The organism is Marinibacterium profundimaris, assembly GCF_002210095.1.
Taxonomy (GTDB): domain Bacteria; phylum Pseudomonadota; class Alphaproteobacteria; order Rhodobacterales; family Rhodobacteraceae; genus Marinibacterium; species Marinibacterium profundimaris.
On sequence record NZ_AQQR01000022.1, the window covers coordinates 1 to 57383 of the forward strand.

53 protein-coding genes, 4 pseudogenes and 1 CRISPR repeat array are annotated in these 57383 nt (G+C 64.0%); of the genes and pseudogenes, 29 read left to right on the forward strand and 28 right to left on the reverse strand.

Annotation, left to right across the window (positions count from 1 at the left end; genetic code table 11):
* From ATO3_RS24465 to ATO3_RS24475, 3 genes are all read left to right on the forward strand, one after another.
* Positions 1-902: ABC transporter ATP-binding protein (locus tag ATO3_RS24465; RefSeq protein WP_143747370.1), on the forward strand; the 902-nt coding region annotated here is incomplete at its 5' end.
* 3 nt (positions 903-905) lie between these two features.
* Positions 906-1670 carry a 5-formyltetrahydrofolate cyclo-ligase gene (locus ATO3_RS24470; RefSeq protein ID WP_088652502.1) on the forward strand — a complete coding sequence of 255 codons (765 nt, stop codon included), beginning with the start codon at positions 906-908 and terminating at the stop codon, positions 1668-1670.
* A 14-nt stretch (positions 1671-1684) separates the two neighbouring features.
* Complete coding sequence (locus ATO3_RS24475; protein WP_158218056.1) at positions 1685-2638, forward strand: isopenicillin N synthase family dioxygenase; 954 nt, start codon at positions 1685-1687, stop codon at positions 2636-2638.
* Between the two features lie 195 nt (positions 2639-2833).
* Here ATO3_RS24475 and ATO3_RS24480 read toward each other — a convergent pair.
* Both ATO3_RS24480 and ATO3_RS24485 read right to left on the reverse strand, forming a co-directional pair.
* Positions 2834-3259, reverse strand: a pseudogene (locus ATO3_RS24480) (IS6 family transposase); the annotation flags it as partial.
* A gap of 382 nt (positions 3260-3641) precedes the next feature.
* On the reverse strand, positions 3642-4046 hold the full coding sequence (locus tag ATO3_RS24485) for a helix-turn-helix domain-containing protein (protein WP_088652504.1): 405 nt from the start codon (positions 4044-4046) through the stop codon (positions 3642-3644).
* 377 nt (positions 4047-4423) lie between these two features.
* On the opposite strand from ATO3_RS24485, the gene ATO3_RS28645 reads away from it, so the two are divergent.
* Together ATO3_RS28645 and ATO3_RS24490 are read left to right on the forward strand one after the other, a co-directional pair.
* Positions 4424-5353: a hypothetical protein gene (locus ATO3_RS28645; RefSeq protein ID WP_143747372.1), complete on the forward strand. Its 930-nt coding sequence runs from the start codon at positions 4424-4426 to the stop codon at positions 5351-5353.
* 1451 nt (positions 5354-6804) lie between these two features.
* Positions 6805-7213, forward strand: a pseudogene (locus ATO3_RS24490) (DDE-type integrase/transposase/recombinase); the annotation flags it as partial.
* A gap of 613 nt (positions 7214-7826) precedes the next feature.
* On the opposite strand, the pseudogene ATO3_RS24495 reads toward ATO3_RS24490, so the two are convergent.
* The 12 genes and pseudogenes from ATO3_RS24495 to repA all read right to left on the reverse strand — a co-directional run.
* Positions 7827-8540: pseudogene (locus ATO3_RS24495) on the reverse strand (IS256 family transposase); the annotation flags it as partial.
* A gap of 94 nt (positions 8541-8634) precedes the next feature.
* A CRISPR array of direct repeats spans positions 8635-10249; the repeat unit is 29 nt; unit sequence CGGTTCATCCCCGCGTGTGCGGGGAACAG.
* 75 nt (positions 10250-10324) lie between these two features.
* Complete coding sequence (cas2e, locus tag ATO3_RS24500) at positions 10325-10606, reverse strand: type I-E CRISPR-associated endoribonuclease Cas2e (RefSeq protein ID WP_088652505.1); 282 nt, start codon at positions 10604-10606, stop codon at positions 10325-10327.
* The gene (cas1e, locus tag ATO3_RS24505) at positions 10587-11525 is read right to left on the reverse strand and encodes a type I-E CRISPR-associated endonuclease Cas1e (protein ID WP_088652506.1); all 939 of its coding nucleotides are present in this window, start codon (positions 11523-11525) and stop codon (positions 10587-10589) included. The genes cas2e and cas1e overlap by 20 nt, the downstream gene beginning before the upstream one ends.
* Complete coding sequence (gene cas6e / locus ATO3_RS24510) at positions 11522-12223, reverse strand: type I-E CRISPR-associated protein Cas6/Cse3/CasE (RefSeq protein WP_088652507.1); 702 nt, start codon at positions 12221-12223, stop codon at positions 11522-11524. The genes cas1e and cas6e overlap by 4 nt, the downstream gene beginning before the upstream one ends.
* Positions 12220-12909 carry a type I-E CRISPR-associated protein Cas5/CasD gene (gene cas5e / locus ATO3_RS24515; RefSeq protein WP_088652508.1) on the reverse strand — a complete coding sequence of 230 codons (690 nt, stop codon included), beginning with the start codon at positions 12907-12909 and terminating at the stop codon, positions 12220-12222. The genes cas6e and cas5e overlap by 4 nt, the downstream gene beginning before the upstream one ends.
* Complete coding sequence (cas7e, locus tag ATO3_RS24520; RefSeq protein WP_088652509.1) at positions 12902-13969, reverse strand: type I-E CRISPR-associated protein Cas7/Cse4/CasC; 1068 nt, start codon at positions 13967-13969, stop codon at positions 12902-12904. Before cas7e ends, cas5e begins: the two co-directional genes overlap by 8 nt.
* Positions 13966-14472 (reverse strand): type I-E CRISPR-associated protein Cse2/CasB, encoded by a 507-nt coding sequence (gene casB / locus ATO3_RS24525; protein WP_088652510.1) that lies wholly within the window; start codon positions 14470-14472, stop codon positions 13966-13968. Before casB ends, cas7e begins: the two co-directional genes overlap by 4 nt.
* Positions 14469-15935 carry a type I-E CRISPR-associated protein Cse1/CasA gene (casA, locus tag ATO3_RS24530; protein WP_088652511.1) on the reverse strand — a complete coding sequence of 489 codons (1467 nt, stop codon included), beginning with the start codon at positions 15933-15935 and terminating at the stop codon, positions 14469-14471. Before casA ends, casB begins: the two co-directional genes overlap by 4 nt.
* A 302-nt stretch (positions 15936-16237) precedes the next feature.
* Positions 16238-18739 (reverse strand): CRISPR-associated helicase Cas3', encoded by a 2502-nt coding sequence (gene cas3 / locus ATO3_RS24535; protein WP_233152304.1) that lies wholly within the window; start codon positions 18737-18739, stop codon positions 16238-16240.
* Positions 18740-18832: 93 nt separating this feature from the next.
* The gene (repC, locus tag ATO3_RS24540) at positions 18833-19951 is read right to left on the reverse strand and encodes a plasmid replication protein RepC (RefSeq protein ID WP_088652512.1); all 1119 of its coding nucleotides are present in this window, start codon (positions 19949-19951) and stop codon (positions 18833-18835) included.
* 191 nt (positions 19952-20142) lie between these two features.
* Positions 20143-21048 carry a plasmid partitioning protein RepB gene (gene repB, locus ATO3_RS24545; RefSeq protein WP_088652513.1) on the reverse strand — a complete coding sequence of 302 codons (906 nt, stop codon included), beginning with the start codon at positions 21046-21048 and terminating at the stop codon, positions 20143-20145.
* Positions 21049-21057: 9 nt separating this feature from the next.
* The gene (gene repA, locus ATO3_RS24550) at positions 21058-22233 is read right to left on the reverse strand and encodes a plasmid partitioning protein RepA (RefSeq protein ID WP_088652514.1); all 1176 of its coding nucleotides are present in this window, start codon (positions 22231-22233) and stop codon (positions 21058-21060) included.
* Positions 22234-22493: 260 nt separating this feature from the next.
* Here repA and ATO3_RS24555 point away from each other — a divergent pair, with 260 nt between their 5' ends.
* Both ATO3_RS24555 and ATO3_RS24560 read left to right on the forward strand, forming a co-directional pair.
* Positions 22494-22796 (forward strand): BrnT family toxin, encoded by a 303-nt coding sequence (locus tag ATO3_RS24555; protein WP_088652515.1) that lies wholly within the window; start codon positions 22494-22496, stop codon positions 22794-22796.
* Entirely contained in the window at positions 22783-23076 is a 294-nt protein-coding gene (locus ATO3_RS24560; protein WP_088652516.1) for a BrnA antitoxin family protein, read from the forward strand. The genes ATO3_RS24555 and ATO3_RS24560 overlap by 14 nt, the downstream gene beginning before the upstream one ends.
* 201 nt (positions 23077-23277) lie before the next feature.
* On the opposite strand, the gene ATO3_RS24565 is transcribed toward ATO3_RS24560, so the two are convergent.
* The 4 genes from ATO3_RS24565 to ATO3_RS24580 form a co-directional block, all read right to left on the reverse strand.
* Positions 23278-24645, reverse strand: coding sequence for an amidase (locus tag ATO3_RS24565; RefSeq protein WP_088652517.1), 1368 nt, complete (start codon positions 24643-24645; stop codon positions 23278-23280).
* Between the two features lie 2 nt (positions 24646-24647).
* Complete coding sequence (locus tag ATO3_RS24570) at positions 24648-25319, reverse strand: GntR family transcriptional regulator (RefSeq protein ID WP_088652518.1); 672 nt, start codon at positions 25317-25319, stop codon at positions 24648-24650.
* A 172-nt stretch (positions 25320-25491) separates the two neighbouring features.
* On the reverse strand, positions 25492-26484 hold the full coding sequence (locus tag ATO3_RS24575) for a TRAP transporter substrate-binding protein (protein ID WP_088652519.1): 993 nt from the start codon (positions 26482-26484) through the stop codon (positions 25492-25494).
* Between the two features lie 43 nt (positions 26485-26527).
* Positions 26528-28471, reverse strand: a complete 1944-nt coding sequence (locus tag ATO3_RS24580) for a flavin-containing monooxygenase (RefSeq protein WP_158218057.1) — start codon at positions 28469-28471, stop codon at positions 26528-26530.
* 374 nt (positions 28472-28845) lie between these two features.
* On the opposite strand from ATO3_RS24580, the gene ATO3_RS24585 reads away from it, so the two are divergent.
* From ATO3_RS24585 to ATO3_RS24615, 7 genes are read left to right on the forward strand one after another with little or no spacing between them, the layout of a single operon-like run.
* Complete coding sequence (locus tag ATO3_RS24585; protein ID WP_088652521.1) at positions 28846-29535, forward strand: DUF2848 domain-containing protein; 690 nt, start codon at positions 28846-28848, stop codon at positions 29533-29535.
* 27 nt (positions 29536-29562) lie between these two features.
* Positions 29563-29937, forward strand: a complete 375-nt coding sequence (locus ATO3_RS24590) for a cupin domain-containing protein (RefSeq protein ID WP_088652522.1) — start codon at positions 29563-29565, stop codon at positions 29935-29937.
* Positions 29938-29997: 60 nt separating this feature from the next.
* On the forward strand, positions 29998-30486 hold the full coding sequence (locus tag ATO3_RS24595) for a TRAP transporter small permease (protein ID WP_088652523.1): 489 nt from the start codon (positions 29998-30000) through the stop codon (positions 30484-30486).
* Positions 30483-31763 (forward strand): TRAP transporter large permease, encoded by a 1281-nt coding sequence (locus ATO3_RS24600; protein WP_088652524.1) that lies wholly within the window; start codon positions 30483-30485, stop codon positions 31761-31763. The genes ATO3_RS24595 and ATO3_RS24600 overlap by 4 nt, the downstream gene beginning before the upstream one ends.
* 18 nt (positions 31764-31781) lie before the next feature.
* On the forward strand, positions 31782-32576 hold the full coding sequence (pcaD, locus tag ATO3_RS24605; RefSeq protein ID WP_088652525.1) for a 3-oxoadipate enol-lactonase: 795 nt from the start codon (positions 31782-31784) through the stop codon (positions 32574-32576).
* A 4-nt stretch (positions 32577-32580) separates the two neighbouring features.
* A complete protein-coding gene (locus tag ATO3_RS24610) occupies positions 32581-33378 on the forward strand; it encodes an SDR family NAD(P)-dependent oxidoreductase (protein ID WP_233152305.1) in 798 nt (265 codons plus the stop codon).
* Between the two features lie 19 nt (positions 33379-33397).
* Entirely contained in the window at positions 33398-34171 is a 774-nt protein-coding gene (locus ATO3_RS24615) for an SDR family NAD(P)-dependent oxidoreductase (RefSeq protein ID WP_158218058.1), read from the forward strand.
* Between the two features lie 136 nt (positions 34172-34307).
* On the opposite strand, the pseudogene ATO3_RS29590 reads toward ATO3_RS24615, so the two are convergent.
* Together ATO3_RS29590 and ATO3_RS29595 are read right to left on the reverse strand one after the other, a co-directional pair.
* A pseudogene (locus tag ATO3_RS29590) lies at positions 34308-34604 on the reverse strand (IS30 family transposase); the annotation flags it as partial.
* On the reverse strand, positions 34547-34822 hold the full coding sequence (locus ATO3_RS29595; RefSeq protein WP_408630829.1) for a helix-turn-helix domain-containing protein: 276 nt from the start codon (positions 34820-34822) through the stop codon (positions 34547-34549). The pseudogene ATO3_RS29590 and the gene ATO3_RS29595, both read right to left, overlap by 58 nt.
* A 129-nt stretch (positions 34823-34951) precedes the next feature.
* On the opposite strand from ATO3_RS29595, the gene ATO3_RS29600 reads away from it, so the two are divergent.
* The gene (locus tag ATO3_RS29600) at positions 34952-35263 is read left to right on the forward strand and encodes an acyltransferase family protein (protein WP_408630830.1); all 312 of its coding nucleotides are present in this window, start codon (positions 34952-34954) and stop codon (positions 35261-35263) included.
* Positions 35264-35340: 77 nt separating this feature from the next.
* Here ATO3_RS29600 and ATO3_RS24630 read toward each other — a convergent pair whose 3' ends face one another.
* The 6 genes from ATO3_RS24630 to ATO3_RS29500 all read right to left on the reverse strand — a co-directional run bounded on the left by ATO3_RS24630 (position 35341) and on the right by ATO3_RS29500 (position 41633).
* On the reverse strand, positions 35341-36834 hold the full coding sequence (locus ATO3_RS24630; protein WP_088652528.1) for an amidohydrolase family protein: 1494 nt from the start codon (positions 36832-36834) through the stop codon (positions 35341-35343).
* Between the two features lie 61 nt (positions 36835-36895).
* Complete coding sequence (locus ATO3_RS24635) at positions 36896-37780, reverse strand: polysaccharide deacetylase family protein (protein WP_088652529.1); 885 nt, start codon at positions 37778-37780, stop codon at positions 36896-36898.
* Positions 37777-38724 (reverse strand): polysaccharide deacetylase family protein, encoded by a 948-nt coding sequence (locus tag ATO3_RS24640; protein WP_088652530.1) that lies wholly within the window; start codon positions 38722-38724, stop codon positions 37777-37779. Before ATO3_RS24640 ends, ATO3_RS24635 begins: the two co-directional genes overlap by 4 nt.
* The gene (locus ATO3_RS24645; RefSeq protein ID WP_233152306.1) at positions 38721-39506 is read right to left on the reverse strand and encodes a BtpA/SgcQ family protein; all 786 of its coding nucleotides are present in this window, start codon (positions 39504-39506) and stop codon (positions 38721-38723) included. Before ATO3_RS24645 ends, ATO3_RS24640 begins: the two co-directional genes overlap by 4 nt.
* Positions 39503-40519: a carbohydrate kinase family protein gene (locus ATO3_RS24650; RefSeq protein ID WP_088652550.1), complete on the reverse strand. Its 1017-nt coding sequence runs from the start codon at positions 40517-40519 to the stop codon at positions 39503-39505. The genes ATO3_RS24645 and ATO3_RS24650 overlap by 4 nt, the downstream gene beginning before the upstream one ends.
* Before the next feature lies 1 nt (position 40520).
* Positions 40521-41633 (reverse strand): SIS domain-containing protein, encoded by a 1113-nt coding sequence (locus ATO3_RS29500; protein WP_088652531.1) that lies wholly within the window; start codon positions 41631-41633, stop codon positions 40521-40523.
* A gap of 550 nt (positions 41634-42183) precedes the next feature.
* Here ATO3_RS29500 and ATO3_RS24660 point away from each other — a divergent pair.
* The 5 genes from ATO3_RS24660 (at position 42184) to ATO3_RS24680 (ending at position 47617) form a co-directional block, all read left to right on the forward strand.
* Positions 42184-43230, forward strand: a complete 1047-nt coding sequence (locus tag ATO3_RS24660; protein ID WP_088652532.1) for an ABC transporter substrate-binding protein — start codon at positions 42184-42186, stop codon at positions 43228-43230.
* Entirely contained in the window at positions 43227-44306 is a 1080-nt protein-coding gene (locus ATO3_RS24665) for an ABC transporter ATP-binding protein (protein WP_233152307.1), read from the forward strand. Before ATO3_RS24660 ends, ATO3_RS24665 begins: the two co-directional genes overlap by 4 nt.
* Positions 44306-45238: an ABC transporter permease gene (locus ATO3_RS24670; protein WP_088652533.1), complete on the forward strand. Its 933-nt coding sequence runs from the start codon at positions 44306-44308 to the stop codon at positions 45236-45238. Before ATO3_RS24665 ends, ATO3_RS24670 begins: the two co-directional genes overlap by 1 nt.
* Entirely contained in the window at positions 45235-46050 is an 816-nt protein-coding gene (locus ATO3_RS24675; protein ID WP_088652534.1) for an ABC transporter permease, read from the forward strand. Before ATO3_RS24670 ends, ATO3_RS24675 begins: the two co-directional genes overlap by 4 nt.
* Before the next feature lie 67 nt (positions 46051-46117).
* Positions 46118-47617 carry an amidohydrolase family protein gene (locus ATO3_RS24680; RefSeq protein ID WP_088652535.1) on the forward strand — a complete coding sequence of 500 codons (1500 nt, stop codon included), beginning with the start codon at positions 46118-46120 and terminating at the stop codon, positions 47615-47617.
* A 6-nt stretch (positions 47618-47623) separates the two neighbouring features.
* Here the strand turns inward: ATO3_RS24680 and ATO3_RS24685 are convergent, their stop codons facing one another.
* Both ATO3_RS24685 and ATO3_RS24690 read right to left on the reverse strand, forming a co-directional pair.
* Entirely contained in the window at positions 47624-48505 is an 882-nt protein-coding gene (locus ATO3_RS24685) for a polysaccharide deacetylase family protein (protein WP_088652536.1), read from the reverse strand.
* Between the two features lie 84 nt (positions 48506-48589).
* Complete coding sequence (locus ATO3_RS24690; protein ID WP_088652537.1) at positions 48590-49363, reverse strand: DeoR/GlpR family DNA-binding transcription regulator; 774 nt, start codon at positions 49361-49363, stop codon at positions 48590-48592.
* Between the two features lie 483 nt (positions 49364-49846).
* Between ATO3_RS24690 and ATO3_RS24695 the strand changes: the two genes are divergently transcribed.
* The 9 genes from ATO3_RS24695 to ATO3_RS24735 form a co-directional block, all read left to right on the forward strand.
* Positions 49847-50698, forward strand: a complete 852-nt coding sequence (locus tag ATO3_RS24695; protein WP_158218060.1) for a transporter substrate-binding domain-containing protein — start codon at positions 49847-49849, stop codon at positions 50696-50698.
* 9 nt (positions 50699-50707) lie between these two features.
* Entirely contained in the window at positions 50708-51382 is a 675-nt protein-coding gene (locus ATO3_RS24700) for an amino acid ABC transporter permease (protein ID WP_088652539.1), read from the forward strand.
* A complete protein-coding gene (locus tag ATO3_RS24705) occupies positions 51375-52139 on the forward strand; it encodes an amino acid ABC transporter ATP-binding protein (protein ID WP_088652540.1) in 765 nt (254 codons plus the stop codon). The genes ATO3_RS24700 and ATO3_RS24705 overlap by 8 nt, the downstream gene beginning before the upstream one ends.
* A complete protein-coding gene (allB, locus tag ATO3_RS24710; protein ID WP_088652541.1) occupies positions 52136-53509 on the forward strand; it encodes an allantoinase AllB in 1374 nt (457 codons plus the stop codon). The genes ATO3_RS24705 and allB overlap by 4 nt, the downstream gene beginning before the upstream one ends.
* A gap of 17 nt (positions 53510-53526) precedes the next feature.
* Positions 53527-54192, forward strand: coding sequence for a DUF1989 domain-containing protein (locus ATO3_RS24715; protein WP_088652542.1), 666 nt, complete (start codon positions 53527-53529; stop codon positions 54190-54192).
* Between the two features lie 315 nt (positions 54193-54507).
* On the forward strand, positions 54508-55542 hold the full coding sequence (locus tag ATO3_RS24720; protein ID WP_158218061.1) for an extracellular solute-binding protein: 1035 nt from the start codon (positions 54508-54510) through the stop codon (positions 55540-55542).
* Positions 55543-55637: 95 nt separating this feature from the next.
* Entirely contained in the window at positions 55638-56396 is a 759-nt protein-coding gene (locus tag ATO3_RS24725; protein WP_143747376.1) for an ABC transporter permease, read from the forward strand.
* On the forward strand, positions 56393-57178 hold the full coding sequence (locus ATO3_RS24730) for an ABC transporter permease (protein ID WP_088652545.1): 786 nt from the start codon (positions 56393-56395) through the stop codon (positions 57176-57178). The genes ATO3_RS24725 and ATO3_RS24730 overlap by 4 nt, the downstream gene beginning before the upstream one ends.
* On the forward strand, positions 57175-57383 hold a 209-nt coding region (locus tag ATO3_RS24735; protein WP_143747377.1), incomplete at its 3' end, for an ATP-binding cassette domain-containing protein. The genes ATO3_RS24730 and ATO3_RS24735, both read left to right, overlap by 4 nt.

The following is a 57383-nucleotide window of genomic DNA, read 5'->3' on the forward strand; positions in this document are numbered from 1 at the left end:
GCGACAGCGGCACGCTGATGCTGCAAGGCCACGACATCACCGCGCTGCCTGCATGGGACCGCGACATCGGGCTCGTGTTCCAGAACTACGCGCTGTTCCCGCATATGAGCGTCGCCGAAAACGTGGCCTTCGGGCTCGATATGCGCAACCTGCCCAAGCCCGAGATCCGGAGCCGCGTGGCCGAGGCTCTCGACGCCGTCCGGCTGGGTGAATTCGGCAACCGCAAGCCCGCCGCCCTGTCCGGAGGCCAGCAACAGCGCGTCGCCATTGCCCGCGCCATCGCCATCAAGCCGCGCCTGCTGCTGCTGGACGAACCGCTGTCCAATCTCGACGCTGTCCTGCGGGCCTCGGTCCGGACCGAACTGCGAGAACTGCACGACCGGACCGGCATCACCACGATCATGGTGACTCACGATCAGTCCGAAGCCCTGTCCATCGGCGATCGCATCGTGCTGATGAACGAAGGCCGGGTGATCCAGAACGACACGCCCGAGGCGATCTACCGCGAACCGGCATCGGCCTTCGCCGCCGCCTTTATCGGCTCACCGCCCGCCAACCTGCTACCTTTGCCTTCCGCTTCGGAGGCAAAGGCGGCCGGATGGACCCCACCGCCAGCTCTCGCCCCCCATCTGAGCGGCGACTGCCTCGTCGCCCTCCGCCCCGCGGCGCTGAAGCTTTCGGCAGAGCCGACCCCACAGGCCCTGCCCGCGTATCTCAAGCGCATCGAATTCCAGGGCGCCGACCGTTTCGCCCATGTCGAGGCCCTGGGCCATCCCCTGATCGTGCGCCTGGGCGACGACCAATCCCTGACGCGCTCCGAAGTCTGGCTGACTCTGCCCGACAGCCCGCGCGTCTTCTCGAAAAAGACCGGGGCGCCTGTCGCGCCCGCAACGAAAGGATAACCCATGGCTGACAGCAGCGATCTCTGGGCCAAGCGCAGCCCGAAGAAACAGGTAGTGCGCGACCGTATCTGGCAGCAGCTCGAAGACACCGGGATCGGGATCGGCCCGACCCACGGCACGATCCCGAACTTCGCCGGCGCCGACATGGCGGCGTTTCACATCTCGCAAACCGAAGCCTGGGCCGCCGCGAAGAACGTCAAATGCAACCCCGACCCGCCGCAGATCCCGATCCGCCTGCGCGCGCTCTACGCGGGCAAGACGCTCTACTGCCCGGTCCCGGCCCTGACCCGCGACTTTCCCTATCTGAAGATCGACCCGGCGAAGCTGGTCGAAAAGGGCATCAGCTTTGAACTGGCCGCCACCGCCGAGGGCTACATGGCCCATGGCGAGCGCATCGGCTTCGAAGACGTGCCGGTGCTCGATTTCTCCATCGTTGGCTCCGTCGCCGTCACCCGTTCCGGTGGGCGCATCGGCAAGGGTGCGGGCTTTGCCGATCTCGAAACCGGCATCTTCCGCGAAATCGGGCGCATCCTGCCGGAAACCCCGATGGTGACGCTCGTGCATTCCTCGCAGATCGTGGACGAGGATCAGATGACCATGATGGCCCACGACAGCCCGCTCGACATGTTCGCCACCGAGCAGGTGCTTGTGATCACCGGCAACGACACCCCTCGCCCGCGCGGCGTGGAATGGAGCGAGGTCCAGGAGGACCAGTTCCGCGACATTCCCTTCCTGGCCGCCCTGCGCGACCGCATGACCACCGAATGAAAGGAGCGTCATCCATGACCGACGCCACCCTCCCCGTCATCGACATATCCGGGCTGAACTCCCCCGATCTCGACACCCGCAAGGCCGTGGCCGCCGAAATCGGCCATGCCTGCGACACCTACGGGTTCTTCTATGTCTCCGGCCACGGCATCCCCGACGACGACATCCTTGCCACCGTCGATGCCGCCCGCAGTTTCTTCACCCAGCCGCTGGAAAAGCGGATGGAAATCAAGGCCGGAGCCACCAACCGGGGCTACACCGCGCTGAAGGAATCCGAACACGAGGACGGCAAGCCGGACGTCAACGAGGGTTTTGAACTGGGCTTCCCGGTGCCGCCCGAAGACCCCGATTTCGACGGCGGCAACCCCGTCCGCGCGCCCAACCGCTGGCCGGATCTGGAGGGCTTCCGCGAACCGGTGGAGAAGCACTACTTTGCCACCTTCGCGCTTGGCATGACGATCCTGCGCGGCTTCGCCCTGCATTTCGGCCTGCCGGAGGATTTCTTCACCAAGACGTTCAAGCGCCCTGTCGCCGACATGCGCCTGGCGCATTACCCGCCGCAGACCGGCGACGGCGTCGAATTCGGCACGTTCGACCACACCGACCATGGCGTGATCACGATCCTCTGGCAGGACAACAACGGCGGCCTTCAGGTGCAATCGCCCGGGGGTGAATGGCTGCCGGCAGCGCCCATCCCGGGCACCTTCGTCGTCAATATCGGCGACCTGATGAGCCACTGGACCAACAAGCGTTTCCGCTCGACGCTGCACCGGGTGATCAACCGCCCCGGCGTGGACCGCTATTCGATCCCGTTCTTCTTCAACCCGGATTTCGACACCCATGTCGATCCGGCCGACATCCCGGGCATTCCCGCGGATGCAGAGGTGCTGGAACCCGTGACCTCGGGCCCTTACCTGATCGGGCGGTTCTCGGACTACCGGCATTCCTGGAAAGAAGAAGACGCCTGAGCCGGACAAGGACATTGGCGGCCGCGCCGCCAATGTCCTGCCAGTAAAGACAGCCCCGATGCTCCTGCGTCGGGGCTGTCTCGTGATGATCGCAGGCTGATCAAAGCAGATCAGAACCGGCGGATCTGAACTGTCCGCCCGGTGTTGTCACGTTAACGGGCGCCATGCGCAAAGGGCGTGATTTCCGCCGTCGTTTTACGCGATGCCCGCCGCCGTCTTCCAAGCGTCGAAGGCTTCCATACGGTGATATCTTACCTGGTTTGCTGAGCGGCGGCGGGAGGGAGCGGAGAAGCGGTTCCGGACGGCCGAATGGCAAGACACATAGCGTTGGAACCCGCCAGGTGATCGGAATCCTTGCATGCATCTCTCGCGCTTGCGGAACGGCAGGTGGCTGTTTTCTGCCCGGTTGTTCAGCCCCTTGTGCGACCCGTGCTCAAGGCCGGGGACGACCTCGCGTTTCGCCGCGCTATAGGACCGAAGCTTGTCCGTCACGATCCGCTTGGGCAGGCCATGGCGCCGGATCAGCGTCTTCAGAAGCCGTTTCGCGGCGCGCTTGTCCCGCTTCGACTGCAGGATTTCGTCCAGAACGATCCCGTCCTGATCAACCGCCCGCCAGAGCCAGAAACCCTCCGTTACGAAATCAAATCAGATGTCCCAAGGGCGCTGATGTCGGACACTGAGGAGGTCCCGGAGCAGAAGTCGGCTACAAAGTGGCCCAAGATTTGCTGAATGCCGAGAGCGGCATTCAACCGGCACTGGGCGAATTACGGCCTGGTATCTCCCAAGATCAGCGACCTCGGATCGCCACGGAACAGATCTTTTCTTGCTGATCTAAAGAACAACATTCTCGTTTTACGCAGACTTACGGTTAAAATCAGAACCTTTTCCAAGGTGTCGGCCTCCGGCGGCACTTTCGTGTTAGGGCGAACATTCTGCGTGGCGCAAACTTCCTGCCCAATGAGCCACATCGTCCGTTAGTGGTCACTGCGGGGGGTCGGTCAGATCAGCCGCTGCACTTCCTGATCTTTAACGAGAACTCGCCTTCTATCGCCCAGGCCTCTGCTGTTGCTTCGGCCGGGACCTCCTCCTCAGGCCCCTTCATCCGCAATCTCCGCACTGCATCCAGTTCTTTCGCCGTCAATGGGAGCCCGAGGATGTCGACGAGCACCTCGTGGACGGGCGGGTAGTACTCTGCGATGGCCGTCATCAGGAACTCTTGCGCGTCGAGCTCGAGCACGCTGGCCAGCGCAGGAATGCGAACCAGCGGAATGTTGGTCTCTCCGGTCTTCATCATGGACAGGACGTTTGCGTTATTGAAGCCGGCACGCGCGGCGACTTCGCGCTGGGTCAGATCCGAGGCGTCGAGGGCACTGGCAAGCATTCGGGCGGTGGGGCTGGTGGCGGTCATGGTCTTCTCCGTGACTGAATTTGCTGATGCTCTGTCTTAGTCGCGAGGGGACTGTCCTTGCCCTGACGCATAGGCGCGCGCCTTTGGCAAGCTCTTGACCACGATTTACGGGCACGGAGTCTGCCGCAGCATGGGACCACCGGGTTGATTTGACTTGGCTTGAGCGAAGCGGCAAGTCGTGAACTCTGTCGTGAACTCTATTGTCAAAGAGCCTCAGGCGCTCTTGGGGCAGCGGAGCCTGTCCAAGGATCCTTGCGCGTCTCGGACGAGGATCAGGCGTTGCCTCATTCTGTATATCTGCTACCGCCCAAGATATCGTGCATCTGGTTTCCCATGTTGAACCAAGCATGTCACCAAGTTTGCGCCATGAGAATTCCATGGGCTTTCCATGGGGCAAATCAGAATGCTGCATGCCCTTGAAAAGCAACAGGATCGTGCCTTTCTCCCATCGAAACGCGATGTTAGGTGAAATTGGGTTGGAATCTGGCCCAGGCCAAGAAAGGAGCAATATGGGATATACGGTCCAAGACGTTTTGAAGGCAAAGGATCAGGGGCGAGTCAATTCGGCGCTTGGCATTTCTCTAACAATTGATCCAAAGCAAGAACTACCCGCCATCCGGAAGATCAAGGCAGGAGCTTCCGAACGGGGCAGGAAATCGATCATCTTGAAGGGAGTACCTGCTCGGAGCAATGAGGAGCTAGGCCAAGCTTTGCGTCTAAGGCGAATGATGCTACTCGCGCGGCATCGCAACTGGGTGGCATGGGATAAAGAACGCAAGTATATCGAACAATTGCTGAGATCTCATGATCGCATCCGTTTGGGGCAGGACGATTGGACAGTCCATTGTGCGGCGGAACTCGCGACGCTCCTGATGGGGGCCAATTATCCGGAAAACCCAAGTGGCCCGTTGCCGCATCAGCGGAATAGGCCAACGTTTTGCGAAGAAACAGGACTTCTCTGGCTATTCTTGAACTACATTGTGGAGTTGAACCCTAGGCGGCGCCGTGGAACAAAGCCGAGCCCGGAAAGGCTATTCAAGTGTATTCTCAGCACGGAAGTTGCTCGCAAACTTAAACAACCCAATGGAGGCAACCCTTATGTTCTTCCAAATTCTCGAGACGTTTCCGACGTTTGGTATGTTCTGTTTGGAGAAAGTGAGCCTTTCGACAACATTAAGAAAATCATTCCTCAGTTGATTTATTATTTGTCTGAATTCAAATTTCATCACCCCACGATCAGATCGTGCGAATTGTATCATTATCCGAAACTGGAGCAAGCACTGCGTCACAAATACCCTGTCAAGTGAAATTCTGCCCGATCCGGCTGACTGATGGAACTTTCTCGAACCGCGATTTGGGCATGGTTCTGGTCATGGCCGCGCTCCTCAGATTTTCTGGCGTCAAGCTGAAGCTCGATCACGCTTGGCCTGATGCCCGGGTTTCCCATCGGGCGGCGGCCTGCGCTTGTATCAGTCCGTAGCGTCTGTCGCCTCGAACCGGATCGGGACAGAAGCAGGGCCGAAACGACCCTCGACGGCTCTTCTCGCACTACCAATCAGGGCGGTGAGATGATGCCCAAAGCTGACTATGAGAGCCAGGCGGCCGGCGATCCGCTGCACCGCTTCGGCGATTGTTCCCGCCTCCCGAATGGCTCGGAAACTTTCCCTGCTGGGAAGTCTTTGAACGCCCTCAGAGGGCTTCCATCTCGACCGCAGCCTGACGCGTGGGGAAAGTTCGGGCATCAACATGTGCCGCAAGGAGGCCGCGTTTCACCCGACCTCTACAACATATGGTACTCGGTTAGGAGCTCAAGGTCATTCAGCCCCCCTTTTTAGGTTATTTATCCCAGAGAGATGGATATGATCTTCATTCTCCTTATCAACATTCCTGAAGGGGAGGCTGCCACCGGCAGACCAGACGTACGTAGGAATATTGTCAGTCGCCGGTCGTCGATAGTCCACCTCGGTCGCCACCATCAGCTCGATGACGAGGGGCGTGGTTACTAACTCAGCGCGAGGGCCCAGATGGCGGTCGACGCCAATTGCTCCCCTGACTGTCCTCAACCTTTTCGCTCCATTCTGTCGGATCTGGCAAATTGGGAATGACCCGTCGATCGGCTCTCAAGAGATGCCCCAGGCGCGGCTCTCAGGCTACAGTTCGATTGGTATAGCGCTGAGAGGCGCTGAGGCGGCCTGTGGGCGGCGTCTTGACCTCGTGATGACTGTGTCCTGCTCTCGACGCGAGAGGCCGCTCACGGACGCTCTCCGTGGCGGCTTTTGGCCTGCATCTGAACAGGTTGTGTGCGTCGGGCGTGGTAGGGTCATACACTCGCGGAACTCACGCCGTTCCGACCATGAGCACCCATAACGACATTGGGATCTGCGAGCTTCCGACGAGGCGGCAGCCGAAGCTCACATTCCGCCGCGATATCTTTCAGTCGAACGAAAACCTGGGCCGGGGCTCATTTCCTACCCCGACCTGGTGGAGCTGGTAATTTGCCTTCTGTCCATGGCGGGTCATTGTCCTCTTGCAGTTCCGCAACTTCTTAGCCGATCTCGTTGTCCTCTTCTCGGAACTCGCGGTTCTGACACTCAGCGGGGTCTATGCGGTTCTCGCTCGCTTCCGCAGGAGGCGGTCGCGACCAATGGTGGCTCATTTCTGGCGAGACGCTCGACGGGCTCGGGATGGTGGCGGCGAAGCCAGGGTTGCTGATCATGTAACTGCAATTCCGGGTCTCACGGGCGCCTTGCGGGAGTCGGGTTGGTCTGCCCAGTCTCGCATGACGACGGACCTGGCCTTGCAGGCCCTGCTGATGACGGTCTGGCGACGCAAACCCGACGGAAAGGTCACGGTGCATTCAGATAGTCCAAGGCTCTCAATTCACCAGCCGGGAGTGGCAGACGTTCCTTCGCCAGCACACCCTGGAACCCAGCATGAGCCGACGCGGGAACTGCCAGGACAATGCCGTCGCGGAGAGCTTCTTTCAGCTGCTGAAACGCGAACGGATCAGGCGACGCACATACAATAACCGGGAAGCCGCCAGACAGGACGTGTTCGAGTACATCGAACTCTTCTACAACCCGAAACGCAAGCACACGAACAACGGCATGCTGTCGCCCGTTGACTTCGAGATCAGGCAGCAGACACTGAATCCGGCAAGTGTCTAGGACACGAGGGGCACCTCAGAGGGCGCCAAAGGGAGGCGCCAAGTTGATTTGACTACCGGAGCAGACGGCAGAAGGAAATCCCGCAACGGAGCCACTCGAGCGCCGCCCCCTCTCCAAGGATCCGCGCCAGGACCGGCCCTGGATCTAGGCAATGCCCCCATATGTCCGCCATTGCCACTTAGGACTTCCTGCTCCTGACTTCCCCGTGGTGAAAGGCGCATTTCGGCATGGGATTGGCACGGGGAACGGAAGGGGTTGCAGCGTGACATCATCCCAAAACTGTCCTGGGTCTGGGCGGTGCCCTACCCAGATTCAGCGCTCAGAGTGGATCTTCGGACCGTAGCGGTGCGGTGCGGTGCGGTGCGGTGCGGGAAGGCTTCGACAAAGGCAGCCAGCAAGCAAGCCTCGCGTGCTCTCATCGCTCTCCAAGTATTGCTCGCAACGGCGTTCGTGTTTGAAGTGAAGTGACGTTTCGATCTACTGAATTCTTATATCGCAGTGAACCGCCCTCTCACGGACCGCGCGGTTTTCTCGTGGCCGCGAGATCAGCTTCTCAGCGGCATCCTCTGAGGGAAACGAACCCCGCGTCTTGATCGATTTCCGGATCACCCGGTTCAGGGAAGGCCGAGTTGATCGCTTCAGGGAATCCTTTCAGCCCGTCCACCACCGCGATCAGGATGTCCTGGACCCCACGGTTGCGCAGCTCCGTCATCACTGCAAGCCAGAACTTGGCGCCCTCGTTCTCCGCGATCCAGAGTCCCAGAACCTCGCGCTGGCCGTCGCCAGTGACGCCGAGCGCCAGATAGACGGCCTTGTTCTTGACAATCCGGCTGTCCTTATCCCTGATCTTCACCCGCAAAGCGTCAAAGATGTCAATGGGATAGACCGTGTCCAGCGCTCGCGAGCGCCATTCCTTGACCTCGTCGAGAACGGCGTCGGTGACACGGCTGATCAGGTCCGGAGAGACTTCCAGGCCATAGAGTTCCTCCAGATGGCCACGGATGTCGCGCACGCTCATGCCACGGGCGTACATCGCGATGATCTTCTCGTCCAATCCGTCGATCCGGGTCTGGCCCTTGGCGACCAGGCGAGGTTCGAAACTGCCGTCCCGGTCCCGCGGCACATCAATCTCGAACGCGGCGTCCTCGCTTTTCACGGTCTTTCTGCTGATACCGTTCCGCCGGTTGGTCTGGACCGGCGGCGCCTCCGCACCATGCTCGTAGCCAAGATGCTCGGCTCCCAACATCCGCTGCATCAGCGCCTTCTTGAGCTCCTTCATCAGCCCGTTGTCACCTAGCAGGCCTTCTGGCCGCTCGCAGCCCTTCAGCAGCTCGTCCAGCACGTATTCGTTGATCTTCTTTCCAGTGGTCCACGCTGTCCTTTCTTCTCAGCATGGACCGGCGAGCGCTTACACAGAAGATCGGACACTCTCCGCGTGTGCGGGGAACAGAATACACGTCGCGCGAGTTGCTGCGGAATAACCGGTTCATCCCCGCGTGTGCGGGGAACAGCCCCGCGCCTTCAGCAGCCGCGCGTCGTGGGCCGGTTCATCCCCGCGTGTGCGGGGAACAGCGGCGGTCGTACCAGTATTTCACCACGCCGATCGGTTCATCCCCGCGTGTGCGGGGAACAGAGGCCGTAGCCCCCGCCCAGGTTCACCGGGAGCGGTTCATCCCCGCGTGTGCGGGGAACAGAGGCGGGGGATGGAACGGGGAAGGGGGCGGGTCGGTTCATCCCCGCGTGTGCGGGGAACAGATCGTGTCGCCCAGAAACGACACAACGCAGGTCGGTTCATCCCCGCGTGTGCGGGGAACAGATCGCCGCCTGCGCTTCCTCCTCGGACAGCCCCGGTTCATCCCCGCGTGTGCGGGGAACAGCCGCGCGGCTGGGCGGGGATCGTGAAGTCGGCCGGTTCATCCCCGCGTGTGCGGGGAACAGATGGGCCAGCGTTCAGATCCGCGCTATCGCCGCGGTTCATCCCCGCGTGTGCGGGGAACAGAGGTTCTCCATGAACCAGATGACAACCGGGTTCGGTTCATCCCCGCGTGTGCGGGGAACAGGGCCTGCGTTCCTCAAGGCCCTTCAATTCTGCCGGTTCATCCCCGCGTGTGCGGGGAACAGACTTCGAAGCGCAGTCACGTCCTCTCGGATGTCGGTTCATCCCCGCGTGTGCGGGGAACAGCTCGTCAGGATCGCGGGCAGGTTTTGAAACGTCGGTTCATCCCCGCGTGTGCGGGGAACAGCTGCTCGGGTTGTCCGGGTCTGGCGGCACGGACGGTTCATCCCCGCGTGTGCGGGGAACAGTTCCCCGCCGCGCTGGCCCGGTGCTTCCGGCGCGGTTCATCCCCGCGTGTGCGGGGAACAGTCGACGCCTTCGGAAGAGTTGACCATGAACCCCGGTTCATCCCCGCGTGTGCGGGGAACAGCTTGTATGCTGTGATGGTCATTCTGCTGCTACCGGTTCATCCCCGCGTGTGCGGGGAACAGAAACAGTCGATGCGCCCAGGCCACGATTTCCTCGGTTCATCCCCGCGTGTGCGGGGAACAGAGACCTCATGCATCTCCGCCCTGAAGGCCAACCGGTTCATCCCCGCGTGTGCGGGGAACAGCACACCGTCGCTGGCGTAGATGGCTGGATCGCCGGTTCATCCCCGCGTGTGCGGGGAACAGAGGCGGGATGACAGAAGCACCAAGGGTTGGTGCGGTTCATCCCCGCGTGTGCGGGGAACAGATGGGGTGGGTGGATGATGAATGGCCTGTCGCCGGTTCATCCCCGCGTGTGCGGGGAACAGCGATTGAGATGGCCGGTGCATCTCCTGATGGCCGGTTCATCCCCGCGTGTGCGGGGAACAGCCCGGACATCGGGCAAATCCACCCGCTCACGGCGGTTCATCCCCGCGTGTGCGGGGAACAGAACTGGATACGTCTACTTTCACTTGGTCTCTCCGGTTCATCCCCGCGTGTGCGGGGAACAGTCTATGTGGGGCATGTCAGGCAATCCCGAGGGCGGTTCATCCCCGCGTGTGCGGGGAACAGTCTTGCTGTAGGCAATTGTTCTTGCATCCTTTTTCAATTGTCAAAGAACGTACCGGAGGTCTGGCCCGGTTTTCATCAACGCTGTGGTCTGAAGCTCACCAGCTTCAAACCGTCGAAATCGACGGGCATCCGCCGGTTTCGCCCCACAGTCAGAAAATCATAGCCCTGATCCGTCGGCGCCTTCCAGACCATGACCGCATCCCCCTCCTCGATGTAGGAGACCACCTGATCCCAGATCCTGTCCCGCGTTCGCGCGGAGTAATCCCCAACGTAGACGCCCGCCCTGATCTCCACCAGCCAGGCCGCCAGCCGCCCGCGCAGCCGAGGCGGGGCGTTGCTAACCACGATGACCATCATCGCCAAAGGGCTCCTCATCCTTGAAGGCCGGGCCAATTGCTTCGGCTGGTGGCTCGGGGCGCGGCATTTCCCCGGCAGAAAGGACCTCCTCGATCGCCGGGATGATACGCGACAGAAGACCGGTGCGCCGGAAACTGTCCCGGCAGGCCAGCCGCACCGCACGGTCCGGCGCCATTGTCAGCTTGCCGGCCGCATGCTGGCCCGCGACCCGGAACGCCTCCGGCAGGACCGTCTGCAGCTTGAACAGGTCCGCGATGTCATAGACGAAGGACAGAGGCTTGCCACTGTGCAGGAACCCGATCGCCGGGGCGTAGCCGGCTGCCAGCACCGCGGCCTCGGTCAGCCCGTGCAGACAGGCGGTCGCCGCCGACACGCAGCGGTTGGGCACGTCAGACGCGTCCCAATCGCCCGGATCATAGCTTCGCCGCCGCCAGCTCACCCCGTGCTGTTGTGCCAGCAGCTCATAGCTCTTGCGCACGCGCACACCTTCGATCCCACGCAATTGGTCGATCGAGCGCCGCTCTGGAGCGGGTTCGCCAAAGCGCATATCGTACATCTTGCGCACCACCCGCAGCCGCGCCGCCGGGTCCAACGCGATCCTGGCCTGCCACAGCAGCTTGTCCGACCGCGCCCCGCCCGGTTGCCCCGCGGAATAAAGCCGCACGCCCGCCTCTCCGACCCAGGTGATCAGCGTGCCGGCGCGCGCCGCAAGGGCCACCGCCGCGTGGCTGATCCTGGCGCCGGGCTCCAGCATGATCCCCGCCAGCCCGCCCACCGGAATCTGGGTCCGGGTTCCATCCGCGTTGACGGCAACAAAGGCGCCATCCTCCACATCCAGCTGGGCCCGCTCGACAAAGACCAGCTGCGCCCTGTCCTTCATCGGGATTGGCCGGGGCGGAGGCAGGCCGGGGATGCTCATGCCCGCCGGATCAGCATCAGGCCGCAGCCAAACGCCTTGGCCCGGCCAAAGCCCTGCGCCAGCCGGTTCAGAAAGGCTTCCGGATCGCGGATCTCGATCTCGCCGGTCAGGTCAAGCACGCCGAACTGGGGCTGCCGACGCCGCGGTCCGCGATAGGATGGCAGGGCTCGCACCGAATAGTCGCGCACTACGCAGGACCGGATATGGAACCCGTGCCGCAGCCCCTGCCCCGCCAGCCAGTCCGCTCCGGCGGCCTGCGCCACATCCATCCGCCGCGCTGCGCGCTCCTCTCCCGCCGGGACATCACGCAGCCGGTCCATGACCACGTCGTGATGCTTGCGGCGGGGCTTGCCGTTGGTCCCAGGCGCGTCGGTCTTCACTGTCCGCGTCGCATTGGCGCGCAGGACAAAGGCCAGCGCATCACCGGGGGCGAGATCGGGTGCAAAGGGTTTGACCTCCGGCGGGTCGAACAGCTCGCTGTCGGCAGGAGGACGCCGGGACAGCGTGGTGAAGTGCCCCCTGCCCTCCGCGCGCCACAGGAAATCTCGATCCTGATCGGCGTCGCCCGCGAAGGCCGACCACAGCAGCCGGTGATGCGCATCCTCACGCGCACCCGGCGCCTGCGGATCGATAAGCTGGCCAAGGGCGGCCACCGAGGGCGCCCGCGACAGGCTGAGCCGCGACAGGTAGAGGCTCATTCCCGCCCCTCGGGCCGGATCGACACCTGCGCCACGCTTTCCATCCGCGGGGCGAAATGCCAGCCCCTCCGGTCGGTCGGCCGATCGTGTCGGATGCTGTCACGGCCACCAGGGACGGCCCCCGCATCAGCGGCCAGAAGCGTCGCCTCCTGCCCCTTTCGCCAGGGCGGAAGATCAATATGCGCCAAGGCTGCCGCCGGATCCTGGGCCGGCACGATCCGGGGGCTGACCGGGCAGGCCAGCGGGCAGGATTTGCGCCCCAGATAAAGCGTGAAAACCGGTTCGATCAGAGCATCCCGCAGCGCCTCCAGCCCCACACCCCAGACAGCCACTCCATAAAGCGGCGCCACGCGGTAATCCCGCCGGGTGATCATGGTGTTGACGGAGAGGCCCGCCTGCACCAGCGCCTCGGGCCGAGATTGCGGGCGTTTGACGGCCGAGGTCGGCACGGTCTGAACCGTATGGAAATCGCGCAGGTGGTCGCCTTGGTCGAACACCGCCACCGCCACGCCCAATGCATCAAGCGCCGAAAAGTCACCATCACGCCGGATCCCCTTTGCCGCGGCAAGCAGACCAAGGATTGCCGATCGCCCCGGCCACCCGTCTGATCCGCGCCGGTCGTGCCCCGCCGGCCCGCCCATGGCGCCCAGCGTCGCGGTCAGCGTAAAGACCAGGTGGTCACGCATCGCGTACCGCCTGCGCGGCAAACGCCGCGATATCGTCCAGACGCCCCTGCCCTGCAGTCACATTCATGATCTTTGCCGACTCCGCCATCGGCCCGTAGGCCGCGTCGATCCGCTTGGCCATCTCCTCCAGCGCGGCGATGGAGGCGGCCTCCAGATCCCCGGCCACGGGGCGAAAGAACGCGCCCGACAGATCCCTCGGCTGCTTGGGCCCTGCCTCGGCGCGCATGTAGCTGGCTAACGGATGATGCGCATGGCTGTTCTGCTTGCCCGCCGGCGTGGCGGTGGCCAGAGCGCGGGCCAAGGCCTCCGCCCCTCTGGCGGCAAGTTCTCTGTCACCGGCCAGGTTCTTGATCAGCAGATCCGCGTCCAGGCAGGCATAAAGGTAGTAAACCCCAGAACCGAACCCATGTTCGCCCAGGTGCCCTGCCCCGGTATCCTCGCGCTTGTTCAGATCGTCGACGGCGGTGAAATAATCCTCCTCCGCCTGTGCCCGATGGGTGGTAAAGGCATGGGCAACCTGAACAGCCGCTTCACGGTTGAACTCCGGATCATCGGCCAGCATCCGGCCAAACATCGCCACATCCACTGCGCCATCAGCCTTGCGCAGAACCATCTTCTTGAGGTCCTTGTCTTTCGGCATCTCCTCACCCGCCAGCGCCTTCGCCGCCAGATCCCGCGCCAGCGCCCATTCCTCTGGCGAAACAAAGGCCAGCGTGGTGCCAACCAGCCCCTGCGGCTGCCCCTTTTTCGGCGCCTCGATCTTGGAGAAGACCCGCCCGATCCCCACGGCGATGGCCTCCGCCGCTTCAGGCGCGGCCCCATCGGCGATCATCTCATCCGCCAGTTCCCGCGCCAGCCGCTTGGTGCGTGTGCCAAGATGACCGGCCAGACCCATGCGGAACGGATCGCTCTCCCGCAGCGCCCGTTTCAGCGATTGCGACGACATCCGCAGACGTGGCGCCCCGCCCACGACCGCCTGTTTCGGACGGCCCTGATCGTCGCGGTTCGGGTTCGACGGGGGGTAGGTGGTCAGCAAATGGAACTGGATGAAGGTGGTCATGCGCCGGTCTCCTCGGTCGTGTCTTCTTTGGCCGCCGGGTCAGGAGCAGGCGCGCCGAAATACTCAAAGCTCCAGCGGATCCGTGTCGCCTCGTCCCAGATCAGGACATCGCGGCCCAGCTGCCCGGGATCGCAGGCCCGCCCCACCATCGGAAGGACGCGCCGAACCGCTGTGGCCAACTCTTCTTCGGTTGACCGGATCAGACGTTCAAACCGCAGGCGAGACACAGCCGGCGGATCCCCGGCTCCAGCAGCCCGGGCCAGGCGCGGACCCCTGCCACGCAATTCAGCCAGAACCTGGACCACGCGGATCAACGCCTCCGCCCGCGCCGGACCAAGCCCCAGTTCGCGCGCCAGATCATGCACGGCAGGGTCGGCCAGCACCTCGACCTTCTGCGCCCGGCGCAGCCGTGCTGCCCTGGCCCGCGCCGCCGGCAGATCCCGGTTCCCCAAGCTCTGCCACCACCATTCCCCGATGCACCGCCGCATCTCTTCGTCGGTCACGCCGTCACCTCCGGTTTGCCCGCGGGCTCAAGCCCCAACAGTTCATATGCCTTGGCCCCGTTCCCCTTTGCCCCGACGAACGCCGCCACCAACCCTGCCCGTGCCCGCGCGATCCTGTGTTGCGCCTCCATCGGGCGATCCGCCAAACCGGGCACTGCCCGATCATCGAAAAGGCGCAAGGATACCCGGCGCAGCTCTGCCACCCAGTCCCGCGCCACTTCTTGCAAAGCCCGACCCGCCACCAACTCGGCCGCCCACTGTTCGAACCCAGCCTGGGTGAGGTCGTAAAACGCCTCCTGAACCGCCTGCCGCGCCTCACCCGCGCCCATCACCGGTGCCAGCGCCCCGCGCAGGCTGCCACAGAACAGATCCGCAGCCCCGATCATCCCCCGCAGGGCCAGCCCGCCATCCGGCAGGTTCAACAAAGGCGGCTCGGACCAGGTGAAATCCAGCGGTTTCATGTTGTCCATTGCCCAGCCGGCCACGATCAGGTGCGCTTGCTGCCAGCCCGACCGCTCATGCCACAGGGCCACCGAGCGGCCGGTTTGCGACAGCGCGTCCTCGCCGCCGTCAACCACCACGCCAAGCCAGTTGCGGTAGCCAAACCGCCCCGGCTTGGGATGCTTTGGCAGCAGCTCGGCGCCTTCTTTCATGCGGTAGTAGGGTGTCAGCGGGTGGACCCAGCCGGCATAATTCGCCCCATAGGGCCGCTGCACGACGCCGGTGATCTGCCCTGCGTCTTCGACCAGTCGCAACCGCCTCGGCGTTCCGAAAAATGATTCTGCTTCAATGCCTTGCTGTGGATACCGCTCGCTTCCCTTGTCCTGCGACACCTGCGTTGGCTGCATCCAGGGCAACGCCTCGGGATCACCGGGCATGCCATCCGGCACATTGGCCCAGATCATTGGCCACAGCCCCTGCCCCGGTTCGATCAGCGTGACCATCGGTCCGCCGCCCCGCATCGATGTCCGGTTGCCCGCGCCACCCGATGGCGCATGAGCTTGAAATGTGTATAGCGCCATGGCTGCCAATGCCGGGTCCAGCACCGGATAGCGGCCACGATGGACCATAAGATCGGCATTGTTGCGCGCCGTGTTCGCCCCGGCGCTGTCGATGAACAACATGTCGGGCGTATTGGGTGCGCCGGGCAGGTCCTCAAGATCCTGCAGGAACCGCGGCCCATCCCCGGTCAGCTCAAACGCCGATGCAAAAGGCCTCAGGCGGTCGCTCAGCCGCTCCGGGTCCGGGTCTTGGCGATCCTCCCAATCGTCGCTGTCCTCGGGCGGATCGGCCAGGAAAATCAGCCCGATCAAGAACTCCAAACATCCAAGGTTCAGATCTGGGCGCGGCCAATCCGGCCGAAGCAGATCCGCATCCGCCATCTGCCAGGGCGCGATCGTTTTCCTTTCTCCCGTTTTGGTCAAAACGGGAATCCACGCATGATTGATCAAATTGATGGGCATCGGTCATTCCCAAAGAGTTCCTTTCTGGATTGCCTAGCTCCAGCTGCGCCCCTAGAATGACCGCAGCTGGAGTGGCGGGGAACTTATATCGGACCCATCGTCTTAACCTCCTTGCGTTAGCTACCAATCGTTTTGGCTCAACGATGGAAAGCTTGTTTCGATGCAGAGGCGAATCTGGTTTCCAGATTCGCCTTTTTCATTCTGCGCCTTTCGTAATAGTTCGTCAACGGTCAAGAACCTTTGATTACGCTCTTATCCCCGATAGGGCCGGGGAACTCTGTGAACCTTTGATGACGCTCGGTTCATCCCCGTTCTTCCGGGGATACAATAACCAAACCAGCTTTCTCGGTATACCGCAACCCGGCACAGATGACGCCCTCCACATCCACCGGGCATAGAACCGTCTCCGCTTGTCTCCATTCTGGCCAATCCGCTTTGATCGCCGCGATCTCGGGCGTCTCTTGGTCCGGCAGCTCCAGCCCCCGGAACCGTGCCGCGTTGGCCGAAACCTCGGACAAAGACCAAAGCTCGGCGGCGCTCCGCCCCGGCACCCGCGCCCAGGGCATCAGTTGACCCTGCTCCCACCGTGCTAGGCACAAGGTTCGTTGATCCATCCCAAGGCGCGTTGGGAAGCTACGGTCATCTGCATCGGCTCCGCCCGAGCGATAATCCTTGTCCAGATCCGCCCGGTTCTGGCGCGCCATGTTCTGGCGGGCCAGCCCGTCCCCCAGACGTTCCAGCTCGGCCTGCTCCAGCACAGTCGGAACCGGCGGCGCAGCTGTGCCGTCCACCGCCTCGATCAACCCGCGCAGCCCATGCGGCGCATCAATCGCACCCGCCTCGAACAGGGCCCGCGCCGTGCGCCATTGCTGATCCACCGGATAGGTCCAAGCGCCGCGGTCGAGCACCTCTCGCAGCCAAAGAGCCGTCTTCACCTCAGACGGATCCGGCGACAGAACCTGCAAGACCGGATGCGGCACCGGACGTGTTTGTGCAGGGCGCAGATCCATGTGCCGCCAGAGCCGCCCTGCTCTCTGGATCAACGAGGCCATCGGCGCGAGATCCGACAGCATGACATCAAAATCCAGGTCCAGCGACGACTCTATGACCTGCGTCGCAACCAGAACCTGGCCGCGCCGTCCCTCTCCGGTTTTCCCGAAACAGGCCAAGGCCCGGGATTGGATTTCCATCCGATCGCACAGGGCAAACCGCGCATGCAGCAGTGTCGCAGGCACGCCCCTGGCGCGCAAAGCCTCGACCGCCGCAATCGCGTCATCAACCGCGTTTCGGACCCAGGCACAGGCCGCCCCATCGGCTACCGCCTGAACAAGATGCTCCACCGCGGCATCGGATGTTGCCAGCCGTTCCACCCGTACCGGACCGCGCAGATCGGGCATGGCGGGCACCGGCTCTGGCGCGCGGCCGGCAATGGTCAGCGCCGGATAAGGCGCCGCCACGGGCAGGTCGTCTCCCCAAGCTGCCAGCAGCATGTCGCGCTGCGCCCGCGGCAAGGTTGCCGTCAACAAGATCGCCGAGCCGCCATTCTCCCGATGGGCCCTGAGCAGCGTCGCCAGCAGCTCGGCCATGTAGGGCTCGCCAACCTCATGCACTTCGTCCACGATCAGGATCTTTGACGACAGGCCATAAAGCCGCAACGGAGCATGCCGCGTTTTCAGCACCGCCAACAGCGCCTGATCAATCGTCCCGACCCCGACAGCCGCCAACAAGGCGCGCCGCCGGCTGTCCATGAGCCATTCGGTCGGGCCTGGGGCATCTTCGCTCCGTGCGCGTTCGGCGGCGATATCACGATAGGTCTCAGACAAGGCGGATCGGCCATGCGCCAGTGTCAACGTCGGGGCCGTCGCATAAAGGGCCGTCAGCGCAGGCCCGACCCGCGCAAACATCGCATCCGAAGTGGCCATGGTGGGCAACGCGAAGTATAGCCCCCTCCCCTTGCCGCACTGAATCATCCTGTGCGCCAGGATCAAGGCCGCCTCTGTCTTGCCCGATCCGGTTCCGTCCTCGATCAGCGCAAGGACCGGGCCGTCCGGCAGGGCGAGATCCGCAACAGCCGCCTGCATGGGCCGTGGGGACGCCGGTAGAAGATCGCCCTGCCCCGGTTGCGGCACTTCCAACCCCGCGGCCCACACCGCTGCTTTTGCCCGGTGGCGAGCTGCATCGAGATAGGCCGCCGCAGCCGGCCCAGGGTTGACCGCAGGAAACCACTTAGCGTTCGACCCGACCCAATCCGCTGCGGCGATGAACCCTGGCAACCACCAAGACAACGCCTGCAGATCGGTGGTCTCAAGTCTGGTAAGATCGGCCTTGGGCCAGAGCTCAGAGAAGCAGCGGATGACCCCCGCAGCATCCTGGCTCGCCGCTGTTCCGATCGCGGTTCGCAACCTGTGCAGGTTATCGCCGGTCTTTTGCGGTGGCCGCCCGTGATGACCGGCAATCGCCGCATGGATCCACGCCCGTCGCCTAGGGCTTGGCCCGAGACATGTCAGCAACGCATCATGGTCCCGCAACAGCACCTCGGTCGCTTCCCAGTGGCGACCATGGCGTTGCGGTTTCCCGTTGGTCAGCATGTCTCGGAACGACTGGCTGATCTTACCCAGATCGTGCAGCGCAGCCGCGAGAACGCAAGCCTGCTGACGGCTATCGGGCAAGTTCAACGGGGCCAAAAGGCATTCGGCCACGGCCGCCACGTCGAGCATGTGATAGACAGCCGGGTGCATCGGTTCCGTAGGGGAAAGAGCGCCCTTTCCTGGCCATGTTTCAGCGATGCGCAGAAGGTCGGTCACGGTTCAGCTCCATGTTCCGTCCGAAAGAAAACCCAGTCAATGGATGCGCGGTATGTCCTGGAGACTCGCATACAGTTGACAACTGTCAACCTGTCACGCCGATACACCGGCGCCGGTCCTGAGCAGTGCCATGATCATCGGACCCGGAGAGAACCCAGTCTTGCCGACTAGAGCCCGAAGGTATCCTCCGGGGCGTTGGATTGATTGACCTTTCTGAAGGATCGCGGCCAATGTCACGGCGGCTTGTTCCGGGCCAAGCCTATGTTGCGCTTCGGACCAAGCTGGGCGGCTGATCCCCATCATCGGATGCAACATATGCGAGGCCGCGACCAATTCGTGCCAATGGTGAATTCCTCCGGGCACGTAATCCTCGATCTCGGGACAGGCTTTCAGGACGAGCTCAAGCGGCAGACCTATGTCTTGCTTTTCCTCGCGAAGTTCAGATTCAAAAGTATTATGGTCTGAATCCTGAATGTGCCGCTCAGTTTGACTGTCATTGCCGCTTGAAACGGGTGTTTCAAGATGATCGACCCACTCGGTTATCCCTATCAGTAGCGACTTTGCCCGCTCGTTCAGACGTGCGATTTCCTCAAGGGACAGTTTCCGGCGCAGTGCGGACTTGAGCATTGCCAACTCGGCGACGAACGGCTCCCACTCCTGCGGGAGATGATCGCGCCCGAAAGCCAGGAGCTTTGTCGCGTCGCGCAGAGACAGGACCAGGACCTCACGTTGGCGACGCAAAGTGTCGGCGGCGGTGCGGGCGGCCTCGGCCGCGGCGGAGATCTCGGCGGCACGGACGAGCAGGGGGCGCAGGTCGAACCCGAAGGCCGATTGCTGCGTGGCATAGCGTTTGCCGTTGGGACTGTCATGGCGCAGGATCAGGCCGGCGGTCACCAACGTGGCCAGGTGCCGGCGCAGAGTGCTTTCGGCCATGCCGTTCGCGCGTTCGCCCAGCTTTCGGTTCGACGGAAAGACAATCGTGCTGTCATTCTTCGACAAACGCGGTTGTGGCAGGAAGGACAGCAGCGCTGACAGAACTGTCAACGCACGGTCGCCCAGACCGAAGGCCTGTCGCGCCGTTGTCAGATCGCGCAGGATTGCCCATTTGTTGATGTCGCGTGCCGGGGCAGGGGCCTCGGCCAGCCTGCGACGGTTCAGATGGCCAGCCGTCACCGGCCGCCGCCCAAAGGGCGTCGTGGAAAGATGTGTCATTCTTGATCACGAAAACAAAGCTTCCCCGTTCGCCCGCAACCGGGGCGTTGACAGGATCCCGGTTGATACCTAGATTCAAGGTGCGAAGTTGAATGGCCTCTCGGGACGTATGTTCTGGGGGGTCTTTTCTTTGCTCTCTTTGTGCCTCCGATTGTTGTGTCTGCTTACCTCATGCAGGACCGTTTCAGGCCCTATTCGCCGCTTCCCTCGATATAGTCGCGGTGAATTCTCTCGATGTTTTCCGCCAGCCAATCGCCGAAATCGCCCGATTTCGCGCGTTCCAGCACCAGCGTGATCTTTTGCTCTGATCGGGTGACCTGACCCAGGCTGCGACCGTTGACACCTGTCAACTTTGGTGGGGCGGGTGACGGTGCCTTCTCCGGTGCCAGTGCCCGGAACACAGCGTCAAAGCGTTTATCGGATGTTTCGCCGACCGCCAGAGCAAGAGCATTTTTGCTCTGGCCCGCCATGCGCTCGGCCAGCGCCAACCAGCGGTCGCGGCCCACCGAGGGCGCGGCGCCGATGGCGCGGATCACGGGCGCGGGGATGTCTTCGGTGACCTTCAGCATCCGCGAAATCACGGTCTTGTCGATATGCAGCGCATCGCAGATGATTTTGCGCTCAAAGCCCAGCTCGACCATCTGGCGCGCGAAATTGGCTTTTTCGATAAAGCTAAGTTCCTTGCGGGCAGTGTTTTCCTGCCCCTGTGCGATGATCAGGTCGCGGTCCTTCAGATCGCGGATCATCGCGCGGACTGGTTGGCCAAGCGCCCTTAGTGCCGCGACCCGGCGGCGGCCATAGACCACCTCGTAACGGCCTTCCTCGTTGGGAGAGTGGCGCAGAAGCACCGGCACCTGCTGACCGTAATCCCGGATCGAAGCGATCATCGCCTCCAGATCGTCATCGGGATCGAGCCGGTCGACCAGCCCGGCCGTGTCGATCATATCCGCGGGCACTTCGGTCAGCGACCGCGTGCGCAGCTCGGCAATCGATTGGCTGACCGCGCCGATCGCGCCTTTGGCCGCGCGCGGGGCAGGGGAGGGGGCCGCCTTGGCGTTTCCCTCCATCAACCCCTTTAATAGATCCTTTCGTGCCATCTGGTCCTCCTATCGCTCCCAGGCGCCCTGGATCATACCGGCAATCTCGGCATTGACCGCGTTCATACTTTCAAGGGCGCGTTCATAGGTGGTTCGGACAAACTGCGATTTCTCGACTTCGTAGAGCGTTTGCTTAGTCATCCCGGCATCCGAGATCGCCGTGGACTTTAGCGCGGGGTGGTTGAGGACGTGCTCGCCAAACATCGACCGCATGAAGCTAACCATTTGGTTCTGCGGCCCGTCGCCAGGTTCGTAGCGCGTCACCACGTAACGCATCCAGTCGTAGGACATGTCTCCGCCCGCATCCGCCACCACGCCAAGCAACTGAGAGGTCATCAACAGGAACTGGCACATCGACATGACATCGAGCATCTGCGGATGCACCGTCACGAGGATCGCGGTTGCCGCCGACAGCGCCGACATGGTCAGGAAGCCGAGCTGCGGCGGGCAATCCATGACCACCACGTCGTAGCGATCTTCGATATCGCCAAGCACTTCGCCCACCCGGGTGAAAAACACCTGCCCCTTGCGCTCGGCCAGCACGCGGGGCGTGTCGTGTTCGAATTCCATCAGGTCTAGGTTGCCGGGCACGATATCCAGATTGGTGAAATAGGTCTTCTGGATGACCTCGGCGATCGGGACGGGATCGTCATAGCGGATCGCATCGTAGAGGGTGCCACCGTCCTGCAGATCGATCTCCGGCTGAAATCCGTGCAAGGCGGAAAACGATGCCTGCGGATCGAGGTCCAGCGCCAGCACCCGATAGCCGTCAAGCGCAAGCTTCTGCGCCAGATGCGCCGAGGTCGTGGTCTTGCCAGAGCCGCCTTTGAAATTGATGACCGAAATCACCTGGAGATGGTCGCCTTCGCGGCGCCCCGGCAGATAGGTGCCAGGCGTCTTGGCGCCTTTCTCCAGCATGACGCGCAGGGCCTGGATGTCTTCGGGCGCATAAAAGCGACGGCCGTTGCCGCGGATCTCGGGTTCGGGGCCGCGGCCATCCAGATGCAGTTTGCGCAGATAGGCGTCTTTGATTCCGAGCAGCGCCGCCGCCTCGCCAGAGGTGAACTTGCGCATCTTGCGCCGCGTGTCGGGCGGGAACAGCTGTTCGCGATGCGCTTGCAACGTCTCCGACAATCGGGTTGCATGATCCCCGACGAGGATATCGATGCGCTCTTTCCGCGTCATGACTGCCTGCCTAGTTCCTTTGTGGACGCACCGTTTGTTACGGTTATTCGCGTCTCTCTTAGCTCTTAGCGTAAATGAATGCCCGTAAGTTGCGATTCTTGCAAGAGGTTTGTCCCACATGTGGGGGTAGGGCAGGGGGCGGGTACAATAACACTGCCGGGGTACGGCCAGCGTAGCGCATTCGGAGGACACTGTGCGTGCCTTGCCGGGCGACGGCGGCGCGCACTTGTATAATTGCATCTTTGTAGTTACATTCCCCCATGACCTCACCGCTCGTCACTTGGGACGAAGACAAAAATCTGTCGAACCAACGCAAGCACGGGGTCAGCTTCGAGCTCGCAGCCCGCGTGTTTCTAGATCCGCTGCGCCTATCGGTTCAGGACCGGGTCGATGATGGCGAGCAACGGTGGCAGACCATCGGGCAAATCGACGGCCTCGCGGTTGTTCTAGTCGCGCACACCTACACGGAAGAGGGGAGCCTGGACGACTCGGTGGAGGTGGTCCGTATTATCTCGGCCCGTGCCGCGACACGAAAAGAAAGGAAGCGATATGAAGAAGGTTGAACAGACGTCCGCCACGCTCCCGCCTTTGACGGAAGCGCAGAAGGCCGATCTCGCTCGCCTGGCGGCGATGCCGGATGCCAAGATCGACACAAGCGACATCCCCGAGCTGACCGAGGCGCAGCTGGCCGAGATGACACGGCCGGAACACTTCCGCCCAGTCAAGAAGCAGATCACGGCCCGTCTGGACGCGGATGTGCTCGCCTGGCTCAAATCGGGCGGCAAGGGCTATCAATCGCGGATGAACGCGATCCTGCGGCGGGCGATGCTCGACGGGAAGTGACAGAGCAGACGCGTTCCGCCTTGGAAGGCGAAACGCTGGCCCTGACCCGTGACTTTCAGGCAACTGCCTGATCTAAAGTCAATTTTGGCCGCTCTGCGAACCTGTTCCGGAATTGACGGCCACCCTAAAACGACACCTTGCATCTTCCCAAGCTTCGGGAGCCGTTAAGACAGCTGAGCGTGAACGACGTGTCTGTTGCAGTTAGCGATGACGGACGACGACACCCTCGGCCGCTTCCGCCAGCCGTAGCAAATGGCAATCGCGTCCGGCCGTGCAGCAGATGCTCAGACCGACAGGGGCACCGCCCGGCTCGCCGATCGGCAGGCTGACAGCGCAGCCGTCCAGCAGATTGACCAGGGTCGGGTTGCGCAGCATCAGCAGGTTGAGCCGTCCGTACTCGGCGTCATCCACGAAAGCGTCGAGCGGTGGGGCCACCAAGGGCACCGTGGGCATGAGGAAGGCGTCGTAGCCTTTAAGCGCCTCGGCCATGCCCACGATGTAGCGGGCCCGCAAAGCATCCAGCTGCGCTTTGGCATCCGAGGCAAGCCTGGCTCCGCTTTCGATGCGGGAGCGGACCCGAGGATCGTATTCGTCGCCGCGCTCGACCAGGCGCTCGCTGTGATCGCGCCAGGCCTCCAGCGCGGCGTAATTGCCGATCGCGCCCATCTCGGCCACGATATCGAAGGGTGCCAGAGCGCGGTGTTCGATGCGCCAGCCGGCCGCGACCAGGGCATCGAGAGCGGCGCGGAACCGTTCGGCGACCACCTCATCGGCACCGTCGTGGACCAGGTTCGTCGGCACCAGAACGCGCGGTGCGGCCGCCTCAGGAGCCGTGTCCGGCGACGTTCCGGAAATCACTTCGTAAGTCAGCCGCGCGTCGGCAACGCTGCGGGCGAGAGGGCCCACGGAATCGAGTGCCCAGGACAGCGGGAAGACACCGTCGCGCGGGACGCTGGACTGGCTCGGCTTGAACCCGACCTGGCCGCAGAGCGCGGAAGGAATGCGGATCGAGCCGCCCGTGTCCGTGCCAATCGACACGCCGCACATTCCTTCGGCCAGCGCTGTGATCCCACCAGAGGAGGAGCCGCCGGGGATCCGGCCGGTGGCCTTGTCCCATGGGTTTAGGGGGGTGCCGAAATGCGGATTGATGCCGAGACCCGAATAGGCGAATTCGGTCATCCCAGTGTGGCCGATGATGATGGCGCCCGCGGCGCGCAGGCGCGCGACAACCGCGGAATCCACCTTTGCCGGCGGCGCATCTGCCAGAACGCGGGAGCCGGCGGTGGTGACTTGGCCGGCCACGTCGAGCAGATCCTTGACGCTGACCGGGATGCCCAGGAGCGGGCCGGTTTCGCCGGCTGCGATCCGTGCGTCGGCGCGTTCGGCCTCCCTCCGGGCGGTGTCCCCGAAGAGCCGCAGGAAGATCTTCTGCCCTTCCTCGCCGGATCGAGCGATTTCGGCGAAGGTCGCCTCAACGAGGTCAACAGCGGTGCAGGCACCGGAATTGAGGGCGGCGCGCATCCCGGTCTCGCCGGAGATACCCGCCTTCAGAAGGCTTGCAGCAGTCACGTTCAAATCACTTTCAGAATGGTGTCGCGGAAGGATTCGATATGTAGCCGTGCGGCGTCAGCGGCACCATCGCTGTCGCGGGCGCCGATTGCCCGCAGGATCTGCTTGTGCTGTTCCTGTACACGCTGGGCATGGCCATCGTCGCTGAGCGACAGGAACCACGAGCGCGCAGAGCGGTCCTGCAACTGGCCCAGCACCTCTTCCAGCACCTGATTGCCTGCAGTTTTCAGGATCCAGGAATGGAAGGCATTGTCGTAGTGGATCAGCTTCTCGATCCTGCGCTCGCCGTCGACCTCGCGCTCGGCCTCGGCAAGGATGCGGGTCGGCTCCTGCAGGCCAGCTTGCGAGACTAGCGAGGCGGCGCGGGCGGCGCAATGGGGTTCGGTGAGCAGGCGGGCCTCAATGATCTGGGCAATCTCGTCGAGGGAGACGGGACGCACGATCACCCCCTTACGGGGGCGGATCTCTACCAGGGCCTCGCGCGAGAGGCGGTGAAGGGCGTGATGGACCGGATTGCGGCCGAAGCCGAGATCGGCGGAAATCTGGGCCTCTTTCAGGGCGACACCGGGCGCGTATTCGGTGGTGATGATCCGCCGCTTGAGAACCTCGTAAGCTTCCTGTGCAAGCGACGTGCGTTTGCCCTCATCCGGCTTGTTCTGCGCTGACCTGGCCATTACGCGTCCTCTTCTGTCGCCGCTCTTCCGGCAGCGTTCCCCCAGCCCGGGCGGCCCGGACAGCCCCGGACACACCCATCGATAACATGCTTCACCTGCGATCCCCCCGGATGCTCCGCTTGCCGAACATGCCGCATGGCATGAAACGCAGCATCCGGAAAGATCTGCGGCCTCAGTCGGCGCGGATCTCTTCGATCATCTCGATCGTCTCGGCGATGATCGGATCGCGCCCGGCATATTCCTCGTACAGCGGAGCAAGAACCTCGGCGAATGGGGCCAGGTCAATGTCCTGTTCGATCTGCAACTCGTTGGCTTCGAGGATCTCGATCGACTCGGCGTCGGTTTGGGCCATCAGCTCATAGTTGTAGCGCTGCGTGTCCGCAGCGGCGCGCATCAGTGCATCCTGCTGCTCAGGTGTCAGTCCTTCCCAGACCTGCAGGTTCACGGCCAGAACCGCCGACCACGTATACATCTGGGTGATCGAGAGGTAATCGACCACCTCGTAGGCGCCCTGGCTGATCCAGGTGTTCAGGAACTGGTCCTGCCCCTGCAGCACGCCGGTCTGCAGCGCGGTGAAGATCTCCGGGTAGGGCATCGGCGTCACGATGGCGCCAAGCCGGTCGAACATGCTCAGCAGCAGCGGCGCTTCGGGCGCGCGAAAGGCGATGCCTTCGAAATCCTCGGGCGTGCGGATCGGGCGCACGGTGTTGCCGGGGACGCGAAAGCCGTTTTCGACGATGGCAAGCGCCTTGATGTTGAAATCCTCGAACTCCTCAAGCGCCCGGGCCGCAACGTCGCTGGTCTGCGCCTCGTAGGCGGTTTCGTAGCTGTCGATCAGGAAGGGCATCGAGAAGCCGGTCAGCGCGGGCGTCAGATTTTCCCAGATCGCGAGGCTGATGTAGCCCGCCTCGACCGAGCCGAGCTGGATACCTTCGAGCAGGTCACGGTCCCCGCCCAGCTGGGCCCCAGGGAAAAGCGCGATCTCGACCGAACCGTCGGTATATTCGGCGACCTTCTCGGCGAAATGTTCGGTGGCCCAGCTGTAGGGGTTCGCCGCGGGGCCGACATGGCCGAGGTTGATCGTCACATCCTGTGCGGCGGCGCCAGTTGCCATGCCGATGACGGCGGCGCCGGCCAGGTACTTGAAGTGCTTCGTCATTTTCATTATGTTGCCTTTCCTGTTGGGAGGATCCCGCGCTGAAGGGCGTTCAGCGCCAGATGTAATGCCGGGGGTCCATCTCCCCGGTCATTTTCCAGTAATCGACAAGCCGCCACGGAGAGTTCGTGACCACCCGCCCCTTGCTGTTTCGGTACCAGTTGCGCATGCCGCCATGGGTCCAGACCATGTTGTCGTGGGCGGCATCGACGCGCTGGTTGTAGGCGTCGAAGGTCTCGGGCCGGACCGACACGGTCGCGGCACCCCGGGCCTTCATTTCGTGCAGCAGCATCATGACGTGGCGCACTTGGCATTCGGCGTGGAAGAACAGGCTGCCGCCATGGGCCAGATTGGTGTTGGGGCCATACATGATGAAGAAGTTCGGGAAGCCCGGCACGGTCAGGCCGAGATAGGCGCGGGCATCGTCACCCTGCCAGACCTCGCGCAGTTGCGCGCCGCCCTCGCCGGTAACCTCCATGGGCGCCAGCATTTCGGCGGCCTTGAACCCGGTAGAGAAGATGATGGCATCGCACGCGTGGTGCTCCCCGGCCTCGTCGATGACGCCGGTACGATCGACGGCTTTCAGGCCGCGGTCGACCAGCTCGACGTTGTCTCGGCGCAGCATCCGATACCACCGGTTGTCGCGCAGCATGCGCTTGCCGTAGGGCGGGTAGCTGGGTGTGGCCTTGGCGATCAGCGCCTCGTCGCCATCCAGCTCGGCCCGGATATGGGCCTCCAGCCGGACGCGCATCTTCTCGTTGTCGGCGTTGAGCGACCGGTCAGGATGCGGCCAGTCGGGATCCTTCTGCAGCGAGGCATGCAGCGTGTCGCCCGAGGCCCAGAACAGCAGGAACCGGTACCAGTGGATCAGGTAGGGGACATTCGCCAGCACGAAGTGCTCGTCTTCGGAGAAGGTGCGGAAGTAGTTCGGGTTCGGCGCCGCCCAGTTCGGCGAGCGCTGGAACACGGTGAGCGCAGCGACCTTGTCGGCGATGCCCGGGCCGACCTGGATCGCGCTGGCGCCGGTGCCGACAAGAGCCACGCGCTTGCCGTCCAGATCAACCGCTTCGGGCCATTGTGCAGTATGGAAAGCCGGCCCCTCGAAGCTGTCGAGGCCCGGGAAATCGGGGACATTGGGGCGGTTCAGCTGACCGACGGCGCTTGCAACGATGCGATGCGTCACCTCCTGCGCCCCGCCGTCCTGCCGCAGGCGCAGTGTCCATTGGCCGGCTTCGGCGTCGTAATCGGCAGCCTCGACGGAGGTGCCGAAGCGAATATGGTCGAGCAACCCGTGGTCTTCCGCGAAGGCGCGCAGATAGCCGAAGATCTCGTCACGCTTGGCAAAATGGTGCGACCAGTCCGGCTTGCGGTGGAAAGCGTAGCTGTAGAAATGGCTGGGAATGTCGACCGCGGCACCGACATAGCGGTTCTCGAACCAGGTGCCGCCGACCTCGTGGTTCTTTTCGTAGATGACAAAGGGAATGCCGGCTTCGAGCAACTTGGCGCCCAGTGCCAGGCCGGAGAGGCCCGCGCCGATGATCGCCACGTCATGGCCGGCCCGGGCGTCGGCGGCGATGTCGCTGAAATCCACCGATCGCTGGTCGCCGCCGGTCAGGTTGAGCTCTTCCAGCATCATCGCCGCGTAATCTGGCGGTAGCGGGGCGTTGATGCCCGCGCTCATGATCTCGGCGAAACGCTCCGGGTCCAGGGTGGAGGGCGGCATCAGGCTGCCTTCGGCGATCCCGGACAGGGCCGTGACGAGCGCCTGCGAGACCTCCTGCGCGAGGGCGGGCGGGACATCCTGTTCAAAGCTCCAGCCGCCAGCCACATGGCCGGACACCTGCGTGAGGAGCCTGTCGTCCCCAGTGAGATGCGCGAGAACCAGCGCCTGCGGCACCGGCTCGATCGCGGCCAGCGCCGCCAGCAGCCGCGCAGGCTCCGCAATCGCGTTCCCTGCCTGCTCCCTGATGGCGGCCTGCTCGCTCTTCTTCGTCAACGTCTTTCCCTTTTCGGGTTGTCGGCACGGCGCACCGGAGTGCCGCGCCGGAATACAGTCCTGTAAAACTTCACTGTCCGCCGCACACGCATGATCCGGAATTTTGCTCGTTCCGGAATCGACGAATCCAGCTTGCAGGTAGACTGAAATTTCACAATTGCAACGTGCGACGAGAGCAGCGCACCTGTCAAGTCCGCTCATCAATCACCAGAGATATTCTATTTAATGTATACTTTTCAGATGTTTACTATAGGTACGCGAGATTACTTAGTGAGGAGCCGCCTGTCTTCGAGAATTTTCCCGGCGGGCGCTTGACCCCAAAATTGAGTTCTGACACATTTGAAATATCACATGAACAACGAAGCGAACTTCCGATGGCCGCCACCACTTTTACTGTCCAGAAGCAGACCGGAGCGTCGGAACTGGAAACCACTGTCGAGCAATTGATCATCGCCGGATGGGCCGGGCGCGACGCCGGCGCGGTCGAGGAGCATATCCGCGAACTGGAAGAGATCGGGGTGAAGCGCCCCGCACATACGCCGACCTTCTACCGCCTCGCGCCCATGCTGCTGTCCAACGCACCGGTCATGACCGTGACAGGGCAGGAGGCGACCGGAGAGGTTGAGGCTGTGCTGATCCGTGCCGGCGGAGCATTCTACGTGGGCATCGGATCCGACCACACGGACCGCAAGCTTGAGACCCTGAGCGTCACGCTGTCCAAGCAGATCTGCGCCAAGCCGGTCAGCCGCGACCTCTGGCCGCTGGAGGAGATCGAGGATCACTGGGACGAGCTGGTGCTCTCCTCGACGATCGAGGTCGATGGCAAGACCGTGTCATACCAGGAAGGCCCGCTGTCCTCGCTTCTGTCGCCGCGGGATCTGCTCGACCGCCTCGCGCAGCAGGAGATCGACTTCGCCGACGGCAGCGCCATGCTCTGCGGCACCGTGCCGATCAAGGGCGAGATTCGCTTCGCGCATCGCATGCAGGTGCGGCTGGAGGATCCCGTGCTGGGCCGGGCACTGGTGCATGAGATCACTCTTGCGCCGCTGCCGCTCGCCGACTGACGACACAAGACTGAACAAGGCCAAGACATGTATAGCAAACCCCACATCGAATTCACCCGCGTCGACATGGAAGACGGCTGGGAAACACCGCCGGGCTATCCGGCGGGCATCAAGCAGAAGATCCTCGCCGGCGCGCTGGACGAAGAGAACAACACCGGCAACCGCTCCCGGTTGCTGCGGTTCGAGCCCGGCGTCTATACCACCGCGCCTTTCGTCCATGAGTATTTCGAGGAGGTCTTCCTGGTGTCGGGCGACCTGGTCGTGGGCAACGATGCAGATGGCAAGGGTGGCGAAACCTTCACTGGTCCGACCTACGCCAGCCGCCCGCCCGGCGCTTGGCATGGCCCGTTCCGGTCCGACACCGGCTGCGTGCTGTTCGAAATCCATTACTTCGAGAAATGACGCCTTCGGGCGCCGCGCATCCTCGCGCGGCGCCCGATCGCATTTTCACCAGGATCGCACATGCTTGATCGCTTCGCTCTGATGCTCGACATGGCGGCCCGGGCCATCGTCTTTCTGCTGCTTTCGCTCATCCTCGGGATCGTCGTGGTACAGATCACACTGCGCTACGGGTTCGGCGGATCGCTGACCTGGTCCGAGGAGCTTGTGCGCTACCTGCTGGTCTGGCTCACCTTTGTCGGTGCTTCGGTCGCCGCGCGCGAGGGCAGCCTCGTCGGCCTCGACCTGCTGGAGCAGAAGGCGCGGACGCTGGGGATGGACCGACCGCTGCAATGCGTGATCCTGCTGCTCAGCCTGAGCTTCATCTGCGCGATCGGCTATTACGGCGCGAAGCTGGCGACCTCGCCGGGGATCATGCGGCAGAGCTTCTCGACGATGCCCTTCTCGATGGCCTGGGTCTATGCTTGCATTCCCGTCAGCGCGGTGCTGACCGGGATCCAGTTGCTGAACCTGCTGGCCAATACCGTCCTGCCGAAAGGGAATGCGCAATGAGCATCGCGGTCTTCGCCAGCCTGTTCTTTGGCTTCGTCATCGTTGGCGTGCCGATCGCCTTCGTGCTCGGGCTGACCAGTTTTGCCTACATCCTGATCGAAGGGAAAATAAACCTGCTGATCGCCACGGGCCAGCGCATGGTGCAGGGCGTCAACAACTTCTCGCTGCTCGCGGTGCCGTTCTTCATGCTGGCCGGCGAGCTGATGAACCGCGGCGGTACCACGCGGCGGCTGATCGAGTTCGCGCAATCGGTGATCGGCCACCTGCATGGCGGGCTGGCCTATGTGAACATCATCGTCTCGGGCTTCCTGTCGGCAATCATCGGCTCGGCCAACGCGGTGGCGGCAATTACCAGCGCCTCGATTGTGCCGGAGATGCGGCGCAAGGGCTATTCCAACACCTCCGCCTCCGCCACCAGCGCGGCAGCGGCGACGATGGGGCCGATCATCCCGCCCAGCATGGTGCTGATCTTCTACGGCGTGGCCGCCAATGCCTCGATCGGGGATCTGTTCCTGGCAGGCGTCATTCCCGGTCTGCTGCTGGGAGCCGGCTTCCTGGCCATGGCATTCGTCCTGTCACGTCGCGAAACCGGGATCGAAATGGCGCCCCAGGCCACTCTGCGGCAGGTGCTGCGCAACACGCTCGGCACGCTGCCGGCGCTCAGCATCCCCGCCATCATCCTTGGCGGCATCGTTTTCGGCGTCTTTACCCCGACGGAGGCGGGCGCGATCGCCTGTGTGATCGCGCTGTTTCTGGGCCGCTTCGTCTATGGCGAGCTGAAATGGCGCGACCTTCCGGGGATCCTGGTGGATTCCGGCGTGGTGACCGCCGGTGTGCTGTTCATCGCCGCAACCGCGGCACTGTTCGGCTGGATCATGGCGATTGAATCGATCCCCACGACCGTCGCGCAATGGATGCTGGCCTTCTCCGACAACGAGATCGTCATCATCCTGATGATCACTCTGGCGCTGCTGATCATCGGTCTGTTTCTGGAGCCGCTGGCCGCCATCCTGATCACCGTTCCGGTTCTGATGCCAGTGGCCGTTCAGCTTGGCATTCACCCGGTGCAATTCGGGCTACTGGTGTCGCTCAACCTTGTCATCGGGCTGATCACGCCGCCCGTCGGCATCGTGCTCTTCATCATCTCCGGCATCACCAGGGTGTCGGTGCCGGATCTGTGCCGGGGGTTGCTGCCGTATTACCTGATCGCCTTCATCGTGCTGATGCTGGTGACATTCGTGCCGCAGATCACCATGCTTCTGCCCTCCCTTTTCTAGACAAGCCAAGGACTTCCGATGCTCGACCTCATTGACCTGGGCGCCCATTCGCTTGGCTACCGGCTGGACGGCGCGCCAGGCGCGCCGGCCGTGGTGTTCATCAACTCGCTCAGTTCGGACCACCGCATGTGGGATGCGCAGATCCCGGCGCTGGAGGGAGAGTTCCGCATCCTGCGCTTCGATGCGCGCGGCCATGGTCAGAGCGATGTGCCGCCCGGCCCCTACAGCGCCGACCTGATGGCCGATGACCTGGCCGCGCTGCTGACCCGGCTGGAGATCGTCGGGCCGGTGCATGTCGTCGGGCTGTCGCTAGGCGGCATGGTGGCTATGGCCTTTGCCAGCCGTTACCCGGAGCGTGTCGCCAGGCTGGTGCTCTGCGCCACGACCGACAACATGGCCGGCGGGGAGGCGATCTGGAACGACCGGATTGCCAAGACCAGGGCAGGGGGCACGGCAGCCTTCGCGCCGGACACCATCGCGCGCTGGTTCACCCCCGCCTTCCTTGCCGAGCGGGACGACAAGGTTGCACCGATCCGGGACCAGATCGTCGCCACTCCGGACGAGGGGTATATAGCCGCGGCGGCAGCGGTGCGTGACGTGAACCTGTCGGACCGGCTGGCGGCCCTGACCATGCCGACGCTGGCCATCGCCGCCTCTGAGGATCCGGTGACGCCACCGGCGATGATGCAGGATCTGGTCGACCGGCTGCCCAATGCCCGGCTCGAGATTGTCGGTCCGGCAAGCCACCTGTTGAACGTCGAACAGCCGGAGGCGTTCAACACCATTCTGCGCGCTTTCCTTGCCGGGGCCTGACCGCTTGGACGACACGATCACCGGTCTCTTCGGCCTGTCGGGGCGCGTTGCCTTTGTCACCGGCGCAGGCTCCGGCCTGGGCCGGGTGATCGCGGAGACCCTCGCCGGGGCGGGCGCGCATGTGGTGGTGGCAGACCTGGACGGCGCCGCCGCGGAGGTCAGCGCCGACGGGTTGCGACAGCGTGGGCTGTCCGCCGAGGCGCTCGCGCTGGATGTCAGCGAGACCGGAGCCTGCGACGATGCGGTCGGCGGGATCCTCAAGGCACATGGGCGGCTCGACATCGCTTTCGCCAATGCCGGGATCTCCGGCGGGCCGGGGCCGGGCGTGTCGGAGGGCATGCTGGCCGCAATCTCGCGCGAGCGGTGGGCCTCGGTTCTGGATGTCAACCTGACAGGCGTGGCGGAAACGTTGCGCGCCGTGGCTGAGCCGATGAAGGCGCAGGGCCGGGGGCGGATCGTTGCGGTGGCCTCGGCCTCGGGGATGCGGTCGGATCCGATGGTGTCCTATGCCTATGCCGCCGCGAAGGCAGGGGTGATCAACCTGGTACGCCAGGCCGCCGCCGAACTGGCGCCACACAACGTCATGGCCAATGTCCTGGCACCGGGCCCGTTCCTCACCAGCATCGGCAAAGGCCGCCTGCACGACCCCACCGTGGCCGCGTGCTTTGCCGAAACTACCATGGCCGGGCGCGTCGCGGCCCCGAACGAGATCGCCGGCGCGGCGCTGCTGCTTGCCTCCGACGCATCCAGTTTCATGGCGGGCAGCATTCTGGCGGTCGATGGCGGTGCCTCGGCCTGGTGACAAGATCAAGGAAAACGCAATGACCAATACGAGCTCGAAACAACTCGACGGACGGGTGGCGATCATCACCGGAGCCGCTGGCGGCCTTGGCGCGATCTTTGCCGGCGTGCTGGCCCGCGAAGGTGCGGCTGTCGTCGTTTCGGACATAATCCCCTGCGACGGGACCGTGGAGACGATCGTTCAGGCCGGGGGCCAGGCCATCTGTGTCACCGCCGATGTCAGCACCGAGGCCGACATGACCGCCCTTGCCCGCGCCGCCGAGGAGGCTTTCGGCGGCATCGACATCCTGATCAACAACGCCGGGCTCTTCGCCAACCTGCGCATGATGGGAATGGAGGAGATCTCCCCTGATCTCTGGGACAAGGTGATGGCGGTCAACGTGAAGGGACCCTATCTGGCGACCCGCGCGGTGCTGCCGGCGATGCGCCGGGCGGGCTATGGCAAGGTGATCCATCTATCTTCGGGCATGGGCATCAAGGGCGCGGTGGATTACCTGCATTACGCGACCAGCAAGAGCGCGATCATCGGAATGACCCGCTCGATGGCGCGTGAACTGGGGCCCTCGGGGATCCGCGTAAACTGCGTGGCGCCGGGCTTGACGGATACGGATGCGATCCGAAACCACGGCGACTGGCAGGGGGACCGACGGGCGAACAACATCGCCGGACGGGCGATCAGCCGAGCAGCCATGCCCGAGGATATTGCCGGGACGGTGGTCTATTTGGCATCGACGGCTTCCGACTTCGTGACCGGGCAGACTGTGGTGGTCGACGGTGGCTCCGCAATGGTGTGAGAGCTCAAGGCCCGGGGCGCAACCGGGCACACTGCGCCGCCAAGGGGGGGGCGCAACTCTTTTGGCAGAACCGAAAAAGGATGCCGTGAGATGCGGTAGGAGCATGATGGCTCAAGGGTCGTTGCGACGTTATCCGCTATCTTATTTTCATCATCTCTTCTCTGAAGGCCTCGGTCGGAGTTCGCCATCCGAGGCACTTTCTGGGCGTGCCATTCAGGCGGTCACAAATCGCCTTCATATTGCGATTTGAGAGCGCCGCGAGCTGGGTGTCACGTGGCAGGTATCTGCGGGCCCGCTTGTTCAGGTTCTCTACCGATCCTTTCTGCCAGGGCGCTTGCGGATCGCAGAACCAGCTCTCGGTGCCGATGCCGGACTTCAGCTTGCGCCAGGCACGGAATTCAAAGCCTCGATCGAAGGTGATCGACTTGCGGGCCGGCTGGCGTCGGCCGTCCGTTGAGCCGTCACGCCGTAGTAGCCATTCAGATTGGGAAGCTCATAGTCCTCGAAGCGATTACGCTTGATCTCGCGATAGACCGTCGAACGGTGCCTGCCGATCGCCGCCGCAATCTCGTTCACAGTCACCTTCGCGTGCAACATATCCTCAATCGCGCGTCGCTCGCGCAAATCCAGCTCTGTGTGGGCCAATTCCATTCTCCTTGCTTTCCAGCAAGATAGGGGATTTGTCGCAACCCAGTTTAGAATGTGCCCCGCGGTCACGCCTGATACCTGTAAACATACTTATGTTGACTCCTGTCTGTCTACGAGATCGGCGTCGAACAGATCAAGCTCAGCAGTTTCGCGGCGGCGTCGGTGCTGTTCCTGATAGCCGTATCCTATTCGGGAAGGCGAAGCCGGCTCGACGGAAAATACTGGCTGACATTCCTCGGCCGAAACTCCTACGCGATCTATCTGATCCACCTTCTCCCGATGTCCCTGTTTCGCGCATGGGTCGGGAGGTCTGGCCCGCTATTCGAAGCACAGCCAGCGTATATCGGTGTTGCTGTTCTGGTGGCATTGCTGTCGTGCGCGATGTTCGTTGTCGCTGTCCGAACGGTTTTGCCCAATCGCATGTGCAGGATCGTTTTGGGTTAATCTTCACTAACAGCCCCGCAGACCGTCATTCCGTTCGAAACAGTCGGCCTTCCCAACCCAAAGATCACGCCGCCGCATCAAACCCAGCCTTTGTAGAACCCTCGGACCGGCTCCAACAGTTCCCCGGCCAGCTGGCGCATCGCGGTGTCCTGAGGCGAGAGAGGCCCGGCGAGGCTCTCGGCGATCTCCTCCAGGACGGCGTCGCAGACGATCCGGGTGAAGCGACCGCCCTCGTAAACCACCTCTCCGCCGATGATCACCTTATGCACCGCATCCGGCTTCGCGCGCCGCAGGAGCACGTCGACGATCGGCAGGGCGGAATCCTGGTATGGATAGGTGACCGTCTTCCAGTCGACCAGCACGATATCCGCCAGCCCACCCGGGCTCAGGCGGCCGATGCGGGCGCCGTGCGGGGTCGTCCGGGCACCAGTCTCGGTTGCCATGCGAAAGATCTCGGCCGCCGTAGGACAGGGCGCGTCATGACCGGACGGGCGGTGGAGCGTGAGCGCCAGCCGCATTTCCTGCAGCATGTCGCGGTCGTCGTTGATCCCCGCCTCGTCCATGCCGAGCGCCACCGGAATGCCGCGTGCGATCAAGCGGTTGAGGTCAAGGGTTCCGCTTTTCAGCCGCAGGTTGGACGAACAATTGTGACACAGGCACGCGCCGCGTTCGGCCAGCAGGTTGATGTCGTCCTCGTCCATCCAGACACCATGGCCGATGGTCAGGCCCGGCCCCACAAGACCGAATCTGTCCATGAAGGACAGGGCCGAGCCACCGGTGCGGCGGCGGGCGTATTCCTTCTGGTACGGGGTCTCGAGCAGATGCATGTGCATCGGTGCGCCGGTGTCCTCGGCCATCCGCGCCGCGCTTTCGATGGCGGCATCCGACAGCCAGTGCAAGTTCGACGGCGCGATCTGGATCGCGACATGTGCGTCGTCCGACCAGCGTTCCCTGAGCGCGTGAAACACGGCGACCTGTTCTGACAGGGGAAGGCCGAAACCGGACAGGTATTCAGCGGCGGGTTTGCGCAATGGCTCCGGCAGGGAGGCGACGAAGTCCTGATCGTCGGCATAGATCATCCGGTTCTGGTCGCGCAGCGCAAAGGAATACGAGGCGCGCATCCCCAGTTCCTTGTAGGCCCCGATGATCGTGTCGGCGCGGGCCAGTACCGCGTCTGTATCCCCGGGTGCGCGGCTGTGCAGGTGCTGAACTGTCGTCACGCCCGAGGCGATCATCTCGAAGGCCGAGAACAGCGTATCGAGCCGCGCGTCGATATCGCGCATGCCAAGGCGTTCGGGGAACCACAATTCGAGCGGCTGGTCGCGGGCGCCCATCTGGAACGGGGTGAGCCCGACATGGTGATGTGCGTTGACGAGCCCGGGAATGGCCACGAAGCCGCTGCCGCCGATCTGCCGCGCGTCGGGATGGTCACGCCGAAGCTCGGCGGCCGGGCCAATGGCGCATATGGTGTCGCCTTCGACCAGGATCGCGGCGGTATCGAGCACCTCCGGTTCGCCATCCGGACCTATGCCGGTGACGATCCTGTCGGCGATCACGAGGGTTTGGGTCATGAGAAGCCTCCGTTGCTCACAGGTGTCGACGCAACCAGTATTGGCGCATCGTCCGCGCAGCTCATGGAACGGCGCGAGAGAATGCGCGGGCGATGTCGATCCGGCGGGCAATCCACAGATCGTCACGCCGGCGGGCAAGTTCAGCCAGCACGCCCTGGAACGCCTTGAACCGGCCCGGGCGGCCGACGATCCTGAGGTGAAAACCGATGTTGAGAAGCCGGGGCAGGCCTTCGTCCGCCTCGGCCTGCAGCACGTCGAGCGCATCGGAAACGTAGTCGACCATTTCCCGGGCCCGCACGAAGCCGTTGGGATGGAAGAACTTCATGTCGTTGCTGTCGAGCGCATAGGGCACGACAAGCAAACCGTCGGAATCGCGGTAGGGCAGATCGTCGTCGAACCCGTTGGACGTATAGACAAAGCCACGGTCGCGCAGAAGCGCCCGGGTCCAGGGGCTTTCGGCGCCGCGGCAGAAGAACCCCCGAGGCGGCTCACCCGAAGCCTTGGCGATGGCGGCGATGGCGCGGTCGAGATCGGCGGCCTCTTCCTCGGCGCTGTCGTAATCGGCGTGCGGCCGCCACAGCCAGCCGTGGCAAGCGACTTCGTGCCCCGCGCGGGCCAGCGCCGACAGAGCCGGTGCGGCGCGTTCGGCCGCGCGGCCGCAGGCGAAGATGGTCGCCGGGACCTCGTGACGATCCAGCGCCCGGGCCATGCGCCAGACGCCAGCCCGGGTGCCATAGCCGAAGATCTGCGCCTGCCCCTGATCGGGCTTGCCCTCCGGCACGACCGAGATGACCTCGCCGATCCGTTCGCTGGCAGGATCGCCGTCCAGCACCTGCTGCTCGGCGCCTTCCTCGAAATTCACCACCACCGACACGGCAAGCCGTGCCCCGTTGGGCCAGGTGAAATCGGGCCATGTGCCCCCGTATCCGACGAGGTCGCGCGTCATGAGACGTCTTGCAGGTCGGCGAACCCGGCGGGGGTCGCCCGAGGCTCCCAGTCCGGCAGTCCGAGCCCGGACCGCCAGGCCGAAGCGATCCCGGCGCGCGTGGCGAACCAGACACCATCGGCGGCGAGGGCGTGATCGAGAAACGCCTCCAGCCCGCCGATCCGGGCCGGGCGGCCAATGATGCGCGTGTGAAGGCCGATGGATAGCATGCGCGGCGCCTCGCGGCTTTCAGCCAGCAGGCGGTCGAAGGCGGCGATACAATAGCGCGCGAAATCGTCACCGAAGACGAAACCGCCGTTGTTGTTGAACCGCATGTCGTTGGTGTCGAAGGCATAGGGCAGCACGACATGAGCGTGGTCGCCGACCTGCACCATGTAGGGGAGATCGTCGTTGTAGGCGTTGCTGTCGTAAAGAAATCCGCCGTGCTCGACGAGCAGGTCCCGCGTCGCCAGAGAGGTGGCCGACCGGGTGTGCCAGCCGACCGGCAGGCTGCCGGCGGCGCAGGTGATCGCCTCGACGGTCCGGGCGATGGCGCGGCGTTCCACCGGCTCGGCCATTCCGGCGTGACGTTCCCAGCGCCAGCCATGGGCGGAGACCTCGTGCCCGTCAGCCACCGCTTCGGCCAGAAGCCACGGGGTCGCGTCGGCAGCGCGGCCGCAGACATTCAGTGTGGCGCAAACCCCGCGTGCGGCCAGCGCCGCCCGGATGCGCGGCCAGCCGGCGCGTGGCCCGTATTCGAAATGGCTTTCCATGCAGAGGTCGGGCAGGCCATCAACCCGCTCGACCGCTTCGTAGATATGTTCGTTGCGCTCGTCGCCCGCGCCCAGCGACAGCTCTGCGCCCTCCTCGACATTGACGACCACCGAAATCGCCAGCCCGGCCCCACCGGGCCAGGCGGCGATCGGAGCGCAGTCGCGGTATCCGGCGAAGTCGCGCTCGGTCACCGGGCTCGCGCCTTGTCCATGAAGCGCCGGCAAAGGTCGGGGTCCCAGCGCAGGATGTCGTCCTCTCCGGCATCCTTCCGCATCAGCGCGCTGGAGACCACGACACCGTCACTGGCGGCCAGCGCCTCGCCCAGATTGGATTCGGTCACGCCGCCGCCGATCAGGATCGGCGCCGCGCCGACCGTCTTGCGGACCGCCGCGATCCGGTCGAGCGTGTCCGGGAAGCTGGATCCGGTGATGATCAGCCCGTCGGCCCCGGTGCGCACAGCCCAGTCGGCCGCGAACGGCTGGCTTTCGTCGGAAAGCGGCCGCGCGGTGCGGTCATGCACATCCGCCAGGATGGTGACATCGGTACCGCCGATGGCCTGACGATGCGCCACTGCGGCCGAGCCAAGGCCGTGGCGCGGCCCATCCGCCGTCATTGCGCCGCCGACGAAGACCTTGAGCCGCACGAAGGACGCGCCGGTCGCATGGGCCACCGAGAGGGCCGCCTCGGGATCATGCGCCTCGATGATGATGCCAAGCCCCAGGTCCGGGTATTCGGCCCGGATCAGCCGCCCCAGCGACGCCATCAGCGCGAGCGTTTCCGTCGACGCCGGGCCGGATGTGCGGGTCTGGTCCTGCAGTTTGATCCAGGGCACGCCGGCTTCGGCAAAGACACCTGCATTGGCCAGCGCGTAATCCTCGTACCACGCCACCGAGCGATGCCGGTTCAGGGCGAACTCGGGAAGGTGCAGCGCGGCAATGATCTCGGGGGTGGTTTCGAACATCTTCCGGCTCACGGCTGGAACTCCTTATTCAATGTGTCGCGCACCGCGGCCCGGTCGACGGGCAGCGGGGCGTCGGCGCCGAAGCGCGTTACGATCCGGGCCGCCGAGATCGCGCCGAAGCGGGCGGCGGCAACGGGATCGCCGGTTTCGACAAGGCCCGCCAGGAACCCGCCGCTAAAACTGTCACCCGCGCCGGTCGGGTCGAGCGTGGCAACGCGCATGGCCGGCACCATCACCGGCGCATCGGTCGTGCGGTCCCAGACCAGAGCGCCCTTGGGTCCGAGCTTGACCGCAATCGCACCTGGGCAGCGGCCGGCCAGCACCCTGAGCGCATCGCCCGGGGCCGCGCCGGGCACCATCGCCTCGAGCTCCACCTCGCTGGGCAGGAAGGCGTCGAGCCGTGACAGGACCGGGGCGATCTCGTCCAGTGGACGGCTGGACAGATGGCCACCCGGATCGGCGGTGAAGATTGCGCCGCCGGGGGCGAAATGGTCGATCATCGCCAGCATGACGTCGGGCTGGCTGGGCGCCAGATGGACCCCCTTCACGCCCGCCCAGGAGGCCGGGATCTGCGAGGGCATCAGCGGATGGCGGTTGCGGAACTCGGAATAGCTGATCTCGTCCGGTGCATCCCGCCGGGCAAGCCAGGCGCGCCAGGCGTCCAGTTGCTCCGGCTCCAGCCGGTCGGTCGGGAACCCGGCCTCGCCCAGGGCGTCGGGCGGGCTGCTGAGCTCTTCGTCGCGGCGGCCGTCTTCTTCGTAGATGAACCAGTGGCACGAGGTCAGGCGTTCGTCCGACCAGGCGACACCGCCCAGGTCGACGCCCCCTGCCCCGAACCGTTCCAGCGTATCTCGCGGATAGGAGGCGACGGCGCAGCTGACCAGGCCGACATGGCCGACCCAGTGCAATGCGCCGACCGCCGAATAGGCGCCGTTGCCGCCGGCCTGGCCCAGGGCCACGGTTCCGTCTGCGGCAACGACATTGTCGACGGTCAGACCTCCGACCGTAACCAGATCGGGCGTCAAGTCAGCCCCCCAGCCGCGGTGCGCCCAGGCCGAGCGCATCGCGCTCCACTGCGGCGTGGTAGCCGAACAGGTGGATCGGAACGCTGTAGAGCATCGGCGCCGTTTCGGCCGCCACTTCGGGCAGGTGCCATGTCACGTCCGCAACCTCGGTGATCTCGGTTTCGCCCTCGGGGACCAGCGCCACGCAAAGACCTTCGCAAGCCTGGCTCATGATCGCCGTTTCCAGCGCACGATGATGGCTTTCGCTGTCCCCGGCGACAAGGAAGATCGGGTCGCCGGCCTTCTGGGTCCGGTAATGGTGATATTCTTCAAGGGGAAAGGCATAGGAATGGATCGGGGCCAGTTCCTTGAGCTTCGCCGATCCGAAGGCGGCGGGTGCAAAGAAGGCGCCGGCCCCCGCCAGCATCACCAGCTCGGCCCGGGCCAGCCGCTTGGCCAGCTCCTTCGCCGGTTCGTAATAGGCGTTGGCCACCGCATCGACCTGGTCCGGGATCGCCGCCAGCGCGGCCGTCAGGGACGACACGTCGCGGCCCTTCGCCTTGGCCACGGCTTCGGCGAAGGCCAGCAGCAGCGCCATGGCCGCGGTGCTGGACTGGGTCGGCCAGCCGCCACGGGTCGCCTGGATATGCAGAGCGCCGGGGAAGGTGACCATGAGGGGCGAGCCCAGAGTGTTGGACAGCCCGACCGTATAGGCGCCACGCTCCGCCGCATCCTTGAGCCCGTCGATCACCGGCTCGGTCTTGCCGCTGGAACTGAGACCGATAACGACTGTCTCCTCGTCGATCACGTCCAGCCCGTAATTGGCGAAATCGAACGCCTCGTAGGGTTCGCAGACGGCGCCCAGCACACGCTCCATCGCGCGGCGCACGCCGAAGCCGGCAATCCAGCTGTCGCCGCAGCCGACCATCACCACACGCCGGACGGTACGGCCCGCAAGGTCCGCGCCGATCTTCGCCAGTGGCTCGACATTCGATTCAAGGGTCGAGCGGATCGCCGTCCCTTGCGACATCATCTCCTTTTCCGTCAGCGCCACGCGCCGGAAACGCTCCGGGTCGCCCGGCTCGTCGGTCGAAGATTCCCGCCGTATCTCAATAATGCGCTGATCAATGCTCACGCCTGTCTCCTCGTGGTCGATGCAGTGAACCGCCCGCGCGAGGCAAGCGGCGATTTCTTTCGATATCTGTCAAAGTGATGCCTAACGCAAGTTTTATTTACGAAAACGGAAGCGCGGCAAAAATGGATCGCGCGGGCACGAGCGGAAAGTGAACGATTGGAAGGCAGGCCCGCCGTCGGGCCGGTCTACACCGGGTGACCAACGCTATATACAGTCACTTCACGCGGGAGGCCGCGCACAAACCAGGAAATACAGGCGCCCATACAAGGCTTCCACGATGATTCTCATGGCGCTTTCGCAGGGCGGCATCCTGCGTTTCGGCGCGCACCGGGCCGCGTGAAGGGCCGAATCGCATCCCGGGATCGCCCCGTCAGCGCCCAAAACCCAGCGGATCTGCGCAAAAAACATGCAACACAACCGAGCACCTATCGCATTGGGCGCGTGTTTATGAATTTCTTCTTTCTACCTACTCGTGAAAGTGTCGAAAGGTAAATCGTGGAACCGCTTCGGCGCTCGGCACCCAAGAACACACAGATGGGGAGTTCATCATATGCAATTCAATCGACGTACAGTCCTTGGCGGCCTTGCCGCAGCCAGCGCATTGTCCGCGCCCGGCATCCTGCGCGCACAGACGCGCGAACTGGTCATGGTCGGATACGGTGACGCGGCCGACGCGCCGCTGATCGCCGCCGGCGAGGAACTGGCGAAGCGCCATGCCGGCGTATCGCTCAAGGTCATCGGCGGCCTGTCGTCCGAGGCGCTGGCCCAGATCAAGGCCGCGCGCGGCAACTCGCCCTACGACCTGGCGGTGATGGGTTCGCCCGCGATCGTCAACGCGCTGGCCGAGGACGTGATCGTCCCGCTCGACTTCTCGAAGATCCCGAATTCGGCCAATGTCGATCCGCGCTTTACGCCCTATGGCTATGATGTCGGCCAGCCGATCTGGTTCGAAGGTATCGGCATCGCATACGACAAGACCCGCGTCGAAACGCCCCCGACCACCTGGGAAGAGCTGTGGAGCGGCGATTTCAACGGCCGCGTCGGCATGTGCCGTCCGCAATCGAACCTGGGCCTTGGCGTCCTGGCGGCAACATGCGAGGCTTTCGGCCAGCCGCAGAGCGACATGACCTTTGCGCTGGAGAAATGGAAGGAACTGGATCCCCTTGTCGGCCGCAGCCCCTCGTTGCTGCAACAGATGATCGAGCGCGGCGAAGTCGATCTCGCGCCGTTGTGGCACGTCAACGCGGCTTTGGCCGCATCGTCCGGCCTGCCCATCGGTTACACCAAGATCGCCGGGCCCGGGCCGCTGATGCTGCCGACCAATATCGTGCAGTTCGTCAACACCGCCGACGGCACCGGCGATCTGGTCCATGAATTCGCCGATATCATCCTGACCCAGCAGATCCAGGAAATGGCCGGCGGCGCGCCGACCTATTTCGGCACCGTCGTGGAAGGAATCGCCGTCCCCGAGGCCGCCGCACCCTATGTGCCGTCGACCGAGGCCGAGCTTGACACCATGACTTCGCTCGACTGGAAGACCGCGGCTCCGCTGCGCGGCGAAACCGTCGAGACCTTCGACAGAATGTTCGGCGCATGATGCAGAACGCTGCTGATAACGCGGCGACGTTGAGCCAAGCCGCCCCGGTATTGCGTATCGGGGCGGTCGACAAGTACTTCGGGGCGACGCAGGTTCTCCAGAATTGCACGCTTGACGTCGGCGATGGCGAAATCGTCACCCTGCTGGGCCCCTCGGGCTGCGGCAAGACAACATTGCTGCGCTGCATTGCCGGTTTCTGGGACGCCGACGCCGGCCGGATCGAGATCGACGGTCAGGACATGACGCCGGTTCCCGTGAACCGCCGGCCCGTCGGCGTGGTGTTCCAGAGTTATGCGCTGTTCCCGCACCTGACGGTCGCGCGGAACGTCGGCTATGCCCTGCGCATGCGCGGCACGCCGGCCAGCGAGATCGAAGCCCGCGTCACCGAGGCGCTCCGCACGGTGTCGCTGGAAGGGTTCGAAAGCCGCTATCCGGCACAGCTGTCGGGCGGCCAGCAGCAGCGCGTGGCCATCGCGCGCGTACTGGTGATGCAGCCCCGGGTCCTGTTGCTGGACGAGCCGTTCAACGCCCTGGACGCCAAGCTGCGCAGCACAATGCAGGTGGAACTGCGGCAGCTGATCAAGCAGCTCGGCATCACCTCGATCTTCGTGACCCACGATCAGGAAGAAGCCCTGACCATGAGCGACCGCATCGCCGTGATGCGGGGCGGACGGATCGAACAGGCCGCCACGCCGGACGAGATATTCGACAGGCCGGTGTCCTCCTATGTCGCCGATTTCGTCGGAACCTCCAATTTCTGGGATGCGCAGGCGGAGGCCGGACAGGTCACGCTGCCGGACGGTCAAAGCGTCGAAACCGGGCTGTCGGGCAAGGTGCGCGTGATGTCACGCCCGCACAACCTGCGGCTCGCGCCCGAAGAACAGGGGCCGTGGCGCGGTGTGGTGTTGTTCCAGCGCCATATCGGACCGCTGATCGAGTACCATGTGGAGATGCCGGACGGCGCCACGATCAAGGTCGCCGCCATCCGGCAGGACCGGGTTCGGCCGGTCCGTGACCGGGCGGCGGTGAGCATCGGCATCATCGACTCCGCGCAGGTCTCGGTGTTCGCTGACTGATGGCCGACGTGACTTCCTCCCCTGCCATCTCCGGCCCCGGGCTTGGTGAAAAGACGCTGGACCTCTTGTTGTCTGGCCGCGGCATCTGGCCGGCGGTCCCGTCGATCATCGTGCTGGTCGTCGTCGCCGTCATCCCCTTCATCCTGCTGCTGTCGCTTGGATTCTCGGACATCGAGGTCGCCCGGGGCGAGATCGTCTCGCAGACGTTTTCGCTGAACCACCTGACAAACGCGCTGTCGGATTCGCTCTACTGGACGACGTTCAAACGCTCGCTGAGCCTTGCGCTGTCCACCACGGCGCTGTGCCTGCTGTTCGGCTATCCGGTCGCCTATCTCTTCGCCGTCGGCGGGCGCTGGACCCGCCGGGTGATCCTGATCCTGACCATCGCGCCGCTTCTGACCAGCGGCATCGTGCGGACCTATGCCTGGCTTGTCATCCTCGGCGGGCGCGGCGTGGTGAACTGGGCCTTCCTCAAGCTGGGGATCGTCGATTCACCGCTGCGGATCATGAACACCCACTGGGCGGTTCTGATCGGCATGGTGCAGATCCACCTGCCGGTGATGATCCTGCCACTGGTCGCGGTGATGAGCCGCCACGACAACCGCCTGATCGAAGCGTCGGAAAACCTGGGCGCGTCGCGGCTGGGCACCCTGCGGACGATCATCTTCCCGATGAGCGCGCCGGGCATCGGCACCGGGGCGGCACTGGTCTTCACGCTCAGCTACACCACCTTCGTGGTGCCGCAGCTGCTGGGCGGGGGCAATTACCTGAACGCGGCGACGATGATCTATGAACAGGTCGTGTTCTCGCTGGAATGGAGCAAGGGCTCGGTCACCTCGTTGCTGCTGATGGTCACCTGTCTGGCAGTGCTGGTGATGATCTCGCTCGCCACCAACTACTTCACCGGCTGGACAAAGGGGCGTGACGCATGAAGGCGCTGAAACGCAGCTCACTGACCGACATCATCGGGCTCGGACTGATCTTTGGGGTGGCGATCTTTTCGCTGATCCTGCTGGTCGCTCCCTCGATCATCGTCCTGATCATCTCTTTCGACACCCGCGCCTATGTGAGCTTTCCGCCCGAAGGCTTCACGCTGCGCTGGTATGGCGAGGTGTTCCAGAAGAGCGAGCTGGTCGAATCGATGCTCAACAGCCTGCAGGTCGGCCTGACCGTCACGGTGCTGTGCATTCTCCTGGGTGTGCCCACGGCGCTGGCCTGCGTGCGTGGCCGGTTCCGTGGAACAACGGCGCTGTCGGTCTTCGTGCTGGTTCCGCACATGGTGCCCGGCATCGTGCTGGGCGTCGCGGTTCTGTTCGCCGGGGCGCTTGTGGGCGTGTCGCCGTCGATCTGGCTGCAATCGGTCGCGATCACCGTGTTCATCCTCGCCGTTATGGTCCGGACCGTGCAAAGCCGGCTGATGCGGCTGGATCCTGCGCTGGAGGAGGCGGCGGCCAACCTGAGGGCGACCCCGTTCCAGAGCCTGCGCACGGTGACCTTTCCGCTACTGATGCCCGCGATCCTGGCCGGTTCGGTGTTCACCTTCGTGGAGGGGATCGACAACCTCTCGGTCGCGATCTTCACCCACGGCTTCCGCGACCGGCCGCTTCCGGTCGAGCTGCTGGCACTTGTCCAGTACACCAGCACGCCGCTGGTGGCCGCGGTGTCCGGCGTGCAGATCGTCCTGGCCATCGTGGCCCTGATCGCAGTTTCGCTGACGATCGGGCTGGACAATGTGAACGACTAGGGCCGTCGGCGCGGCGGATCCTTCCGATCCGGCCGCGCCGGCCCGACAATCACGGGAATGACCTAACATGGCGCGTGACCTTCTTCTTCGCGGCGGCCGGATCCTGGCGTCGGCCTCCTCCGAACACCTGATCCGGGCTGATGTCCTGATCCGCGACGGGATCGTCGCCGGCATCGGCGAGGATTTCTCTGCCGACGTGCCCGAACTGGACGTGACCGGCCAGATCCTGATCCCCGGGCTGATCAACGCACATCTCCATTCGCCCGGCAATTTCATGCGCGGGACGCTCGAGGGACTGCCGCTCGAGGTGTTCATGCTCTACGAGGTGCCGCCGCTGGCGGACGGCGTCGGGCCGGACCCGGAGCGCGACCGGCTGCGCACACTGATCGGCGCGGCCGAGATGCTGAAGCTGGGCGTCACCTCGGTCATGGACGACGCCTTTTTCGTGCCGCTGACCACGACGCAATCCATCGACGCCATCGCGGGCGCCTATGCCGAGATCGGGATGCGGGCGACACTGGCGCTGGATCAGCCGATCGTGCCGGAATACGACAAGTACCCGTTCCTGAAGGAGATCATCCCCGACAGCGTGCGGCACGACATGGACACCACCCCGCGCGAAACACCCGAGGCGATGCTGGAACATTATGCCCACCTGATCGGGCACTGGCACGGTGCGGCCGACGATCGGATCGGGGCAGCGGTCTCCTGCTCCGCGCCGCAGCGCGCCACACCGGATTACTTGCAGGCGCTGAGCGCCCTCGCCCGCGAACACGACCTTCCCTATTTCTGCCACATGCTGGAAAGCAAGCTGCAGCGCGTGCTGGGCGAGGAGAAATACGGCTGCTCGCTGGTCCAATATGCCGACCGGCTGGGGATCCTCGATGAACGGATGCTGGTCATCCACGCCATCTGGATCGACGAGCACGACATGGTGACGCTGGGCCGCTCGGGCGCCTGCGTTGCGCACAACCCCGTGTGCAACATGCGCCTCGGCAGCGGCGTCATGCCGTTTCGCGGCCTGTCCGACGCCGGGGTGCCGATCTGCCTTGGCACCGACGAGGCGGTCAGCGACGACAGCCACAACCTCTGGGGCGCGATCAAGACAGCGGGCGTCGTTCACGCCCTGTCCGGCCGCGATTACCGAAGTTGGCCAAGGGCGGACGAGATCCTCGCGGCTGTCTGGGACGGCGGCAATCGCGCGATGCGCCGGGATCAGCGGCTGGGTCGGATCGAAGTCGGCGCCGCGGCGGATATCGCCGTGCTGGACGGCGACGCCCCGACCTTCCAGCCGCTGCACGACATTCGCAGGGCGCTGGTGCTTTGCGAAACCGGTGCATCGGTGCGCCACACCATCGTCGGCGGTGAAATCATGGTCCGCGACGGACGCCTGACCATGATCGACGAAACGGCCCTGCTGGCCGACCTCCGCGCGATCGAGCCCGAGCTGCAGGCCGGAGCCCGCGCCGTGCAGGAAACGGCGTCGCGGCTGGAGCCGTATTACCGCGAGATGCTGGAACGCGCCCATGCCCGCGACGTGGGCTTTTCGCGCTGGGTCGGTCGGTAAGGCCGCCTAGACTGCCAGTTCGGGCCGATCCAGCATCATCCGCGCGATCCGGTCTGGCGTCGTGAACCACACCCGATCGCTGTTTCGGGTCATGTGATCAATCGCGCGCCGCAGCGCCCGCAGGCGGAACGGCTGGCCCGAGATGAAGGAATGGATCACCACCGGCATCACCAGCGGCTGCGCCTCCGAGGCTTCCAGCATCTCGTCGAACTGATCGATGATCATCCCCGAGAAGTCCGTCGCACTGGCCTGCCGACCGATGATCGTGGTGCTATCGTTCAGCTCCAGCCCGTAGGGAACGCACAGCAGCGGTCCCGCCCGGGTGGCCAGCCAGACCGGCTGATCATCCATCCCCAGATCGAGGACATAGCTGTAGCCGGCTTCCTTCAGCAGATCGGCCGTGGCGTCGGTATGGGCAAGCCAGGGGCTGGACCAGCCCATCGGAGCCGATCCTTCATGCGCCGTGACCGCTTCGGCCACCTGCTTCAGATAGGCGGCCTCCGACGTTTCATCCCGCCCGGTCAGCGTATCGGAATTGGTCAGTCCGTGCGCAATGACCTCGCATCCGTTCGCACGCGCGAATTCGGTCAGCTGCGGCGCGTGATCATAGACCTCGGTGTTCAGCAAAAGCGAAAGCGGGAGGTTCTCCTTGCCGAACCGTTCGATGATGCGGAAGGCGCCGACTCTGTTGCCGTAATCGCGCCAGGAGGTGTTCGCGTAATCGGGCTTGGACGCACCGGGGAACAGGTCCTCGGTCATGCCCTCGCCGAACACGTATTCCTCGACCCCCAGGACGAAGTAGACGGCCAACGTCTTGTCACCGGGCCAGCGATAATCGGGACGCTCGGTGATCGGGTGGAATGCGTAGCGCGGTTGTGACGGCAGCATCGGGAAAGCTCCTGGGTCGGACCGTGGTCCGTGGAAAGGGGCGGACCAGCCGCCTGCATGGGTGTGCGAGGTTTGCCGCGGCGCTCAGGCGATGATCAGCTCAAGCCCGAGCCCGCGCATTTCCTTGACCACTTCGACCGACGCGTTGTTGTCGGTGATCAGCATGTCGGCCTCGGTCAGGGCGGCGATTTTGGCGGTGGCGACGTGCTTGAGCTTGGAGTGGTCCGCCAGGAACACCACCTTGCCGGCGGCCTGGATCATCGACTTCTTGATCTCGGCCTCCTGCCAGTTGCTGTTGGTGAAACCCTTCTGCGCATGGACCCCCGCGCAGCTCATGAAGGCGACATCGGCATTAATCTCGCGCAGAAGCAGCTCCCCGAATGGCGAGACGAGCGAATTCAGCTTCGGCCGCAATGTCCCTCCGGTCACGATGACCGTGGCACCCGGATGTTCGCTCAGGATCGCCGCGACCGACAGCGAATTGGTCACCACGGCGATATCGGTCAGGGTATGGGGAATCTGGCTTGCCAGCGCCGTGACCGTCGAACCCGTATCCATGATGATCGTCTCGCCATCCCGGATCATCGAGGCGGCGAGCCCGGCAATTGCCTCCTTCTCGGCGCTGTGCATCACCGCGTTCATCTCGGGCGGGCGTTCGTACCGGCTTGGCCGGGCCGAGATCGCCCCGCCCCTAATGCGGCGCAGGATCTGCGAGCGTTCCAGATAGGCAAGATCGGCGCGGATGGTGACGCCGGAAACGTCGAGTTCTTCGGCCAGTTCCAGCACGTCGACACGACCGTGGATGTTCAGCTGGTCGACGATCTTCTGCTGTCGTTCGCTGGCTTTCAGTGAAGGCATCTGTAACTGCTCATACTTCGGTGCTGCGGGTCGGCCCCAGCGTGTCATCAATCTGATCCGAATTCCACGATATCCGCCCCGTTTCATGTGCCTTGAACCTGAAACGTTGCCTCCATGCGCAGACCGGACCGCGTCGCGGATCCGCGCGGAGGCGTCGCCCGGGCACCGCCAGCGGACCGCGCCAACAATCATTTACAAACTTTTACGAAAGCGCAACTTGGAAATTCACATCCATTTGAAGTGAAAGCCGCCACTACGGCCCGGGAATCGCAGCCAAACTCCGCTTCACTTTCCATTTCTTCAATCATATAGAGCCTTGACGCGCTGACCCCACTGGCGACATGGCGCGCAAAAATGCGGCAGGAAGCTTTCTTTTTCGAGGTCCTAATCTTTTATTTTGACGCACAAGTAAGATTCTTCATTGCCCTGCGGCGCAGGATCGGAAAGCCTCACGCTATCAACCGCCTGACAATGGAGAACGGCATGACCCCTGCACTGAAGGCCCTCGGACTATCGTTCTTGACACTGATGGCAGCGCCGGTGATGTCCACCGCGCAGGACGCGCCGTCGCTCAACGGCACCACCCTGCCCCAGTATGCGGCCCCCGAAGGCGGCCTGGTTGCCGAGATCCAGTCGCGCGGCAAGATCGTGAACGGGATCGAGGCACAGAACCCGCCGTTCGAATATGTCGACAACGGCGAGATCGTGGGCTTCGACATCGAGGTCACAAACCTGTTCGCCGAATCCCTGGGCGTCGAGGCCGAGTTCATCGACACCGCGTGGTCGGGCGTGATCCCCTCTCTTTATACCGACAAATTCGACATGATCTGGTCGGCCATGACGATCACCGAGCCCCGGAAGGAAGCGGTGAGCTTTTCCAAGCCCTATGCCTCGGACAAGGTGGAATTCATCGTTCAGGCCGGCAACACCGAGATCACGTCGCTCGAGGATCTGAACGGCAAGGTTCTGGGCACGCAGCTGAATTCGGCCGCCGAATTCCAGGCCCAGCAGCTGATCGAGGAACACGACCTTGATATCGAGCTGAAATCCTTCGACAGCTTCCAGGGTGCCTATCTCGACCTCAGGAACGGCAATGTCGATGCGGTGACCAGCACGCAGCTGAACAACCGCGTGCTGTTCGAAGCCAACCCCGGCGTCTACGAGGTGGCGATCGGTCTGCCGATCTACAACTTCGTCGGCGTGGCGATCCGCAAGCAGGACAGTGACCTGCTCGAAGCCGTGAACACCTTTCTCGACGCCAAGATCGCCTCGGGAGAGCTGGCCGCGCTGCAGGAAAAGTGGTTCGGCTACGCGATGGACCTTCCCGGGGAATAAGCACGTCACATGCCCGGTCTCGACTTTGACGTGATCCTCCAACGCTGGCCGGAATTCCTGGTCGGCGCGCGGGCCACGATCATCTACTCCGGAATATCGCTGTTCTTCGCCAGCGCCATCGGCCTTGCCGTGGCGCTGGCCCGCATGTCGCGCGTGACGCCGCTGCGCTGGTTCGCGCGCGGCTACATCGACTTCGTGCGCGGCACGCCGGCGCTGGTTCAGATCTTCTTCGTCTATTTCGGCCTGCCCGCCATCGGCATCAACCTGTCGGCGCCGACGGCGGCGGTGGTGGCCCTGTCGATCAACAGCGGCGGCTACCTTGCCGAAATCTTCCGCGGCGGTATCGCCAGCGTGGACCGTGGCCAGGCCGAGGCCGCGCGGTCACTTGGCATGTCAGGCGCCGAGTCGATGCGGCGGATCATCCTGCCGCAGGCCGTTCTGCGGGTCGTCCCGGCCGCAGCCGGCGAATTCACCAACCTGGTGAAGGGCACATCGCTGCTCTCCACGATCTCGGTCACCGAGCTGACCCGCGTGGCACAGGTGATCGTCGGCACGACCTTCCGGCCCATCGAGGCCTATCTCGCTATCGCGGTGATCTATTTCATCCTCAACGCCTTCATCGCGCAGGGCGCGGTTTGGCTGGAGCGCAGGCTGATGCGCGCGCAGGGGCTGATCCATGTCTGAGCCGATGGTGCGGATAACCGGCCTGCGCAAGTCCTTCGGATCCAACGAGGTTTTGCGTGGCATCGACCTTTCGGTGGAAAAGGGCACGACGATCGCCGTGATCGGGCCCAGCGGATCGGGCAAATCCACCCTGCTGCGCTGCGTCAACCACCTGGATCCCCCCACAGCCGGCAGCATCGAGATCGACGGCGAACCGATGTCCCTGAGACCGGATGCCCCGTACCGCCGGCAAGAGGCGCAGCTGAACCGGATGCGTTCGCAGGTCGGCATGGTATTCCAGCGCTTCAACCTGTTCCCGCATCGCAGCGCCATCGGCAACGTGATGGAAGGCCTTCTGGTGGTACGCCGCATGGCCGAACCCGAGGCCCGCCGCATCGCCGCCGCCATGCTGGATCGTGTCGGGCTGGCCGCCAAGATGGACGCCTATCCCGCGCAGCTTTCGGGCGGGCAGCAACAGCGCGTCGCCATTGCCCGGTCGCTGGTGATGGAGCCCAAGGTCATGCTCTTCGACGAGGCGACCTCGGCGCTGGATCCCGAACTGGTAGACGAGGTTCTGACCGTGATGCGGGAGCTGGCCGCCGAGGGGCTGACGATGATCGTCGTCACCCACGAGATGGGCTTTGCCCGCGACGTGGCCCGCAGCGTCGTGTTCATGGACCAGGGCGTGATCGTCGAACAGGCGGCTCCGCAGGATATCTTCGTTGCCCCCCAACACGACCGGACACGCCAGTTTCTCAGAAAGGTACTGCACCATTGACCGACGGAATTCTGATCAGGGGCGGCACGATCGTCACGCCGGAGGCTGTTTACGAGGCCGATATCACCGTGCGCGACGGGGTCATTGCGGCCATCGGCCGTGACCTGCCCGCCGACCCGGACAGCGCGGTGTTTGATGCCACCGGCCTGCACATCCTGCCCGGCATGATCGACCCGCATTCCCACCTGTGGGAACCGGGCTTCATCTCCGACGACGATTTTCGCGACAGCACGGCCTCGGCCGTCGCCGGCGGCGTGACCACGATCATCGAGATGCCGCTGACCACGCCCGAGGTGCTGGATCTCGAGATCTTCAGACAGAAAGCCGAACTCGGCCGCCGTACCTCGCATACCGATTTCGCGCTGCACGGCGGGGTGCGCCCCTCGAACCTCGGCGATCTCGAGGCGATGTGGGACGCCGGTGCGACCGCCTTCAAGATCTTCACCTGCGACACCGGCTGCGCGATGCACGGGGTCATCGACGATGCCGACCTGCGCGATGCGCTGGCGACCATCGCGGGATTTGGCGGGATCGCGACCTTTCACGCCGAGAACGACGAGCTACTGATCGCCAACCGCAAGCGACTGGACGCCGTCGGCCGCACCGACAATGCCGCCTTCAACGAATGGCGCGATGAAACGGTCGAACTGGAGGCGATCAACCGCATCCTGTTCTACGCCGGCCGCACCGGCGCGCGGGTCAATATCGTTCATGTCACCTCCCCGGCCGGGGTTGCGCTGGTGCAGCGTGCCCGGTCCGAGGGGATCGACGCCACCGCCGAGACCTGCCCGCACTACCTCTACCTGACCGATCAGGACATCGAGACGCGCGGCGCCTGGGTCACCTGCTCGCCGCCGATGCGCGGCCCGGATGCCCGGGACGCGATGCGCCGGCTGGTGGCCGATGGCACGATCATGACCGTCGGCTCCGATCACGGGCCGGTCGATCCGGAGCTGAAACGGCGAGGCGGCAACAACGTCTTCGCCGGCCAGCCCGGGATGCCGGCGAACGAGACGATGGCGCCGCTGATGCTGGACCTCGTGGCGCGCGGCGAGCTGACCCTTGGCCGGCTGGCCGAGGTCATGTCCGAAGCGCCCGCTCGGCTTTACGGGCTCTACCCGCGCAAGGGCGCGATCCGGGGCGGATCGGATGGAGATTTCACCCTTGTCGACCTGAACGCCACCTGGACGATCCGGGGAGCCGAACTTGTCGGCCGCGCCGGATGGACCCCCTACGAGGACGAGACGGTGACCGGCCGGGTCGCGGCAACGATCATCCGGGGCCGCATCGCCGCACGCGACGGCCGGCCCGTGGCCGAGCCGGGACAGGCGGCCTTCATCCCGCGCATCGGTGCGTCGAACGCCCTATGACAACACGGAAGACCAAGATGACCCAAGACGACCTGATCACCATTCCCGCTCGCCACGGCAAGGCCGCGACGCTGAAAGCAGGGCAATCCCTGCGGCTGATCAACACCCACGGCACGCAGGTTGTCGATTGCTGGGCCTGGCGGCAGGACGACCTGTCCGAATTCATGTCGATGGAGGCCACGCGGGTCTGGAACCAGCGGCTGAACCCGGACTTCGGCGACACCTTCGTGACCAACCACCGCAACCCGATCCTGACCATCGTCGAGGACACCTCGCCCGGGGTCCACGACAGCTTCATGGCTGCCTGCGACCGCCGCCGCTATGAACGACTGGGCGTGACCGAGTATCACCGCAACTGCTTCGACAACATGATCGAAGCTGTGCGCGAGCTGGGCTACGAGATCCCTCATCCGACGCTGGCCTCGCTCAACGTCTTCATGAACATCGCCGTGATGCCCGACCTGCGCAGCCTCGATACCCGGCCGACCGTCACGAAACCGGGCGATTACATCACCTTCCGGGCCGAGATGGATTGCATCGTCGCATTCTCCGCCTGCCCGCAGGACATCGTGCCGATCCAGGGCATGGAGGACAACATCCCGCGCGACGCGCATTTCTGCGTGCTGGACGACGGGTTCCCGGACGTCCCCGGCACCAGCACCTGGACGCCAGATACAAAGTGACCAGCTACGGCCGGGCCCTGCGCCCGGCCGCATTCCGGAACATCGTCACCAAATCAACGCCTTAATCGCCCGGCCGACGGCCCGGCTCCTCCAACATCCGCTATCCGGGCGCGCAACCGTTTCAGGCACATCCGGGAATGTCTGCTCAAAAACAAAGCGCTCCCGCCAAATAGTACCCAGTGACACAATCTGGCGGATTGAGTGTCCCCGCGCCGATTTCCTAGCGTCGCATCGGCTTCGAAGTCATCCGCTCGATGAAACGTCCCGCGCATGCAACCGGGCCAGACCAGAACATCCACTGCAGGAAGCGTTAACGTGCACGTAAAACCCAAACTTACCCTCACATCGGCCCTGACGGCCGTGGGACTGACCGCCAGCATCGCGACCGCGCAGGACTTCTCCGGCCAGACCCTCATCGTCGGCACATGGGGCGGCGATATCGAACGGCTGCTCAAGGAACACGCGGCCGCGCCTCTCGAGGAAAAGACCGGCGCCAAGGTCGAATTCCTGCTGGGAGGATCCGGAGACCGCATGGCCAAGATCTATGCCGAGCGCCAGAACCCGACGATGGATGTGACCTTCCAGAACATCTACGAAGCGCCCCAGCTGCTGGCCGACGACCTGGTAGTCGCGCCCGACCCCGAACTGGACATATACGAGACCGTCTGGGACGGCATGAACGACGGCTGCTATGCCATGTCTCTTGTGGGCCTGGGCATCGCCTATTCCAAGGACCTGGTGCCCGAGCCGCCCGAATGGGCCGACATGTGGAAGCCCGAATACAACGGCATGATCGCCATGGCGCCCTATCCGTCCTCCGAAGGCGACGGTCTGCTGGGTGTCGCGGCTCGCCTCGAAGGGGCAGACGAACATGACGCCGACGTTGCCTTTGCCAAGGTTGCCGAGCTTGGCGAACCCGCGCTCACCTATACCTCGCTGGACGAGGTCTTTGCCCTGATGGAAGCCGGCGAAGTCGCCATGGCGCCGATGATCTCGGGCTACGTGCTGGCCGGGCTCAAGGAATTCCCCGGCATCGGGTTCTCCTTCCCCACCGACCCCGGCCCGGTTCTGATCCGCGACATGGTCTGCCAGGTCAAGAACAGCCCGAACCCGGAACTTGCGCAGATGTTCATCGAATACGCGCTGTCGGCCGAAACCCAGAAGGCCTATGCCGAAGAGATCTATTTCGGCCCGACCAATTCGACCGTGAAGCTGTCCGAAAGCGCCGCCGCCGACACGATCAACTCGCCCGAAGAGGTCGAAAGCCTGCTGGCGCTCGACTGGCCCTGGCTGATCGAACAGCGCGCCGACTGGACCGAGCGCTGGAACAAGGACATCATGGGCCAGTAACCTTGCTGACACGACGCAGCGCAGGACTACTCGTTGCTCCGGCCGTCATCCTGACGGTCGGAGTTTTCGTTGCGCCCTTCCTTCTGCTTCTGGCCATGAGCATCTGGTCCCAGCCGCCCGGGTCGCTGATCCTCGATCCCACGCCGACGATGGAAAACTACGTCCGCATCGCCGGTGACGGCTATTACATCCGTGGCCTTCTGCGCACGCTCTGGCTGAGCCTGTCCACCACTGCCATCGCCGCCCTGCTCGCCCTGCCGCTGTCATGGTGGATCGTGCTGCGGGCCGGCCGGTTTCGCGGGCTGATGCTGACGCTGGTGCTGATCCCGATGGTCTGTGGCGCGCTGCTGCCGACACTGGGGTTGATGAACCTGCTGGGCCCGCTGGGCGTAATCAACGGAACGCTGAAATCGCTGGGCCTGATCGACCGGTCGTGGAAGATGCTCGGCAACCAGACCGGCATCCTGATCGGGCTGGTTCACGCCTTCCTGCCGCTGATGGTGCTGCCGCTGGTTTCTGCGCTCGACCGCCTGCCGGCGGATGTCGAAAGCGCCGCCATGTCGCTGGGCGCGAACCGCCGCAAGGTCTGGCGCCGCGTGATCCTGCCGCTGGCCGCCCCCGGCCTGATCGCTGGATCAGCCCTCGTGTTCTGCGCCGCACTGACCTCGTTCGTCACGCCGCTGATCCTGGGCCAGGGCAAGGTCGCCACCTTCGCCACCATGGCCTATCAACAGGCCTCGCTGGTGCTCGACTGGCCTTTCGCCTCGGCGCTGGCCGTGGTCATGCTGGTCATCCTCGCCCTGATCGGAGCCGGAGCCTGGGGCGCCCAACGCTGGGCCGCTGACACCCCATGAAACTGAAGACGATCCTCTGGGCCGCGTTGACCTTCGCCGTGCTGCTCTATCTCATTGCGCCGATCGCCGTGCTGATCTTTTCGGCCTTCGACGACGGCAAGTTCTTCCGCTTTCCGCCCCGCGAATTGTCGCTACGCTGGTTCCGCGCCGCGCTGGACAGCTCGGAATACCGCAGCGCGCTGGTCAATTCGACGATCATCGCCTGCCTCGCCTCCGTTCTGTCGGTCACCTTCGGCATGATGGCCGCGCTCGGCCTGACCCGGGGCGGCCTGCGGTCCCGTCCGGCGATCGAGATCCTGCTGCTCGCGCCCCTGACCCTGCCGCTTGTGGTCTGGGCCATCGCGCTCATCCAGATCTACGCGCGGCTCGGGCTCAGCGGGTCGTTCTGGGGCCTCCTGCTGGCCCATACGATCATCATCCTGCCCCTGTCCGTCCGGATCCTCATGGCCACCTTATCCAATATCGACCCCAACCTCGAAGACGCCGCCCGCAGCCTGGGCGCCCGCCCGATGCGGGCCTTTGCGCGTACCACGCTGCCGCTGGCCATGCCCGGGGTGCTGACCTCGGCGGCCTTCGGTTTCCTGATTTCCTTCAACGACGTGGTCGTGACCACCTTCATCGCCGGCGCCTCGTGGATGACCTTCCCGGTGCGCATGTACTCCCAATTGCGCGGCCAGGGCGTGGACCCGATCACGCTGGCCATCGGTGCGATGATCGTGGCCCTGACCCTCGTCATCGTCGCCCTCGGCGAGGCGCGCTTCAAATGGTCCCGCCGCATATGACCAGCTATCTCAAGATCGACCGCATCGGGAAATCCTACGGAACCACCCGGGTGCTTCAGGACGTCAGCCTCGATGTCGCGCCCGGCGAATTCACCGTGCTGCTCGGCCCGTCTGGCTGCGGCAAATCCACCCTTCTGCGTATCATCGCCGGGCTTCTGGACTGCGACAGCGGCACGCTGATGCTGCAAGGCCACGACATCACCGC

What these genes read in the sequence shown, in the direction of transcription:
- ATO3_RS24470 (WP_088652502.1), top strand. Translation starts at nt 906, where the DNA reads ATGGCTGACAGCAGCGATCTCTGGGCCAAGCGCAGCCCGAAGAAACAG.
- ATO3_RS24475 (WP_158218056.1), top strand. Translation starts at nt 1,685, where the DNA reads ATGACCGACGCCACCCTCCCCGTCATCGACATATCCGGGCTGAACTCC.
- ATO3_RS24485 (WP_088652504.1), bottom strand. Translation starts at nt 4,046, where the DNA reads ATGACCGCCACCAGCCCCACCGCCCGAATGCTTGCCAGTGCCCTCGAC.
- ATO3_RS28645 (WP_143747372.1), top strand. Translation starts at nt 4,424, where the DNA reads ATGGGCTTTCCATGGGGCAAATCAGAATGCTGCATGCCCTTGAAAAGC.
- cas2e (WP_088652505.1), bottom strand. Translation starts at nt 10,606, where the DNA reads ATGATGGTCATCGTGGTTAGCAACGCCCCGCCTCGGCTGCGCGGGCGG.
- cas1e (WP_088652506.1), bottom strand. Translation starts at nt 11,525, where the DNA reads ATGAGCATCCCCGGCCTGCCTCCGCCCCGGCCAATCCCGATGAAGGAC.
- cas6e (WP_088652507.1), bottom strand. Translation starts at nt 12,223, where the DNA reads ATGAGCCTCTACCTGTCGCGGCTCAGCCTGTCGCGGGCGCCCTCGGTG.
- cas5e (WP_088652508.1), bottom strand. Translation starts at nt 12,909, where the DNA reads ATGCGTGACCACCTGGTCTTTACGCTGACCGCGACGCTGGGCGCCATG.
- cas7e (WP_088652509.1), bottom strand. Translation starts at nt 13,969, where the DNA reads ATGACCACCTTCATCCAGTTCCATTTGCTGACCACCTACCCCCCGTCG.
- casA (WP_088652511.1), bottom strand. Translation starts at nt 15,935, where the DNA reads ATGCCCATCAATTTGATCAATCATGCGTGGATTCCCGTTTTGACCAAA.
- repC (WP_088652512.1), bottom strand. Translation starts at nt 19,951, where the DNA reads ATGACACATCTTTCCACGACGCCCTTTGGGCGGCGGCCGGTGACGGCT.
- repB (WP_088652513.1), bottom strand. Translation starts at nt 21,048, where the DNA reads ATGGCACGAAAGGATCTATTAAAGGGGTTGATGGAGGGAAACGCCAAG.
- repA (WP_088652514.1), bottom strand. Translation starts at nt 22,233, where the DNA reads ATGACGCGGAAAGAGCGCATCGATATCCTCGTCGGGGATCATGCAACC.
- ATO3_RS24555 (WP_088652515.1), top strand. Translation starts at nt 22,494, where the DNA reads ATGACCTCACCGCTCGTCACTTGGGACGAAGACAAAAATCTGTCGAAC.
- ATO3_RS24560 (WP_088652516.1), top strand. Translation starts at nt 22,783, where the DNA reads ATGAAGAAGGTTGAACAGACGTCCGCCACGCTCCCGCCTTTGACGGAA.
- ATO3_RS24570 (WP_088652518.1), bottom strand. Translation starts at nt 25,319, where the DNA reads ATGGCCAGGTCAGCGCAGAACAAGCCGGATGAGGGCAAACGCACGTCG.
- ATO3_RS24575 (WP_088652519.1), bottom strand. Translation starts at nt 26,484, where the DNA reads ATGAAAATGACGAAGCACTTCAAGTACCTGGCCGGCGCCGCCGTCATC.
- ATO3_RS24585 (WP_088652521.1), top strand. Translation starts at nt 28,846, where the DNA reads ATGGCCGCCACCACTTTTACTGTCCAGAAGCAGACCGGAGCGTCGGAA.
- ATO3_RS24590 (WP_088652522.1), top strand. Translation starts at nt 29,563, where the DNA reads ATGTATAGCAAACCCCACATCGAATTCACCCGCGTCGACATGGAAGAC.
- ATO3_RS24595 (WP_088652523.1), top strand. Translation starts at nt 29,998, where the DNA reads ATGCTTGATCGCTTCGCTCTGATGCTCGACATGGCGGCCCGGGCCATC.
- ATO3_RS24600 (WP_088652524.1), top strand. Translation starts at nt 30,483, where the DNA reads ATGAGCATCGCGGTCTTCGCCAGCCTGTTCTTTGGCTTCGTCATCGTT.
- pcaD (WP_088652525.1), top strand. Translation starts at nt 31,782, where the DNA reads ATGCTCGACCTCATTGACCTGGGCGCCCATTCGCTTGGCTACCGGCTG.
- ATO3_RS24615 (WP_158218058.1), top strand. Translation starts at nt 33,398, where the DNA reads ATGACCAATACGAGCTCGAAACAACTCGACGGACGGGTGGCGATCATC.
- ATO3_RS29595 (WP_408630829.1), bottom strand. Translation starts at nt 34,822, where the DNA reads ATGGAATTGGCCCACACAGAGCTGGATTTGCGCGAGCGACGCGCGATT.
- ATO3_RS24630 (WP_088652528.1), bottom strand. Translation starts at nt 36,834, where the DNA reads ATGACCCAAACCCTCGTGATCGCCGACAGGATCGTCACCGGCATAGGT.
- ATO3_RS24635 (WP_088652529.1), bottom strand. Translation starts at nt 37,780, where the DNA reads ATGACGCGCGACCTCGTCGGATACGGGGGCACATGGCCCGATTTCACC.
- ATO3_RS24660 (WP_088652532.1), top strand. Translation starts at nt 42,184, where the DNA reads ATGCAATTCAATCGACGTACAGTCCTTGGCGGCCTTGCCGCAGCCAGC.
- ATO3_RS24665 (WP_233152307.1), top strand. Translation starts at nt 43,227, where the DNA reads ATGATGCAGAACGCTGCTGATAACGCGGCGACGTTGAGCCAAGCCGCC.
- ATO3_RS24670 (WP_088652533.1), top strand. Translation starts at nt 44,306, where the DNA reads ATGGCCGACGTGACTTCCTCCCCTGCCATCTCCGGCCCCGGGCTTGGT.
- ATO3_RS24675 (WP_088652534.1), top strand. Translation starts at nt 45,235, where the DNA reads ATGAAGGCGCTGAAACGCAGCTCACTGACCGACATCATCGGGCTCGGA.
- ATO3_RS24680 (WP_088652535.1), top strand. Translation starts at nt 46,118, where the DNA reads ATGGCGCGTGACCTTCTTCTTCGCGGCGGCCGGATCCTGGCGTCGGCC.
- ATO3_RS24685 (WP_088652536.1), bottom strand. Translation starts at nt 48,505, where the DNA reads ATGCTGCCGTCACAACCGCGCTACGCATTCCACCCGATCACCGAGCGT.
- ATO3_RS24690 (WP_088652537.1), bottom strand. Translation starts at nt 49,363, where the DNA reads ATGCCTTCACTGAAAGCCAGCGAACGACAGCAGAAGATCGTCGACCAG.
- ATO3_RS24695 (WP_158218060.1), top strand. Translation starts at nt 49,847, where the DNA reads ATGACCCCTGCACTGAAGGCCCTCGGACTATCGTTCTTGACACTGATG.
- ATO3_RS24700 (WP_088652539.1), top strand. Translation starts at nt 50,708, where the DNA reads ATGCCCGGTCTCGACTTTGACGTGATCCTCCAACGCTGGCCGGAATTC.
- ATO3_RS24705 (WP_088652540.1), top strand. Translation starts at nt 51,375, where the DNA reads ATGTCTGAGCCGATGGTGCGGATAACCGGCCTGCGCAAGTCCTTCGGA.
- ATO3_RS24715 (WP_088652542.1), top strand. Translation starts at nt 53,527, where the DNA reads ATGACCCAAGACGACCTGATCACCATTCCCGCTCGCCACGGCAAGGCC.
- ATO3_RS24725 (WP_143747376.1), top strand. Translation starts at nt 55,638, where the DNA reads ATGAGCATCTGGTCCCAGCCGCCCGGGTCGCTGATCCTCGATCCCACG.
- ATO3_RS24730 (WP_088652545.1), top strand. Translation starts at nt 56,393, where the DNA reads ATGAAACTGAAGACGATCCTCTGGGCCGCGTTGACCTTCGCCGTGCTG.